47 protein-coding genes (2 of these 47 running past the window's edge) are annotated in these 57,671 nt (G+C 62.4%); 16 read left to right on the top strand and 31 right to left on the bottom strand.

Annotation, left to right across the window (positions count from 1 at the left end):
- From GGR36_RS08280 to GGR36_RS08305, 6 genes are all read left to right on the top strand, one after another.
- A protein-coding gene (locus GGR36_RS08280; protein WP_183634136.1) for a 3-deoxy-D-manno-octulosonic acid transferase crosses the window boundary here: on the top strand, nucleotides 1-352 show its end. It extends 968 nt beyond the left edge of the window; only the last 352 of its 1,320 coding nucleotides appear in the window; the start codon falls outside the window, past its left edge; its stop codon occupies nucleotides 350-352.
- 47 nt (nucleotides 353-399) lie between these two features.
- The gene (locus GGR36_RS08285; protein WP_338086672.1) at nucleotides 400-1,791 is read left to right on the top strand and encodes a lipopolysaccharide biosynthesis protein; all 1,392 of its coding nucleotides are present in this window, start codon (nucleotides 400-402) and stop codon (nucleotides 1,789-1,791) included.
- A gap of 100 nt (nucleotides 1,792-1,891) precedes the next feature.
- Nucleotides 1,892-3,175 carry a polysaccharide pyruvyl transferase family protein gene (locus GGR36_RS08290; RefSeq protein WP_183634138.1) on the top strand — a complete coding sequence of 428 codons (1,284 nt, stop codon included), beginning with the start codon at nucleotides 1,892-1,894 and terminating at the stop codon, nucleotides 3,173-3,175.
- A gap of 156 nt (nucleotides 3,176-3,331) precedes the next feature.
- Nucleotides 3,332-4,924, top strand: a complete 1,593-nt coding sequence (locus GGR36_RS08295) for an acyl-CoA ligase (AMP-forming), exosortase A system-associated (protein ID WP_242533067.1) — start codon at nucleotides 3,332-3,334, stop codon at nucleotides 4,922-4,924.
- Nucleotides 4,921-6,162 carry a pyridoxal-dependent decarboxylase, exosortase A system-associated gene (locus tag GGR36_RS08300; RefSeq protein WP_183634140.1) on the top strand — a complete coding sequence of 414 codons (1,242 nt, stop codon included), beginning with the start codon at nucleotides 4,921-4,923 and terminating at the stop codon, nucleotides 6,160-6,162. The genes GGR36_RS08295 and GGR36_RS08300 overlap by 4 nt, the downstream gene beginning before the upstream one ends.
- Nucleotides 6,163-6,170: 8 nt before the next feature.
- Nucleotides 6,171-7,979, top strand: a complete 1,809-nt coding sequence (locus GGR36_RS08305) for an asparagine synthase (RefSeq protein WP_183634141.1) — start codon at nucleotides 6,171-6,173, stop codon at nucleotides 7,977-7,979.
- A 4-nt stretch (nucleotides 7,980-7,983) separates the two neighbouring features.
- Here GGR36_RS08305 and GGR36_RS08310 read toward each other — a convergent pair whose 3' ends face one another.
- The 16 genes from GGR36_RS08310 to GGR36_RS08385 all read right to left on the bottom strand — a co-directional run bounded on the left by GGR36_RS08310 (nucleotide 7,984) and on the right by GGR36_RS08385 (nucleotide 27,395).
- Nucleotides 7,984-8,943, bottom strand: a complete 960-nt coding sequence (locus GGR36_RS08310) for a polysaccharide deacetylase family protein (protein ID WP_183634142.1) — start codon at nucleotides 8,941-8,943, stop codon at nucleotides 7,984-7,986.
- On the bottom strand, nucleotides 8,940-10,244 hold the full coding sequence (locus tag GGR36_RS08315; protein ID WP_207064272.1) for a putative O-glycosylation ligase, exosortase A system-associated: 1,305 nt from the start codon (nucleotides 10,242-10,244) through the stop codon (nucleotides 8,940-8,942). The genes GGR36_RS08310 and GGR36_RS08315 overlap by 4 nt, the downstream gene beginning before the upstream one ends.
- Complete coding sequence (locus GGR36_RS08320) at nucleotides 10,237-11,451, bottom strand: glycosyltransferase family 4 protein (RefSeq protein WP_207064271.1); 1,215 nt, start codon at nucleotides 11,449-11,451, stop codon at nucleotides 10,237-10,239. Before GGR36_RS08320 ends, GGR36_RS08315 begins: the two co-directional genes overlap by 8 nt.
- Nucleotides 11,448-12,665 (bottom strand): TIGR04063 family PEP-CTERM/XrtA system glycosyltransferase, encoded by a 1,218-nt coding sequence (locus GGR36_RS08325; RefSeq protein WP_183634144.1) that lies wholly within the window; start codon nucleotides 12,663-12,665, stop codon nucleotides 11,448-11,450. The genes GGR36_RS08320 and GGR36_RS08325 overlap by 4 nt, the downstream gene beginning before the upstream one ends.
- Before the next feature lies 1 nt (nucleotide 12,666).
- The gene (locus tag GGR36_RS08330) at nucleotides 12,667-14,595 is read right to left on the bottom strand and encodes an XrtA/PEP-CTERM system amidotransferase (protein ID WP_183634145.1); all 1,929 of its coding nucleotides are present in this window, start codon (nucleotides 14,593-14,595) and stop codon (nucleotides 12,667-12,669) included.
- 50 nt (nucleotides 14,596-14,645) lie between these two features.
- Nucleotides 14,646-15,785: a TIGR03088 family PEP-CTERM/XrtA system glycosyltransferase gene (locus GGR36_RS08335; protein ID WP_183634146.1), complete on the bottom strand. Its 1,140-nt coding sequence runs from the start codon at nucleotides 15,783-15,785 to the stop codon at nucleotides 14,646-14,648.
- Nucleotides 15,785-17,320 (bottom strand): exosortase A, encoded by a 1,536-nt coding sequence (gene xrtA / locus GGR36_RS08340; protein WP_183634147.1) that lies wholly within the window; start codon nucleotides 17,318-17,320, stop codon nucleotides 15,785-15,787. Before xrtA ends, GGR36_RS08335 begins: the two co-directional genes overlap by 1 nt.
- Before the next feature lie 3 nt (nucleotides 17,321-17,323).
- On the bottom strand, nucleotides 17,324-18,532 hold the full coding sequence (locus GGR36_RS08345; RefSeq protein WP_183634148.1) for a TIGR03087 family PEP-CTERM/XrtA system glycosyltransferase: 1,209 nt from the start codon (nucleotides 18,530-18,532) through the stop codon (nucleotides 17,324-17,326).
- 9 nt (nucleotides 18,533-18,541) lie between these two features.
- Nucleotides 18,542-19,594 carry a FemAB family XrtA/PEP-CTERM system-associated protein gene (locus GGR36_RS08350; RefSeq protein WP_183634149.1) on the bottom strand — a complete coding sequence of 351 codons (1,053 nt, stop codon included), beginning with the start codon at nucleotides 19,592-19,594 and terminating at the stop codon, nucleotides 18,542-18,544.
- Nucleotides 19,595-19,598: 4 nt separating this feature from the next.
- Nucleotides 19,599-20,453, bottom strand: coding sequence for an XrtA system polysaccharide deacetylase (locus GGR36_RS08355; protein WP_242533065.1), 855 nt, complete (start codon nucleotides 20,451-20,453; stop codon nucleotides 19,599-19,601).
- Nucleotides 20,450-21,583 carry a non-hydrolyzing UDP-N-acetylglucosamine 2-epimerase gene (gene wecB, locus GGR36_RS08360; RefSeq protein ID WP_420847483.1) on the bottom strand — a complete coding sequence of 378 codons (1,134 nt, stop codon included), beginning with the start codon at nucleotides 21,581-21,583 and terminating at the stop codon, nucleotides 20,450-20,452. Before wecB ends, GGR36_RS08355 begins: the two co-directional genes overlap by 4 nt.
- Nucleotides 21,584-21,595: 12 nt before the next feature.
- Entirely contained in the window at nucleotides 21,596-22,660 is a 1,065-nt protein-coding gene (locus GGR36_RS08365) for an XrtA/PEP-CTERM system-associated ATPase (protein ID WP_183634151.1), read from the bottom strand.
- Nucleotides 22,661-22,666: 6 nt separating this feature from the next.
- The gene (locus tag GGR36_RS08370) at nucleotides 22,667-24,310 is read right to left on the bottom strand and encodes a TIGR03016 family PEP-CTERM system-associated outer membrane protein (protein ID WP_338086642.1); all 1,644 of its coding nucleotides are present in this window, start codon (nucleotides 24,308-24,310) and stop codon (nucleotides 22,667-22,669) included.
- A complete protein-coding gene (locus GGR36_RS08375; protein ID WP_183634153.1) occupies nucleotides 24,252-25,202 on the bottom strand; it encodes an XrtA-associated tyrosine autokinase in 951 nt (316 codons plus the stop codon). The genes GGR36_RS08370 and GGR36_RS08375 overlap by 59 nt, the downstream gene beginning before the upstream one ends.
- A 10-nt stretch (nucleotides 25,203-25,212) precedes the next feature.
- On the bottom strand, nucleotides 25,213-26,721 hold the full coding sequence (locus GGR36_RS08380; protein ID WP_183634154.1) for an XrtA system polysaccharide chain length determinant: 1,509 nt from the start codon (nucleotides 26,719-26,721) through the stop codon (nucleotides 25,213-25,215).
- Nucleotides 26,722-26,807: 86 nt separating this feature from the next.
- Nucleotides 26,808-27,395: an XrtA/PEP-CTERM system exopolysaccharide export protein gene (locus GGR36_RS08385; protein ID WP_420847489.1), complete on the bottom strand. Its 588-nt coding sequence runs from the start codon at nucleotides 27,393-27,395 to the stop codon at nucleotides 26,808-26,810.
- A gap of 367 nt (nucleotides 27,396-27,762) precedes the next feature.
- Here GGR36_RS08385 and GGR36_RS08390 point away from each other — a divergent pair, with 367 nt between their 5' ends.
- Complete coding sequence (locus GGR36_RS08390) at nucleotides 27,763-28,506, top strand: PEP-CTERM sorting domain-containing protein (protein ID WP_183634156.1); 744 nt, start codon at nucleotides 27,763-27,765, stop codon at nucleotides 28,504-28,506.
- A gap of 393 nt (nucleotides 28,507-28,899) precedes the next feature.
- On the opposite strand, the gene GGR36_RS08395 is transcribed toward GGR36_RS08390, so the two are convergent.
- On the bottom strand, nucleotides 28,900-30,543 hold the full coding sequence (locus tag GGR36_RS08395) for an FAD-binding protein (RefSeq protein ID WP_207064270.1): 1,644 nt from the start codon (nucleotides 30,541-30,543) through the stop codon (nucleotides 28,900-28,902).
- 157 nt (nucleotides 30,544-30,700) lie between these two features.
- On the opposite strand from GGR36_RS08395, the gene GGR36_RS08400 reads away from it, so the two are divergent.
- A complete protein-coding gene (locus tag GGR36_RS08400; protein WP_183634157.1) occupies nucleotides 30,701-31,459 on the top strand; it encodes a PEP-CTERM/exosortase system-associated acyltransferase in 759 nt (252 codons plus the stop codon).
- On the opposite strand, the gene mnhG is transcribed toward GGR36_RS08400, so the two are convergent.
- The 6 genes from mnhG to mbhE are packed head-to-tail and all read right to left on the bottom strand — an operon-like array spanning nucleotide 31,456 to nucleotide 37,040.
- On the bottom strand, nucleotides 31,456-31,791 hold the full coding sequence (gene mnhG / locus GGR36_RS08405; protein ID WP_183634158.1) for a monovalent cation/H(+) antiporter subunit G: 336 nt from the start codon (nucleotides 31,789-31,791) through the stop codon (nucleotides 31,456-31,458). The genes GGR36_RS08400 and mnhG overlap by 4 nt on opposite strands.
- Nucleotides 31,775-32,059: a monovalent cation/H+ antiporter complex subunit F gene (locus tag GGR36_RS08410; protein ID WP_183634159.1), complete on the bottom strand. Its 285-nt coding sequence runs from the start codon at nucleotides 32,057-32,059 to the stop codon at nucleotides 31,775-31,777. Before GGR36_RS08410 ends, mnhG begins: the two co-directional genes overlap by 17 nt.
- On the bottom strand, nucleotides 32,056-32,529 hold the full coding sequence (locus GGR36_RS08415; protein ID WP_183634160.1) for a Na+/H+ antiporter subunit E: 474 nt from the start codon (nucleotides 32,527-32,529) through the stop codon (nucleotides 32,056-32,058). Before GGR36_RS08415 ends, GGR36_RS08410 begins: the two co-directional genes overlap by 4 nt.
- Complete coding sequence (locus GGR36_RS08420) at nucleotides 32,529-33,965, bottom strand: proton-conducting transporter transmembrane domain-containing protein (RefSeq protein WP_183634161.1); 1,437 nt, start codon at nucleotides 33,963-33,965, stop codon at nucleotides 32,529-32,531. The genes GGR36_RS08415 and GGR36_RS08420 overlap by 1 nt, the downstream gene beginning before the upstream one ends.
- 13 nt (nucleotides 33,966-33,978) lie before the next feature.
- On the bottom strand, nucleotides 33,979-34,302 hold the full coding sequence (locus GGR36_RS08425) for a Na+/H+ antiporter subunit C (RefSeq protein ID WP_183634162.1): 324 nt from the start codon (nucleotides 34,300-34,302) through the stop codon (nucleotides 33,979-33,981).
- Nucleotides 34,299-37,040: a hydrogen gas-evolving membrane-bound hydrogenase subunit E gene (mbhE, locus tag GGR36_RS08430; RefSeq protein ID WP_183634163.1), complete on the bottom strand. Its 2,742-nt coding sequence runs from the start codon at nucleotides 37,038-37,040 to the stop codon at nucleotides 34,299-34,301. Before mbhE ends, GGR36_RS08425 begins: the two co-directional genes overlap by 4 nt.
- Before the next feature lie 300 nt (nucleotides 37,041-37,340).
- Between mbhE and GGR36_RS08435 the strand changes: the two genes are divergently transcribed.
- The 3 genes from GGR36_RS08435 to GGR36_RS22255 all read left to right on the top strand — a co-directional run bounded on the left by GGR36_RS08435 (nucleotide 37,341) and on the right by GGR36_RS22255 (nucleotide 43,570).
- Nucleotides 37,341-38,612 carry a glucan 1,4-alpha-maltotetraohydrolase domain-containing protein gene (locus tag GGR36_RS08435; RefSeq protein ID WP_183634164.1) on the top strand — a complete coding sequence of 424 codons (1,272 nt, stop codon included), beginning with the start codon at nucleotides 37,341-37,343 and terminating at the stop codon, nucleotides 38,610-38,612.
- A gap of 193 nt (nucleotides 38,613-38,805) precedes the next feature.
- Entirely contained in the window at nucleotides 38,806-40,701 is a 1,896-nt protein-coding gene (locus GGR36_RS08440; RefSeq protein ID WP_207064269.1) for a glucan 1,4-alpha-maltotetraohydrolase domain-containing protein, read from the top strand.
- A 142-nt stretch (nucleotides 40,702-40,843) separates the two neighbouring features.
- Nucleotides 40,844-43,570 (top strand): alpha-amylase family glycosyl hydrolase, encoded by a 2,727-nt coding sequence (locus GGR36_RS22255; protein WP_207064268.1) that lies wholly within the window; start codon nucleotides 40,844-40,846, stop codon nucleotides 43,568-43,570.
- 68 nt (nucleotides 43,571-43,638) lie between these two features.
- Here the strand turns inward: GGR36_RS22255 and GGR36_RS08450 are convergent, their stop codons facing one another.
- The 3 genes from GGR36_RS08450 to GGR36_RS08460 form a co-directional block, all read right to left on the bottom strand.
- A complete protein-coding gene (locus tag GGR36_RS08450; RefSeq protein ID WP_183634166.1) occupies nucleotides 43,639-45,531 on the bottom strand; it encodes a propionate--CoA ligase in 1,893 nt (630 codons plus the stop codon).
- Nucleotides 45,532-45,643: 112 nt separating this feature from the next.
- Nucleotides 45,644-46,765: a GGDEF domain-containing response regulator gene (locus tag GGR36_RS08455; RefSeq protein ID WP_183634167.1), complete on the bottom strand. Its 1,122-nt coding sequence runs from the start codon at nucleotides 46,763-46,765 to the stop codon at nucleotides 45,644-45,646.
- Nucleotides 46,766-46,790: 25 nt separating this feature from the next.
- Nucleotides 46,791-47,786, bottom strand: a complete 996-nt coding sequence (locus GGR36_RS08460) for an oxidoreductase (protein WP_183634168.1) — start codon at nucleotides 47,784-47,786, stop codon at nucleotides 46,791-46,793.
- Between the two features lie 168 nt (nucleotides 47,787-47,954).
- On the opposite strand from GGR36_RS08460, the gene GGR36_RS08465 reads away from it, so the two are divergent.
- The 3 genes from GGR36_RS08465 to GGR36_RS08475 are packed head-to-tail and all read left to right on the top strand — an operon-like array spanning nucleotide 47,955 to nucleotide 50,477.
- A complete protein-coding gene (locus GGR36_RS08465; protein ID WP_183634169.1) occupies nucleotides 47,955-48,830 on the top strand; it encodes an HDOD domain-containing protein in 876 nt (291 codons plus the stop codon).
- A 25-nt stretch (nucleotides 48,831-48,855) separates the two neighbouring features.
- Nucleotides 48,856-49,659, top strand: a complete 804-nt coding sequence (locus tag GGR36_RS08470) for a substrate-binding periplasmic protein (RefSeq protein WP_183634170.1) — start codon at nucleotides 48,856-48,858, stop codon at nucleotides 49,657-49,659.
- Nucleotides 49,659-50,477, top strand: coding sequence for a substrate-binding periplasmic protein (locus GGR36_RS08475; protein ID WP_183634171.1), 819 nt, complete (start codon nucleotides 49,659-49,661; stop codon nucleotides 50,475-50,477). Before GGR36_RS08470 ends, GGR36_RS08475 begins: the two co-directional genes overlap by 1 nt.
- Here the strand turns inward: GGR36_RS08475 and GGR36_RS08480 are convergent.
- The 3 genes from GGR36_RS08480 to kynB all read right to left on the bottom strand — a co-directional run bounded on the left by GGR36_RS08480 (nucleotide 50,474) and on the right by kynB (nucleotide 53,338).
- Nucleotides 50,474-51,322 carry a tryptophan 2,3-dioxygenase gene (locus GGR36_RS08480; RefSeq protein ID WP_183634172.1) on the bottom strand — a complete coding sequence of 283 codons (849 nt, stop codon included), beginning with the start codon at nucleotides 51,320-51,322 and terminating at the stop codon, nucleotides 50,474-50,476. The genes GGR36_RS08475 and GGR36_RS08480 overlap by 4 nt on opposite strands.
- A 121-nt stretch (nucleotides 51,323-51,443) precedes the next feature.
- Complete coding sequence (gene kynU / locus GGR36_RS08485; protein ID WP_183634173.1) at nucleotides 51,444-52,706, bottom strand: kynureninase; 1,263 nt, start codon at nucleotides 52,704-52,706, stop codon at nucleotides 51,444-51,446.
- Nucleotides 52,703-53,338 carry an arylformamidase gene (kynB, locus tag GGR36_RS08490; protein WP_183634174.1) on the bottom strand — a complete coding sequence of 212 codons (636 nt, stop codon included), beginning with the start codon at nucleotides 53,336-53,338 and terminating at the stop codon, nucleotides 52,703-52,705. The genes kynU and kynB overlap by 4 nt, the downstream gene beginning before the upstream one ends.
- A gap of 165 nt (nucleotides 53,339-53,503) precedes the next feature.
- Here kynB and GGR36_RS08495 point away from each other — a divergent pair, with 165 nt between their 5' ends.
- Nucleotides 53,504-55,003: a M48 family metallopeptidase gene (locus GGR36_RS08495; protein ID WP_183634175.1), complete on the top strand. Its 1,500-nt coding sequence runs from the start codon at nucleotides 53,504-53,506 to the stop codon at nucleotides 55,001-55,003.
- Between the two features lie 13 nt (nucleotides 55,004-55,016).
- Here the strand turns inward: GGR36_RS08495 and GGR36_RS08500 are convergent, their stop codons facing one another.
- On the bottom strand, nucleotides 55,017-56,288 hold the full coding sequence (locus GGR36_RS08500) for an ABC transporter substrate-binding protein (protein ID WP_221229509.1): 1,272 nt from the start codon (nucleotides 56,286-56,288) through the stop codon (nucleotides 55,017-55,019).
- A 104-nt stretch (nucleotides 56,289-56,392) separates the two neighbouring features.
- Here GGR36_RS08500 and GGR36_RS08505 point away from each other — a divergent pair, with 104 nt between their 5' ends.
- Complete coding sequence (locus GGR36_RS08505) at nucleotides 56,393-56,623, top strand: hypothetical protein (RefSeq protein ID WP_183634177.1); 231 nt, start codon at nucleotides 56,393-56,395, stop codon at nucleotides 56,621-56,623.
- A 4-nt stretch (nucleotides 56,624-56,627) separates the two neighbouring features.
- Here the strand turns inward: GGR36_RS08505 and GGR36_RS08510 are convergent, their stop codons facing one another.
- Nucleotides 56,628-57,671, bottom strand: the 3' portion of a protein-coding gene (locus GGR36_RS08510; RefSeq protein ID WP_183634178.1) for an ATP-binding cassette domain-containing protein. 858 nt of this gene lie beyond the right edge of the window; 1,044 of the gene's 1,902 nt are visible here — the last part of the coding sequence; its start codon lies beyond the right edge, outside the window; it ends in the stop codon at nucleotides 56,628-56,630.

Raw genomic sequence — 57,671 nt, forward strand, 5'->3', positions numbered from 1 at the left:
CAAGGATTTCTATGCCTGTGCGGATGTCGCACACGTCGGGCGCGACCACAACGTGCTCGAACCGCTTGCGTTCGGCACCGCGGTGACGGCGCGTCCAGGCTGGAACGCCACTTACCCGAGCTACCCCGTGTTTCGCTTGCTCTTCGAGGAGCACGAGCTTTCGGTCAATGAGGACCCCCTTCTGTTGGCTGACAGCTGGCAGGCTGCACTCGATGTGGCGCACGACAGCGCGGGGCGTGCCGCGCGCATCACGCGACTCGCCGAGCGTTTTGGCGGCGCGACGGCCCGATCCTTGGCGGCGCTTGCGCCCTTCGTCGCAATCGCGATGGGCGCACGAAAGGATCGCCCTTGAGTGGAGTGCGAGGCGCCTTCCTGATCGCATTCGCCTCCTCGAACGCGGTGATGGCCATCAATTTCCTGGGCTCGATGTGGCTGTCGCGGATTCTGACGCCAGCCCAGATTGGCGTTTTTTCGGTGGCATACGTCATCACCGGCCTGCTCCGCACGCTTCGCGAAATGGGCCTGGGCACCTACATCGTGCAAGAACCCGAGTTGACCGATGCCCGAATGCGCACGGCATTCGGGGTCTCCTTAATCGTGTCGGCAGCAGGAGGCCTCGTAGTCTTGGCGCTTGCGATTCCGGCAGCGCAGTTCTACCGCGAACCCGGAATTCAAACGGTATTGGTCGTGCTGGGACTGAACTTCTTCCTTGTACCCTTCGGGGCGACCAGCATGAGTCTGATGCGCAGGAACATGCGCTTCATGGAAATCGGCCTGATTGAAACCGCATCAGCGTTGATCAGCACGATCGTAGCTGTGTGGCTCGCCCACTTGGGCCACGGATACATGAGTCTCGCCTGGTCGTCCCTGGTCGGCACTCTGGTCAGCGTGGTGGGCGTAATCTTCTTTCGTCCAAGCCATGTGCCCTGGAAACCGGCACTCGTGGAGTGGCGCCGAATCCTGAAAGTATGCGGATACCTCTCGGGCTCATCACTGGTCAATTACATCAGTTACTCAGCCTCGGACCTGATTCTTGGTCGAATGATGACCATGTCTGCGGTGGGTTACTTCAATCGTGCGTTCGGAACGGCAGGGGTCTTTAGCAGTGTCATTGCCCGAGCAATGCAACAAGTGGGGCTGCCGTTCTTTGCGAAACTGCATCGCGAAAACGAAGATCTCAGGCCCGCCTTCGTTCATGCCACAACCCTGGTCGGCGGCCTTGCGATACCGTTCTTTGCTGTGCTGATGGTCTCGGCAGGCAATGTCATTCACCTGCTATTCGGCCCGCAATGGGTGCGCTCGATCCCCCTGCTGCAGATCCTCTGCATTGCGTCGGCCGTCGAAGCGCTGACCTATCTGACCAATCAAATCCTGAGTGCCAAGGGGCAAGTGCAAACCCAGTGGCGAATCGACGTGCTCGGACTGTTCGTCAAGTTCGGCCTTGTCATTCCAGCCGCGCTTTACAGCCTCGAGACGGTCGCGCTTGCTTTCGTCGCAAGCAGCGTGATCATGAACTGGGTCAGATTCCTGGCCCTGAGACAATTCATCGGCATCGTGGCGCGGGACTTGGTCACGGTGCTGGCCAAGGCAGCACCAATCACCGTCTGCGCGAGCACTGGGCCAGCATTGATCGTCTTCTGGTGGGATTCGCCCCGCTCGGAAGTGATCAATCTGATGTTGATTGCAATGACTGCTGCACTCGGCTGGTTTGTCGCGGTTGCTGCCGGTCGCCATCCCATCCGTGCCGAACTCGTCCGCGCATGGGCCAATATTCGCGCCCCGAAGTCCTGAACGAGGATTGCGGTTCAACGCAGATTCATCCTTAGGCACACAGATGAGGCTCAGAATATGCTAGTTTCATTAATTGCCCCATCTTGAAGCAGACTGCACGATGACGAAGTTGCTGATCCTCAACACCGGCGTCGGGTCAAACCTCGGCGACCGGGCCATGCTGATCAACGTGGTCCGTGAAATCCGCGCGGCACAACCAAGCTGGCGGATGATGGTGAGCGCACGCACGCCCCGCTTTGTCCTTGAAGAGTTCGCGCTCGACCCAGTGACATTTCTGTACGACTGTCTGGATCGGGGACATCAGGTGCAACGCATGCTGCACCTTCCCCGCTTGATCGGTGATCTGATGCAGGGCTGTGCCGATCTCGTATCGACTCTCGCCATCGCAATGGCTCTGCTCGTTTGCATCGTATCGGGCAAGCGCCCGAGCGGGCGGTACATGGAGGCGGACTTCGTGCGCAGCCTGCTTGACGCGGACGCGGTGTACTTCGTTGGAGGAGGCTATCTCACAGACCAAGGGAAGCGGGAGTGCCGCGCCCTGCTCGTGACCGCGCTTTTCGCACGTTGTCTGCGCAAGCCGATCGTGATGAGCGGACAAGGCGTTGGCCCCTTCCGCTCCTTCCTGTCACGCTGGCTTTTCAAGCGTACCGCCGAATACGCTTCCCTGATCGGGTTGCGTGACGCGGGGCAAGGCATGCGTCTGCTTGAGTCGCTGAACGTATCCACCGCGCGGGCCGAAACCGTTGCCGATGACGCGCTCACGCTGCCGCCAGCGTACCCTGTCGCCCCAACTCCCCGCGCGCTTGCCGTGCACTGGCGCGTGTCTCCGCATCAGGCCGAGACGGAACGTGTTCAACCCATTATTGAGGTCTTGCTGGACAGGTTTGCCGAGGAAGGTTGGACCATCCGCCTGTTTCAGTTCCACGAGCGCCCCCACTACGAGGCCTCGATCTACGCGCGCTGGGCCGCTACACGCGGCTGGCCAAGCGTTGAGATCGTACAGGCAGCCGATCCGCGGGTGCTGCGGGCTGAAATTGCAAAGTGCAGCGTCGGCGTCGGCGTGGCCTATCATTTTTCTGTCTTCGCCCTCGCTGCCGACCTTCCCGTCATAGGTTTGTGGCACACCGAGTACTACCGGGAAAAGATCGAAGGCCTGATGACAGCGTTCGGGCACATCGAATGGGCCAAAGACGATCGAAGGATCGACGTCGATGCCCTGCGGTCGCAACTGTTGAAGATGGCTGACGCGCCTGCGAACGATGAACACCGCAGCCGCCGCCAACAGCTTGAAGGTCGGCATAACGACTGGATGTCCCGCATGCTGCGCAAATTGGACAACGAGACCGACGCGCAAACGATCGGTCGTTCCGACACGTTAGTCTGAGTTGAGATCGAGTATTGAATGGTCTTTACGCGCCGCCTTGCGTGGCTTTTGACGCCTGCGCCGCGATGCCGCGCCACCAACGTGTCAAGCCGCACAAACGGTATCCAGCGCAAGCCATAGAATTGTGGCCCACGCGTGAGTCAAGGCCGGACAATGATGGATCTACTGCACCAACTGCCGCGCATCAGCAGCGAGCGCTCGCCTGACACCCTTGCGCTGAGTGCCGCTGATCAGACAATCAGCTACGGCACGTTGTCGGAACGCATCGCGGCGTTCAGCAACGGGCTGATGGATCTTGGCCTCTCGCGCGGCGAGCGCGTCGGCGTATGGCTCGACAAGCGCATCGAAACAGTGGTCGCGAGCTTCGGCACAACCGCTTCGGGTGGTGTATTTGTCCCGATCAATCCTTTGCTCAAACCGGATCAGGTCGCCTATATCCTGCGCGACTGCAACGTTCGGGTTTTGGTGACGAGCAGCGAGCGAGCGGCCTTGCTGACCAGCGCTTTGAAAGCGTGTCACGACCTGCGGCATCTCATTGTCATTGGGCGCCCGCCCAGCGAGGTCAGCTCCTATGCGACCCACGACTGGGAAGCCGTCTGCGCAGCCCCGGCCAAAACGGCCCATCGCGTCGTGGACACAGACATGGCCGCAATCCTCTATACCTCTGGCAGCACCGGACGCCCCAAAGGCGTGGTGCTTTCTCACCGGAACATGGTCGCCGGAGCCAAGAGTGTCGCCAGCTACCTGCAGAACAATTCGGATGACACCCTGCTGGCAGCGCTTCCGTTATCGTTCGATGCCGGTTTCTCGCAGCTGACCACCGGTTTCTTGTCCGGTGCGCGCGTCGTCCTGCTCAATTACCTGATGCCGCGGGACGTGGTGAAAGCTCTTGAGCGCGAACGGATCACCGGCCTCACCGCGGTGCCACCGTTGTGGATCCAGCTGACGCAGCTGGAATGGTCGGAATCGATCCGTGAACATCTGCGGTACTTCGCCAACACCGGCGGGCGGATGCCCCTTGAGACACTCAAAGCCTTGCGCAACCGGGTGCCGGCGGCAAAGCCGTACCTGATGTATGGTCTGACCGAGGCCTTCCGAGCAACCTACCTTCCCCCGGAAGAAGTGGATCGGCGCCCGGACTCGATCGGCAAGTCGATCCCAAATTCGGAAGTCATGGTCTTGCGCGAAGACGGTACGCCGTGCGCGCCGAACGAACCGGGCGAACTGGTTCAGCGTGGCGCCTTAGTCGCAATGGGCTACTGGAATGACCCGGAGAAGACTGCCGAGCGTTTCAAGCCATTGCCCGTTGGTGTTGGGGGGCGGGAAGCGGGTCTCGTTCTGCCAGAGATCGCGGTGTTCTCTGGTGACACGGTACGGATGGACGAAGAGGGCTTCCTCTACTTCATCGGCCGCCGCGACGAGATGATCAAGACATCCGGGTATCGTGTCAGTCCAACCGAGGTGGAAGAAGCCATCTACGGCACGCAGCTCGTGGGCGAGTGCGCGGCGTTCGGCGTCGAGCATCCGACCCTTGGCCAGGCGATCGTCCTGGTGGCGAGCGCTCCGGCAGGTGGTGCGCTGGACCAGACAACACTGCTCGCGGAATGCCGCGCACGTTTGCCAGCCTGGCAAGTTCCGGCCCACATCGTGGTGCGCGACGGAGCATTGCCACGGAATCCGAATGGCAAGATCGACAGAAAGTCGCTCTCGGGTGAATTCGAGGGAATCTTTACCGGAGCCCGTTCATGAGCGACGCTCGTGTGCCCCCGCGCCATGCGGCCATGAACCAGTTCCCGGTCGCGGGCGGTGAACTGCAGCTTGGCGGGGTTCCGCTCTCACGTCTTGCGGCACGCGTCGGACAAACCCCGTTCTATGCCTACGACCGAAACGCCCTAGCCCGACGGGTGGACGAATTGCGAAGCGCATTGCCGCATGGCGTGCAATTGCATTACGCGATGAAGGCCAACCCGATGCCGGCTCTGGTGGACTTTCTGGCGGTGCGGGTCGATGGCATTGACGTGGCCTCTGGGCGCGAAATGCGGGTAGCGCTCGACAGCGGAATGAACCCGCAGGAAATCAGTTTCGCCGGCCCCGGCAAGAGCACCGCGGAGTTGGCACAGGCGGTGGCCGCCGGCGTCTTGCTGAACGTGGAGTCGTCGCGCGAGGTCAGACTGCTGGCAGACATCAGCGCACAAAGTGGATGGCCTGCACGCGTGGCGGTGCGCGTGAATCCGGATTTCGAGTTGAAGAGTTCGGGCATGAAGATGGGCGGCGGCCCGAAACAGTTCGGCGTCGATGCGGAGTCGGTCCCCGCACTGCTTGCGGAAATCGGGCGCCTTGGGCTGTACTTTGAGGGCTTTCACCTCTACGCCGGCTCCCAGAATCTGAAACCGGAATCCATCGTCGAGGCGCAGCGTAAGAGCTTTGACTTGTGTCTGCGGCTTGCGGCCGACGCGCCCGCTCCGGTTCGAACCTTCAATCTGGGGGGTGGATTCGGGATCCCCTACTTCCCCGGCGATGCGCGGCTCGACCTCGCACCTATCGGCGAAAACCTTGCCGCGCTTCAATCAGAAGCTGCTTCGAAAGCGCCGGGCGCCCAGCTTGTCATCGAATTGGGGCGCTACCTGGTGGGCGAGGCTGGGGTCTATGTCTGCCGCGTTATTGACCGCAAGGTCTCGCGTGGCCAAGTGTTTCTCGTCACCGACGGGGGGATGCATCATCACCTCGCGGCGTCGGGGAACTTCGGGCAGGTGATCCGCAAGAACTACCCGGTTGCCATCGGCAACCGGATGGACTCAACCGAACTTGAAACCGTCACTGCAGTGGGGCCACTGTGCACGCCGCTCGACCTGCTCGCTGACCGTATGGAGTTGCCCAAGGCGGATGAGGGCGATCTCGTGGTGATCTTCCAGTCCGGGGCCTACGGCCCCACCGCCAGCCCTCAGGAATTCCTGTCTCACCCGCGTACCGTCGAGGTTCTTGTATGACCGCCCGCATGAATCGGCTGGTCTGCCGCTTCGACCCGACCGCGATTGACCCGACACAGGATTTCGCACCTACACCAGGCGGCGATCTCACGATAGACCGCAGGGGGCTTTTCCTCGAAGCAAGCGGCGCCGACATCCGTTTCGCGATCTCTGCGCGCCAGTTACTCGTGTTGTTCGGACGCCCCCATGCCCGTGAGTCGGGTCTGGATGCGGCGCTGAAGCGCGAAGGCCCTGGCGCCTTGCTGGCCGGCATGGGAACGTCCCCGGCAACGCTGGCCAACGCGCTGGGCGGCCGATTCGCCCTGCTCTGGATCGACCTGGACAAATCATGCATCGCCGGTCTGACCGACCGGTTCGGAACGCATCCAATCTGCTGGTCTCGCGAGGGCGGCGCCTTGCTGCTGGGCTCGCGTGCAGAACTCGTGCCACGCGCCGCACGCGAAGTCGATCCGCAGGCGATATTCGATTTCCTGTACTTTCACGTCATCCCAGCGCCGCGCACGATTTTCCGCGGGACGCTTCGGCTTGAGCCCGGCCACCTGCTGACCGCGGACCGCACAGGACAGCGCGATGTTGCCTGGTGGCAGCCACGTTTCACACAAACGCCGGTAAGCGATCTGCCCGCATTGGAAGCACGCTTCCGCGATGGCATTCGAGACGCAGTCGCTCGTGAGGTGGCAGGAGACGCCCGCACAGCAGCCTTCCTCTCGGGCGGTACCGACAGTTCCACCGTCATCGGCATGATGAAGGCGGCAAAGGAAGGGGCTCCGCGGGGCTACTCGATCGGTTTCGATGCCGCGGGTTACGACGAAATGGAATACGCGCGCATCGCCGCACGTGCCTACGGCGTCGATCACCGTGAGTACTACATCACCGCGCAGGACTTGGTACGCAACATTCCGGCAGTGGCCGCCCATTACGACCAGCCATTCGGCAACTCGTCCGCGCTCCCCGCCTTCTGCCTTGCTCGACTGGCAAGGGAAGACGGCTACGACAAGCTGCTTGCCGGCGACGGGGGTGATGAACTCTTTGGCGGCAACTCGCGTTACGCGAAACAGAAGGTCTTCGAGATCTACCGCGCGATTCCTGGCCTCCTACGCGCAGGACTGCTCGATCCAATTGCCAGAGCAACCTGGTCACAAGGCGTTCCCGGGCTAGCGAAAGTCAGCAGCTATGTGAAGCAGGCACAGATGTCGCCACTGGCCCGCACCGAGCAATATAACCTTCTGCAACGCCTTGGACGTGACTCTGTGCTGCATCCTGCCTTCGCCGCGCACACGGACGCAGATGCTCCGCTCAGGTTGCGGCGGATGGTCTGGGATGGCATTGCCGCAGATACCGTGCTCGACCGCGAACTTGGTTTCGACTGGCGCTTCACGCTCGCCGACAATGACTTGCCGAAGGTGATCGGCACTACGTCGCTCGCAGGGCTCGACGTCGGCTTCCCGCTCCTGAGCGAGGAACTGCTCGATATTTCGCTCGCGCTGCCCGATCACTACAAACTCAAGGGCTTTCAGCTTCGCTGGTTCTTCAAGGACGCGCTGCGCGACTTCTTACCCGCGGAAATCCTGAGCAAGAAGAAGCACGGCTTCGGGCTCCCGTTCGGGCATTGGGCGCTGACCGACCCGGCACTGAAGCGGCTTTCCGAAGAATCGCTCAACGGGCTGGTCGAACGCCGCTTGCTCAACGGACACTTTGTAGGTGACCTGTTCAGCAAGTTACTGCCCGCGCACCCCGGCTACTACGGGGAGATGGTGTGGATTGGCATGATGCTGGAGCAATGGCTGCGGGCCAACGCACCTCAAACCCGCTTCTGAGCGACTAGACCAGCGGTTCGCCTTCGGGTCGCAGGAGATTGCGGGCGAGTCGCAGCCCGTAGCGCAAGCGTGTCGTGTCCCACGGCGAGAACCGCCGCAACTGAAAGACATCGGCGCCCGGACCAGACGCACCCCACGCAGTTGATACGGCAGCGGCAAATCCCTGCTTGCGAACCAGGGCCACGTGTTCGGCCAGATAGTCGCGACCCGGTTTTCCATTCGGATACGCAAACAGCGTAACTGGCGCGCCGGTGATCTGCTCCAGTGCCGCGCGTCCGTTCGCAATCTCGTCTGCTGCCGCGGACAAGGAAATGCGTGCGAGGATCGGGTGGCTTACGGTATGCGCACCGATGGTGAAGCCTTGGCGGTGCAGTTCGGCGACCTGCCGGCTCGTCATCATCAAGTCAGTCGGTAGCGTCGAACCCGCCGCGCGCGCAACCTCCGCAACCGCAGCCTCACGCGCGGCAGGCTCCAGATACTTGATCTTGTCGATCAATTGCAGGGCAACGCTTCCACGTTGCGCCGGCCCGTTCAGTTCGAAACGCCCCCACTGCGTCGTGTCGAGCACATCAAGTGGTGACCTTCTCACCGCCTCGATCAGACCGTCATTCCACATCCTGCCGCCGTCCAGATAGCCGGAGGCAACGAAGAAGGTCGCAGGCAAACCAGCGCTACGCAACAACGGCGCCGCAACAGTCAGATTGTCGGCATAGCCGTCGTCGAAGGTAATCGCTGCCGCGCGCGCCGGTAGCGTCCCGGCGGCCAGCTGGGCTACCGCTGCTTCCAACGGCAACACATTGAACCAGCGTCGAAGCCACTTCAGGATCTGCGCGAACATCGCTGCATGCATCTCCCCGGGGATCATCGGATCCGGGTCCTGCAACACCCGGTGCCAGATAAAGATCTGCAAACGAGCATTCCGCCCGGCGGGGGACAAGAGACTCAGCCCGGCACGCAGCGTCATGAAATCGCCTCAGTGCGACGTTCAGGCGTTGGAATGACGCCAATCGGGCCGGACGGTTGCCGGGCCCTGCCATGTTCGACCACCCAGCGTCGGGTAACCGCCGTGAGCACCAGCAGGTTGTAAGGCAGATCAAAATACGCAAGACTGAGAAATGCTCCGCCGACCAGGTATCCGATGAGCGCGACCTGGCACATCGACCCAAGATCCGCAGCCCAAAGCGCTTCCGGCACGGCGGCGGCGTGCTTGCGCAGCCACCCGCCGTCCCGCCAGACCAGCGCCCAGATGAGCACGAAAAGGGCAAGCCCGACGAAACCATGCTCCCCGAGAACCTGAAAGTAGATACTGTGCGCGGCATGCACGTCGGTCGGGTTCGGTGCGTACTGCTGAAATACCAGCAACGAGTAGATCTGATAGCCACCGCCAAAGAAGCGGTCGCACGCCAGGTGCCACGCCATCCACCATGCATTGATCCGTCCAAGCGCGGAAGCGTCTTGCTTGTACTCGCCAATCGTGTTCATGCGGCTCATCCATTCCTCCGGCATGAACAACACCAGCACTACCGCAACGGCAGCCATAGCGACGCCACCGGCAACCTTGTTCGGACTGCGGATCCAGAGAAATATGCCCATTGCGGCGATAGCCAGCAACGCACCACGCGAATGACTGCCGACTGCCGCCGCCGCAGTAAGGACCATCGCTACGACGAGAATCCTGCGTGCCCATTTCCGATCGGCAGGTAACTGCATCTGGAGATAGCGCATCAGCGGAATGGTGACGATCAACGCCAAGGCAAGTTCGTTATTGCCCTCGATGAATGACTCAGACGGCCCCCAAACCCTGAAGCTGCCGCCGGTGGCAACAGTAAACAAGCCCCCTTTGATCCCGAAGAACCCTAGAGACAGAACCAACACCCATACCAACCACTTGATCTGTTCTTTTGAGCTCACAAGCATGAGAGCCACCAGAATCATGAAGTCGATCTTCATCACTCGGGTGAACATTTCCCAACTGCGATCGGGGTAGATCGAAAACGGGTAAGTGGCACACATCCATAACATGAAGAGCAACAGCACTACGGCCGACGGTGCAATGAATGGAAGCCGCTTGTCCCGCGTGAAGGCGAGACCGAGTAAGGTACCCCCGGCCATCAGCGCAGCAACGGGAACGTCCTCCAGGCGCCAACTGAGACGATGCGGATTCATCAAGGAAATCCACGTCCAGCCCATAATGCCAATCCAGGGGCGACGAATCGCAGAGAGTGCCAACCCCAGAATCACCAACAAGATCAATGCGTCACGCATGGCTAGCGCCCCCGGGGCCAGAAAATCCAGCCACTCTGGAAAACAGCGACAGTTGTGCTTGTGAGGTCGGATCCCAGCCGAACCCTTCTGCATATCTTCGGACTGCAGCGCGATCCGGGTAACGCGCAAACAAGCGTGACACGCCAAGCGCGATGGAGGCGGCATCGCGCGCCTGCACCAACTCACCCGCCTCGGGCGCAGCAACGACTTCCGGCGTTCCCCATATGTTCGTCGCAACCACGGGTGTGCCACAGGCCATGCTTTCGAGCAGTACGTTCGCCCAACCTTCCCGACTCGACGCCAGAATCAGCGCGTCGGCCGCGCTGTACCAGTCAGCCAGTTCAGCGTTGGGTCTGGCCCCGGCAAAGTGCACCCTGCCTGCCCGGCCGGGTTGCGCTGCCAGTTGCTGCAGGCGTGCCCGTTCTTCGCCATCACCGACAATCACAAGATGCACATCAGGCAGCGAATCGAGTGCTTCGATGGCGAGGTGGTGCCCTTTTCGTTCTACCAGATGCCCCACCGAGAGCAGAATCCGACTAGCGACGGGTAGTCCCAGGCGCGCCCGGCACGTCTCCTGCGATCGCGGTGCAAAACGCACCAGATCCACCCCATTGCGCATGACATGGAGCCTTGCCGGATCGGCCCCGAGATCGCGCAGGACGTCCATCAAGGCCGCACATACGCCGATCGACCCTGATGCGCGCTGCGCCGTCCAGCGAATCATCCGACGCGGAAGCGCATACGCTGGAATCAAGTTCAAATCGGTACCGCGCGCCGTGACCACAAAGGGCTTTCTGAACCATTTGGAGAGTAGTGCGGCCGCGACGCCATCGGGGTAATAGTAGTGCGCGTCAATCAAATCGAAATCGAAGCCGTCACGAATCAGCTTCGCAACGGTCGACCGCGCACCCAGAGCCAAGGTAAGAGGCGCCACGTTCATGCCAACTTTTGGGGGAAGCACATACCGCGGATGCAAGACCTCGATCCCGTTGCGCCGCTCGTGCGCAGGCGTGGCGGCGATCCGAGCCCACTCCCCGAAGCGGGCGGCTGTCGACGGAAACCAGGGAACCGGCGCCACGACACGCGTTTCGACCGCTCCCGACTTGAGCAACTCGCGCAGCCGCGTTTCGACGAAGATCCCGTGGGTTGGTCGAACCTCGCTTGGATACAAGGTCGAGAACAACAGGGTGCGGATCGGACGATTCACGCGCTGACCGGGCGGGCAGTGAGCCGGCTGTAAATGGATTGATAACGGCCGACGCTGTTACGCCAGGTGCGCTCACGCTCCACGAATTGGCGCCCCGCCGCTTTCAGCCTGCCCCAGCTATCGGGGGATCCAAGCAGCCGCGCTGCCGCGTCGGCCAACGCAAAAGCATTGCCTGCGCGAAACAGGATGCCGGTCTCGCCGTCGCGAACCAGTTCCCGATGCCCCCCCACATCCGAGGCCACAAACACGCGCTGTTGCGCCATGGCTTCGAGTGGTTTGAGCGGGGTGACCAGTTCGGTCAGCCGCATCGGATGGCGGGGATAAACCAGCACATCGATAAGATCGTAGTAGCGACCGACTTCCGCATGAGGGACGCGCCCGGTGAAGATCACCTTGTCCGCCAGCCCCATTCTTGACGCCTGCACCTTGAGTTGGGACTCCTGCGGCCCGCCTCCGACAAGCAATACGCGCGCTGCAGGTCGCTGCTTGAGGATGTCCGGCATCGCATCGAGCAGCAGATCAAGCCCTTCGTAGGCGTAGAACGAGCCGATGAATCCGAGCACTTCGGCCCCTTCGAGCCCCAGTTTGCGCTTCAATTCGAAGTCCGCAGCACCACCGGCGGTAAATGCTTCGGCGTCGACGGCATTCGGAATCACGGTCACGCGTTCAGAGGGTATCCCCCGCGCAACGATGTCCGAGCGCAAGCCCTCGCAGATGCAGGTCACATGATCTACGCGCCTAAGGGCCCAGGTTTCAAGCGCGCGCGTAGCGCGATAACGCAGGCTTCCCTCGTGAGTCGTGCCGTGATCGACCGCGGCGTCTTCCCAGAATGCACGTACTTCATACACGACCGGCAAGCCATGCCGGCGGGCCGCCCGGATGCTCGGAATCGCGTTGAGCACCGGCGAATGGGCGTGGAGCACGTCCGGCTTCAACCGTACGATCAGTTCCTCGATGCGACGTTCCAGTTGTCGCATCAATTCAAGCTCACCCAGCAGAGGTTTGCCCGACCAGACCGCCTTGGGAGGCAAGGTGCGGTGGAATGTCAGTCCATCGACTTCCTCGACCATCTCGCGGCAACCCCCCTGCTTCGGCGAAGTGAGGTGGTGGGTCTCCCAACCGAGCCGGCGTTGCTCGCGCAATATCGCCGCCGTACGGAAGGTGTAGCCGCTATGAAGCGGAATCGAGTGGTCAAGAATGTGAAGTATGCGCATGTCAGGTCGGCATTCCGAACGCGGCCGGCCGGGCCGCCTCACCTGCTACGTTACGCAGAAATGCCTCGAACATCAGCAACGCCCAGATCGAAGCGCTGTAGTCCTTCACACCGGATTGATGATCGCTGACCAGATGCTTCAGGTAGGCGGCGTTGAACAGCCCCGTGTCGGCCAGGCGCTCGCCAAGCAGCGCATCCTTCACCCGCTCGCGCAAGGGCCCACGGAACCAGCGCGCCAACGGCACCGCAAACCCCATCTTGGGCCGATACAAAACGTCGTGCGGCAGGTAAGGCTCCATCGCCTTCTTGAAGATGTACTTGCCCTGCACACCGCGCAGCTTGAGGTCAGACGGCAGCGTGGCCAGCCACTCGACCAGCTTGTGGTCCATCAAAGGCTCGCGAACCTCCAGCGAATGGGCCATCGAGGCACGATCCACCTTGGTATTGATATCGCCGACCAGGTAAGTCTTCAGATCGAGGTACTGAATCAGTGCCAGGGGGTCGTCCGTTCCGGCATGGCGTGCGTGGCGATGGAAGACTTCGACCGCGGAATAGCCCCCGAGACGGGCCCGGAAGGCATCGCTGTAAAGCGCCTGGCGCTGGTTGTCGCGCAGTAAGGACATCGTGTGGAAATAGGCTTCCACCGAGTTGCGTGCGAGCGCCTCGAAGGTGGTTTTTGCACGGAATACGCGTGGCGCCCAGTCAGCCTTGGGGTAGATCTTGCCAAGCAGGCCGAACACCGGTTGGCGCACCCCCAGCGGCAAGGCGGCGCGCATCCGCTCTTCCATGACATGCAGACGGTGGCGTCGATATCCACCCAGGCTCTCGTCCCCTCCATCCCCCGAAAGCGCAACCGTCACCCGCTTGCGTGCCAGCTGGCAGACCCGGTAGGTCGGGATCGCAGAACTGTCGGCATAGGGCTCGTCGTACAGTCGCGCCAGTTCGTCGATCAGATCGAAGTCGTCGCTGGCGACTGTTTCCACAAAATGATTGGTCGCGTATCGCTTCGCAACCATCGCGGCAAACTCGGACTCGTTGTACGCCGGGTCATCAAAGCCGATCGAACAGGTATTCACCGGTTCGGGGGAGAGGTGCGCCATGGTGGCAACGACAGCGCTTGAGTCGACGCCGCCCGACAGGAAAGCGCCAAGCGGCACGTCAGCAATCATCCGCAAGCGGACCGATTCACGCAGGCGCGCGACCAGCTCGTCCGCTGCATCCTTTTCGCTGAGTCGGTTGTCGCCAGTGAAACGCACGTCCCAATACGGCGCAGGCTGACAACGCTCATCGCCACGCCGTAGCACGAACGATTCACCCGGCGGCAATTTGTAGGCACGGCGGAATATGCATCGCGGCTCCGGGACGTAACCGAGCGCAAAATAGTCTTCTACGCACTCCGGTTCGATGTCCCGCGGGAATAGCGGATGTGCCAGAAGCGCTTTGAGCTCGGACCCGAACAGAAAGGTCCCGTCGTCCAGGATCGCGTAGAAGAGCGGTTTGACGCCAAGCCGATCGCGCGCAACGAACAAGGACTCGCGCGTGCGATCCCACAGCACGAACGCAAACATCCCCCGGAAACGCGCAACGCAAGCTTCGCCCCAGGCTTCCCAAGCGTGGACAATGACTTCTGTGTCACTGTGCGTGCGGAAGACATGACCCAGCGCCTGCAACTCCGGAACAAGCTCCTGGAAGTTGTAGATCTCGCCGTTGAACACGACGATGACCGATCCATCTTCATTTGCCAGCGGCTGCTGCCCGGATGCAAGGTCGATGATCGAGAGGCGGCGATGGGCAAAGGCCACGCCAGGCTCGAAATGGTAGCCGGCCTCGTCTGGCCCCCGGTGCTGCTGAACGTCCGCCATGCGGACCAGGATCTCGCCCGATAGGTCCCTGCGGCCCCGCAAGTCGAACATGCCCGCTATTCCGCACATGACGGCGTCACCTCTTTCGTTCGCACGCCGCAGCGCACATTTTCAAGACCTCACACATCAATGCCCACCTTCTGAAGCAATCGCGCATAGATTTCGTCGTATCGGGCGACCATCGCGTCAAGACTGAAGGCCGCGTCGATGCGCGCCCTCGCCGCACGCCCGAACGCATCACGCCTTGCCGGATCTACCACAAGGGACCATAGCGCTTGGGCAAGTTCATCGGGAGACAGTGCGGGCACCAGCAGCCCGGTTTCGCCAGGCACCACCAGTTCCGGATTGCCGCCCACCGCCGTTGCAACCACTGCGCGTCCCGAAGACATCGCTTCGAGCACCGTGTTGGAAATCCCCTCCGCGATCGAGGGCAGCACGAACACATCGAAACTGCGCATCACACCGGGCACATCCGCGCGCTCACCGGCGAGCCAGACCCGCGACTCAAGACCCGTTTCACGGACGGCGGCTTCGATTGCGCCGCGCATGCCACCTTCGCCAACGATCACCAGACGCAAGCGTGCATCTCTAGGCGCGATCGTCGCGAACGCACGCACCAGCCCCACCTGATCCTTGACTGCCTGCAGGCGCCCAACGGTCCCGATCACCACAAGCGACGGGTCATTGAAGGGCGAACCATCGAGGGGTTCACGTGCGCTTCGAGCTGGTGCAAAACGATTTGCATCGACTCCGTTGCACACCACGTCGACGCGGCGCGAATTGATGCCCACCCCGTTCGTCAGATACTTCTCCAGCTCCTGCGACAGCGCAATGTAGTGCGTCACGAAGGGGCTGTAGGCGCGTCGGACCCAGCGCGGTTTCGCACGAGACCCATCCGGATCGTCGACATCGCGACCGTGTTCGCCATGAATCCTTACTGGAATGCCCGCCGCCCAAGCCGGCGCGGTCATTTCGAGCGCAGCGAGATTGCGGGTATGAACGATGGACGGTCGCAGCGCCCGCAAGGTCTTGTACATCTGCGGGAAGAGCCTGACGCCTGGCCCCGGCGCCTTGTGCAACTCCACCACTTCAAGGCCGGGCCGCACGATGCGGGCCACGAAGCTCGGGTCGACGTCCGTCAACGAGACGATCGCGTGGCGAAACCGGTCATGTGGCAAGTGATTGATGAGATTGACCATCCCATTCTCAAGGCCACCAACCTTGAAACTGAAGACGACATGTGCGATCAGCGGTGCCATCAATATCTGGGCGTTGCCCGCAGAACGCGTTCAATTTCGGTCCGGTGTTCACGCACAAATGCGTCGACCAGCGGCTTGGTGCTCGTCGCACTATCGGGCTGTAATGCATAGACGAGGACCGCTGCTGAATCGTCTTGGCGGCGAGCAAGGCGATCCTTCATCAGCTCGATCTTCGCCTGCCGTGGATCGGCCGTAATCCGGTCTCCCAACCACATCCATGACCAGATTTCGACCCGATCGGGGGAGCCGAGAACCTGATTGTGGCGAACCGGGATGTCGGCAATTGCCGCAGACTCATCGGCAATCATTCGCCATTGTTTGTCCTCGGCGGTGACCAAGCGGTTATCCCATTGCACCAATTCGCGGCCAGATGTCTGTTGTGCGTAATAGGCAATGAATAGCGTGACCGTCTGATCGCCCTTGCGATAAGCCTTCACCAGGCGAGAGCGCTCGCCGACAAACGTCGGCGTCCAATGGGTGGGCGCAGCATCAGCCACTGCTTGCCAGCCAGGCGCGGCCGCCGGCGCATCGATTTGATAGGCCGGCGCGCCGGGGGTCTCTGTCAGCCAGGATTCGAGCGGCCGCCACACGATAGTGCTCGCAAAGACAGCAAGGCACGCCGCGCCGATACTTGCGGCCGACGCAGCTCGGCTGATCGGCGCCGTGCCGGACAAATCGTTGGATGCATGAGCATCCGGTTCCCGCCACACCGACCCGACCCAGAACAGCGCAAGGATCACGACGCCAAAGAAGAGCCATCCGTAAATCAGGTGATCCACACCCGTCGCAATGGTATTGCCCGATAGATGGCCGAGCATCACGATCATGTAAGCACGCAACCAGTTGGCCACCAGGGGCACCAGGAATGCGGCAATGACAAACAGCAGGCGCCGTCTCGTCGAGCGGTAATTCAGCCACGCGAACAACACCCCCACCATGACCGATGCGATTAGGTACCGGATGCCACTGCACGCCTCAACGACCGACCAGGATCCGCTTGGAATGATGAAACTGTTGCCCTCCCGAAACACCGGGATACCGGTGAGCCTGAGCGCGAAGACTGTGAAATCGGCGGTGTGGTTCATCAGATTCGGCACCAGGAATTCGCCGAATGGAACACCAAAGACGACAAACGTCAGCGGGAATATCGCGCGCCAGGTCAATGCGTGCCCCCAGACCACCCAGACCGCTGAGAAGAGCATGCCCGCCAGCGAGAAATGCGAGACGGCCGCGACGCTGGCACTTTCACCGATCAACCATCCGAACCCGGCCATGGCTAGTGGAATCAGCGCCGACCATGCCGGTCGCACAGGGATCGTGGCCAGATCCCCGCGCATGCCCCAAAGCAACCAGCAAACGATGGGCAGAACGACCAAACCGTGCGCAAAGGTTTGGGAGCGCCACCAGATCGACGCGACTTCGCGCGCGGTGGGGAAAAAGACTGCAACGACGATTGCGAAGGCAATCGCACCGCTGACCACGATGCGGCGCCAGTTTGCGCTGCGGGAGTCGCTGACATCAAAGGCGGCGAACATCGCTTAAAGGGCTCCTTCGAATAGCGAATCGAGTTTGACCAGATGGGCTTCCCAGCTGTAGTCCGATACCACGCGAGCACGTGCGGCGGCGCCGATGGCGCGAGATCGCGCTTCATTGTCAATCACCGACTGCAAGGTATTGGCGAACTCACTGGCAGCATCCGCAACAAGCAATTCAGTGCCCAGCGCGGCATCGATTCCAGTTGCTGCGGCAGAGGACGCGATGACAGGCCGCGCCATCGCCATGGCCTCGAGAACCTTGTTCTGTATGCCGCGCGCAATGCGCAAGGGTGCGACAACCGCTGTCGCATGCTGGAGATACGGTCGCACGTCGGGCACCGACCCAGTTACCCGTATGCCCGCAACATCGGCCAGGGACTTGACCTCTGACGCCGGGTTCATGCCCACCACCCAGAAACTCAAATCCGGATTCGCGCGCGAAACAGTCGGCCAGACCTCGCGAGCAAACCACACAACGGCATCGACGTTCGGCCAGTAATCCATCGCACCGGTGAACACAATGGCCCGCTCGCTTGTGTTGAATGGCGACGGGCGGCCGTTAACCGGCGAGAAATACTCGGCGTCCACCCCGTTGCTCACCGCGTGAACGTGCTTGCCACACTCTGGCGCGAGTTGCCGGAACAACGCAGCTTCCGCCTCGGAAACAAAGGTTACGCCACAGGTCAGCCCCACCGCATGCCGTTCGAATGCCAATAACTTGCCCCCCTCCCGACGGTAAAGCCAGGACAGCGGGCCGCTATGGGTACTTGCGTACTCGGCCCACTTGGCAGAGTCCACATCGCAATAGTCCGCGAGCGTCCGCAAGCCCGGGTTCGCTTCGATGTACTGCATCATCGACGAACAGAAGACCGCTGCCCGGCGAATGCCCTGCGTCGCAATCGTGGTGGAGACCCATCGCGCCAACGACCGATTGCGGTAGTACGCGAGGGTCAGGGCTTCACCCGTCACTAGACCACGCAGGCTCGCAAGGCGAGCAAGGCGCGGCGACAAGCGCTCGCAGTGCACGGCCTCGCACCATTCCAAGAGCGCGTCGGCATGAACCTCATCCGCTTTGTCATCGATGAAGGTCGCGAGAAATACCCGGTAATGCCGCGCATAGTGCTTCAGGAGATTGAACGACCTGACCTTGTCGCCCTTGTTGGGCGGATAGGGAATCCGATGCACCAGGTAAAGCAGCGGCGGCTTCGTCATCTGAAACGCTCAGCCAAGATTGCGTACGATCATCGGCCCGAGCCGATTGGCGACCGCGAGTGGCAAGCGCTGCCAGAGGGCGATGAACGCGCGATACTTTGGATTCATCGGGTTGTTCTGCGGTATGTCCTTGCGTTTGTAGAGCCTGTACTCGTACCCCAAGGGTGCAGGTTCAAAACCCCAGTTCTTCTTGAACGCATAAGGCCCAGTTCCCACTTTGCTGCGGCCGTAGTCGAACACCTTGCAATCCCGTTCGAGCGCGCGCTGCATCAATGACCAGTACTTGAAATCGTTGGCCGCGAGATCCCGGGCCGCCGGCAAATCCCCGGCGTAGTAAGGCAGGATCTCGTCGCGGAAGTAGAAACTGATCACGCTCGACAGCGGCGACCCGGCGGCGGTGGTCACGGTGAGCACTTCACAGTCGGTCCCAAACGCGTCCTGCAAACCGGCAAACCAACGCTTTGCTAGCGCGGGGGTCCCGTGCCGCCGAACATTGTCTGAATACACCGAGAAGAAACGGTCAACGTCGTCATCGCGATGCGCGACGAGTTCATTCTTGATGCCCTTGCGGACCATTGCGCGCTGTTTGCGCGGAATCGCCGCCATGTTTCCCTCTTCTGTCGCCTCAAGCGTCTTTCGAAAGGTCACATAGAGGTCCTGCCGTGGCCAGTCCTGATGCCGACCCAACTGATTCCGGTATTCAAGATGCGCCACGCCAAGTCGCTGCGCCAATGCGTCTGCGGCGCTCTCGAGCGCCATCACCGCTTCAGGATCTTCGCTTGCCACCCCGCCATACACACAGAACGGCAGCGAACAGAGCGAATGGCCAAACAGCCGGCTGCGCACCTCGGCCAAGGGCAGCACACCAACCACCTTGTCACCGCGCTCGGCCATTAAGAAGAACGTTTCGTGACGCTGAAACTCTTCAATCAGATCCTGCCAGGCCGACAGGTGAAAGAAACTGGCGCTGGGGCTTGAGCGCACAAAAGCATCCCAACTGCCGCGAGCAGCACGATCCAGACGTCGCACCTTTACTGGCGACGTTTCGATTTGAATCGTCATTCGATTACGCTTTCGGCAAGAAGACGCGGTCCGCCCTGTCCCACTCGAAATCACCGAGCAGGCGTCGCAGTCGCGACTCCATGTGGTCGAGATTCACGTAGTGGCGAAAGCGCGTGCGGGCATCGGCGGCCGCGACTTTGGGTTGGGCCGGATCGATTTCCCACGGATGGAAATAGAAGATCGCAGAACGATGGTCGCGCTGATTGACTCGCTGAAGCGACCAACGAGAAACGGGATACGGCAACAGCCGGAAGTACCCGCCCCCTGCGGCCGGCCAGTTACGTCCAAGACACCTCACCGTCGTCACCGGGATTTCAAGGAGCCCATTCGAGAGGTAATACGGAAATCTCGGGGAGTCCGGCATTCCGTAGTGATCATGTGCGATCGGATAGACGCTGGAGCTATAGACATGCCCCGTCTCCCGCAACACATCGTGCGCCCAAAGATTCGTCGCGCCGATGGAAAAACTGGGGGCACGGTATCCGCGAATTTCGACGCCGGAAATGTCTTCAAGAACCGCCTTGGCAAGCGAAACGTCGGCACGGAAAGCATCCGCTGTCTGGGCGCTCGCACGTTCGTGTCCGTAACCATGACTGGCCAGTTCATGCCCTTCCATGATGATCAAACGAACCAACTTCGGATAACGTTCAGCGATCCAGCCCAAGGTGAAGAATGTCGCCTTGGTGCCGTACTCATGCAGCAGGCCAAGTATTCTGTCGACGTTGGCTTCAACCCTGCACGGTACGTCATCCCACTTGGCACGGGGAAAATGCGGCGCTAGCGCCGAAACCTGGAAGTAGTCTTCGACGTCGATCGTCAGGGCATTCGTTACCCCAGCACTGACCCGGTTTTCCATCATGATTGGGCCCGCGCGGTCAACCAGGCGTGCAGATGTGCCGCGATGCGCTCGGCGGCACGACCGTCCCACAGCGCTGGCGCACGTCCGGACTTGCCTCCATCACGCAGTATCTGATCCACGGTATCGAGTATCAGCTGACGATCACGCCCCACGAGGGTATTGGTTCCTTCATCAACCGTAATCGGCCGTTCGGTGTTTTCGCGCAAGGTCAGACAGGGCACACCCAAAGCAGTGGTCTCTTCCTGAATGCCGCCGGAATCTGTCAACACTACCCGCGCGGCCGACATCAGCCCCAACATCTCAAGATAGCCTTGGGGGGGCAATTGAACGATTCGCGCGTTCGAGAGCTCACGCAGCAATCCGAATCGCTCAAGATTGGATCGTGTGCGCGGATGAATGGCGAACGCAACGGGAAGCCTCTTGCTAACCTCAATCAGGGTGCCGACCAGCGACGTAAACGTGTCGGCGTCGTCGACATTCGAAGGCCGGTGCAGTGTGACCAATGCAAAACCTTCGTCCGAATCCAACGCATCGCGAGCGTGTCCGCTGGCCGCAAGGGTGCCGGATACGGAAACTGCATTGCCGAGATTGGAGCGCAGGGAATCGATCATTACGTTCCCGACAAAAGCAAAGCGCGTCTCCGGAATCCCTTCCCGGAAAAGATTATCGGCGGCGCCAGCCTCGGTGGTGTAAAGGATGTCGGCGATCTGGTCGGTAAGCACTCGATTGATTTCTTCCGGCATCGCACGATCGAAGCTTCGCAAGCCAGCTTCGACATGCACGACCGGAATTCCTTTCTTGGCAGCCACCAAGGCGCAGGCAATCGTGGAGTTGACGTCACCAACAACCAGTACCGCCGACGCTCCGTGCTGGTCGAGCACCGGCTCGAATCGCTTCATGACTTCAGCGGTTTGAACCGCATGCGTGGCGGAACCGACTTCCAAATTCACGTCGGGGTCGGGCAAAGCAAGATCGCCAAACAACTTCGCGTTCATTGCGTGATCGTAGTGCTGCCCGGTGTGAACCAGAAGGTAGGGCAGCGGCGGCTCGTGTGCGGCAAGCGCCTTCACGATCGGAGCCATTTTCATGTAGTTTGGCCTCGCGCCCACCACGCAGACTATCGGTTTCATTTGCATCCCGGATCAGGCGCCCTGGCGCCCTTCAGCTCTTAGGTCATCATTCGGACTGGCACCGCGCTCCTGCGCCATTCCCAGCAGAGCGCCCAGCACGCGTTCAACCTGCTCGATACGCACCTCCAAACGCGATGCCTGGTAGCCCGCCCCAATTTCCGCGAAACGCTGCGCCAAAGCCGGATCGCCCAGCAAGCCTGACAAAGCGCCCGCGGAAGCGAGATTTATCCCGGCGCCACCAGAGCGCGTCGCAACGCTCTCGGAGCCCGACTCGTCACGCATTTCGGTGACGACATCATCGACATCCGTCGCGCTCACTGCGTGCTTTTCAGCGAGAAATCCCGCAAGCAACACGCGATCACACAGAGTATTGATCCGACGCGGAATACCTCCGGATGCAGCATGAATCACGTCGAAAGCACTGGGCTCAAATCTGGGGTCGGTTTTCCAGCCCACACACCCAAGCCGGTGCTCGACATATGCCCGTGTTTCAGCCAGATCCAGTGGGCCCAGGTGGTAGGAGGCGATCACCCGCTGCCGAAGTTGCTGCATATGCTCGCTCTGCATCGTTTGCCTGAACTCAGGTTGTCCGACCAGAAAGCTTTGCAGCAAGGCATGATCTTCGAGTTGGAAGTTCGAAAGCATCCGAAGCTCTTCCACCGCTCGCGGCGTCAGATTCTGAGCTTCATCAACAATCAACAGCGCCCTCTTGCCCCCCGCCGTGAGCTTGACGAGAAACGCCTCGAGCTGAAGCAGCAGATCGGCCTTTTCAACGTTCTTGGCGGGCAGTCCAAATGACGCGGCCACGAGACGCAGGATGTCATCAGCATCAATTTGGGTGCTAACCAGATGCGCGGCTACAACTTTGGCGGAATCAAGCCGTTGAAGCAGGCTACGGACGAGTGTCGTCTTGCCTGCGCCAACGTCTCCAGTAATGACAATGAAACCTTCGCTCTGGTGAAGCCCGTACTCAAGATAGGCCATCGCGCGACGATGGCCCCTACTCCCGTAATAGAAGGTCGGATCGGGATTGAGTTGGAACGGCTTGGACTTGAATCCGTAGAACGACTCGTACATAGAACCTCAAAAACGAACGCCGAGCGTCGCGGCAATGGAATTCTCGTCGTACTCGCTTACGCCACTGCTAGCTTGATGGCGATAGGAGAGAGAACCGACCGTGCTAGCACTGAACGAAGTGCTGGCAACCAGCGACGCGTCCCGCCGACGTGTTGAACTGACGGAACCCGAAAGACCTTGCCCGTTCGATCTTCCCCCACCGAGGGTCGCAGACAAGCTTGAAACGGGCGTCAGCCGGTGACTGATTACGAGTGTGGCGCCAATGTCCTCGACGTTGTCAAATTGACCCAATTCGTCACCTGGAGCCAGCAAGTTCGGATCGACCAAACGATGGCGCTTGCTGTAATTCACCGAAAGCCCCGCGCTGTCGCGAACACCGATCAGAGCAAAGCTTGCCTGAGCACGCTTTTCAAGATAGTAGCTCTCGGTTACGTAGGTCGTACTGGCGCCAATTTCGGCAGGAAGTCCACGCTGAATCCAGACTTCTGCCGCGCGCCGAAGCCGTTCACTCGGATCGGAGATCGTCTTTGAATAGGAGTCTGCAAACGAAAGCAGCAGCCCAATCAGCTGAGCGCCACCCAAGGTAGAAGACGACGTCGTCACATCCCGCGAAAACGTTACATTTATCGCGCTACGCGGTCCCCGCCAGCTGGCTTCATAGTTATAGCCAGTGCCGAAGAAACGCTGCTCGGTCATACCGGCAACATGCGTCACGGACGACGGCGTCCAGTCGAACCCCACACCATAGATATGTTGTTCCTGGGTGTAGGCAGAACCAAAATCGTTACGTTCATAACCCACGTCTGCACGGAGTTTGAACGTGGAATCTATCGCGTAGATACCGTAGAGGCGAGCGTTGGACAAGTTCGTATCGTTCGCGCCGCTGTAGTGATTGTGCGCATCAGATCCACTGAGCAACCAACCAAACGGATTGGGCGCTGCACCATTGCCGACGGAAAACGTTACGTCTTGGCGCAATCCGTTGCTCAAAACGCCGCTCGATGAATCACTCCAGGTTGCTCGGTAGCGCAACTCTCCAACGACATTATTTCGCCATTGCCATCGGGCATAAGGACTGAGCGAGAGAAGGCGAAGCTCAGTCGTGTTGTTTGGGTCATAGGCGACCCCACTCACCGGCGCACCGAGAGACGAAAGCCGTTCTTGGCTGACACTTGCACTCGCGTCGATCAAGAGCTTCTTTTCGTAGATATCAAACGTACCGGCGCCCAAGAGATTAAGGTTAGTCCGGTTTAGGCTGTCCTCTTTTGCGTACGCGTTGGCGCTCACGCTCGCGCGCAGCGACCCATATGTCGCCCCACTGCGCCCGCTCAATGAAACGCCGGGCTCAACACGTGCCGACCAGTCGCTGACGCGCAGCCCGTCATTGGTGAGTCGCACATTATCGGACCAGGTGAGCCCTAGTCCTACCGACGGTTCAAGCCGAAATGGCCCGGACGCCATCGCGTCAGCCAATCCAGCTGAGGGTGCCCCCCCCAACGGGGACGAGGACGCGTAGTCAATAGCGCTGACGCCTGGAGCCGATCCGAGCGCGACGATGACCAATGCAATGCGCCGCAATCGCGGCACATCCTTATGAAGCCGCCTCGTTCTTGCCGTAGCCATATCCGTAGCCATATCCGTAGACGCCATAGTGGCCAGCAGAAGACTGTTGACGCACCTTGTTCAACAGCATCAGCTTGACGGGACAAGACTCCAGGGTCACCAGAGACTGCTTGACCATTGCGTGAGTTGTGCGCTCGGACTCAACCACAATCACGATTTGCCCCATGTGTGCGGCAAGCGCTCGAGCCTCGGTGGTCACCAGCAATGGCGGGGAATCAAAAATCACGATTCGATCCGCGTATCGCGTGCCCAACTCATCCAACAGAACATTCATTGCATCACTCGCGAGCATTTCAGTTGCGCGCGGCTGGGGCCGCCCCGCCGGCAAGATGCTCAACTTGGCGATGTTCGTATGTAGCATCACGTCGCCAATAGATGCTTCATGCCCTTGCAGGACATCCATCATCCCTGTGGCCGGCGGCAAACCCAAAGCGTTGAGAACGGATGGTTTCGAGACATCCGCATCGACCAACAACACCGTGTGATCCAGTTCCATCGCGATCGAGATCGCCAGATTTATCGCGGAAAAGCTCTTGCCTTCCCCCGGAACCGAGCTCGTAACCATGATCAAGTTGCCGTTCTCAACCGGCGTGGCTCCGCGTCCTTGTGCATTCCGCAGAATCGGGCGCTTGATGATTCGGTATTGCTCAGCAATCGGGCTGTTCGGTGTCGCAGGAGACACGAAACCAAGCGCGCTCAAGCGCTCAAGGTCGATAGTGACCTCCCTGCGCCCATGGTTCGACGTGGCTGCCGGCGCCACCGTAGCGGCGCCATGGTCCAGCGATTTCGAGTGGGCCGCCTTCGCAGCGCTCTCAGGCTTCGCCTCCGCATCTTCCGGTTTCGCCTCAAATTCGGCGCCTTCCACTCCTGCTCGCTTGAGTTGATCAAGTCGTTCGACCGCCTTTTCGATGATGCTCATCTCGGTCTCCTTAAGTCCCAAACGCTCTGAGAACCAAGATTGCAGTCATCAGCGTGAACACGCCGACCAACCCCAGCAATCCGCCCGCGAAGTAGATTGAACGAACACGCTCGCGCCTGGAGCGCACCGGATCCTCAATCAAGGTAACCACACCCAGCACCGGAAGCCCGCTGAGCTCACGCAAGCCTCTTCCATCAAAGAACGTGGGCCGCACCTGAAAGACGAGGAAAGAGACCAGCATCCCGATGAGCAGAGAAACAACACCGGAGACTGGCATCAGCAGAGCACGGTTGGGCGCGGCCGGCTTGCTCGGCACCGAGGGCGGATCAATCAGTCTGAATTCAGCGACGCCCGAAGATGCGTCCATTTCCACCGACATGTTGGCCGCTTCCCGACGCGAAACCAGGCTCTCGTAGTTCTTCTTGTTGATCTCGTAGTCACGATTAAGCTGTGCAAATTCCGCCTCCACCTCCGGCAGCATTCGCTGTGACCCGCGCATTGCATTCAGTCGCGACTCGTATTCCGCCACCCGCGTCTTGAGTGACGCCACATTGGCCTCTGATTCGCTCAGCGACAACTTCAGTTGTTGATACACCGGGTTCGCGCCAAGCGAGCCAGACATACCACCGCTCTTGCGACGCGACTCGACTTCCTGCTTCTTCTGCGCCTCCAGTTGCTCAATGACCCGGCGAGTTCCGACCACATCAGGATGCTGGTCGGTGTAGCGCTGCAGCAGCGCATCGAGCTGTTTCTTCATGGCATCAATGCGCCCGTCGATGTCCGGAATTGATACCCCTGAAGGAGCCTGGCCGGAGTCGGGCAAAAAGACTGGGTCTTCGCCAGCCAACTGTCTGCGGACAGCGTCGCGAGAGTTCTCGACCTCGCGAAGCTCAAGGCGTGCCTGATTCAGCTTCGAGTTAAGCTCTCCGATTTGAGTGACCGCATCCTTGCCAGAATCACCGAAGAGGGCAAGATTCTTTAGCTTGAATTCCTTCAAGCGATTTTCGGCATCAGCGAGTTTTGTCTCGTAGCTCTTGATCTGCTCTTCAATGAACCGACGCGCCTCGTCAGAGTCCTTCCGCTTATCGCCCAGACCGGATTCGACAAAGATGGACACCAAGGCTTGAACGACTCGCTTGGCGCGCTCCGGATTCGTATCCTTGAAAGTGAGTACGAACAGATCGTCCCGCCCAGCGCCAACAATCTGCAGCCGCCCAATCAGATCGTCGATGAGGATCTCGCGCTTCTCTCTTGTCTTGACGTCTAGATCCAGATCGGCCATCCGGATCAGCTTTTCGACGTTCGGCCGGCTGATCAACGTGCGGCTCAGGATCGTCACCTGCTGCTCGACATTCGTCGGGACAGCAAGGCCCTGCATGAGCGGCTTCAGAACCGACTGTGTATCGACAAAGACGCGCGCCCTGGCCTCGTACTTGTCCGGGATCATCATCACGACGACCGCCAGAATCACCCCGCCAATCCAGGCGGCGAGCAATCCCCACCAACGATAGCGCCACATGCCCCGAGCCTGGGCTATCGCGCTCGCAAGAAATTCTTCCAATTTTGGTGCCCTGACGTCGTGAAATCGTTATTTATGGGAGCAGGTCAGAACCAACCCTGAGGGATGATCAGGACGTCACCCGGGCGCATATCCACATTTGCTGATACGTCACCGCGCTTGAGCAGATCTTTCAGGCGAACGCTGTACTGCTTGCCGCCTTCAGCCGTCCTGAGAATGCTGGCCTTGTTGCCATCGGCGAAATCGGTAATGCCCCCGACAGCGATCATCACGTCAAGCAGACTCATCTTCTGCTTGTACGGAAGAATCTGCGGCTTGGCGGCTTCGCCAACAACACGGATCTGCTCGCTGTAAGGCCCCACAAATCCGGTCACGACCACGGTGACAATGGGATCCCGAATGTATTTGGCAAGCGCCTTCTCGATGTCCCGCGCAAGCGTTGATGCATCCTTGCCCATCGCAGGCAGATCCTCAACGAGCGGCGTCGTGATCTTGCCGTCAGGGCGAACCGGCACCGTCATCGATAGTTCGGGGTTGCGCCAGACCACTATATTCAAGGCATCGCCAGCGCCGATGATGTAGTTGTAGTCAGTTGACGCCGCACCGGAAGGCGCTGGCGGATACTGGGTCGCACACGCCCCGAGAAGTAAACTCAGCGCCGTGGCGAACAACATCGCACCAAGGCTAGACATATTGCGAGTCATTGCAGGCCCCTTTTTTGATATGTCCGACAAACGGTATGCGCCGCATGTTACGCCATGGGCTTCGCGGACTGCGCCAAAAATGGCACAGAACATGCGCTGTACGGCGCGCTGCATTGTCGAAAGGTCTGCGCCTCCTAAGAAGCCACTGAGTCGACCCTGCCCGCTGTCTGAATTTCTTACACCACCAATCCGTAACGCGAAATCGAAACGCACAAGACACGATTAACTCTTTTTTTTTCAACAACTTAAGAACTTTCACCCATCCTGGCACGCTGTCTGCTTTATGGGCTGTGAGCGGCAAGCGGGCCGCAGTTAGTGAATCGCTAGGAGATCAAAAATGAAATCGTTCAAGATGGGGGTGCTCGGTGCTTGCGTAGCCCTCGCCTTCAGCGGCGCTGCCTCCGCCTCGCTGATCAATGTCGGCGGAGTGATCTGGGATCCGGACGCTGCGACCGACTATTCAAGCCAGTCGCTCAACATGCGCCAGTTCATCAACACGTCGACTGGCGAACTCTCCGGCTTTGGCATTATCCAGGCTTGGAACGGCACTGGGCCTTCGTCTTTCTGCCCGGGATGCGAAGTGACCTTCCAATTCGGCGGCTACACTCCGGTTGGTGGCGTTATTCTTCCGGCAGTTGGCCAAACAGTCTTTTACAAGAGCGGCTGGACGAAGTTCTATGTCGGCAGTGGTACCGATAAGGATGTAGCGAATCCGTTCGACTACAACGCTCTGACGTGGGCTAACACTGGGAATGGCACGCTGTTCCTGGATCTGCTCGCACATACCGATAGCACGTCTGGCTTCACGCTGACGGGCACGAACGTCGGCGGTATTTTGCTGAGCGGCTTGGGTACCTTTGATGTCATCGGTGGGCTGGCTGCAAGCAACTTCAACACCAATACGCAAGCTGACGGCGCTGACCTGGGCTTCACCACTTCTCTCTCGTTCAAGCGTGGAAGTGTGGCCGACGTTTCCGGCACTGGCAATCTGGTCGGGGATTCAATCCCCGAACCGGGCACGCTCACACTGTTGGGTGCAGCGCTTCTGGGTGCTGGTCTGGCACGCCGCAAGGTACGCTGATAGCCACGAGATAATCGCTATAACGCAAAACGGCCTCAAAAGAGGCCGTTTTTTTGTGTCTGCAGCCTTCACGCAGAAGTATCCGACCCTTGCGAGTTCGTATCAGCCGCGCTTTGCACGCCGCATCTACCCTGCCCGTGATGATCACAACTTGCTGATCGAGCTAGCAAACAGCGACTGTGAGCGGCTGCTAGACTCACGCGCCGTTGGGGATGATTCTAGGCGCCCCGCATCGAAGCACACGCGCTTGGCGCGAATTCACAGCTCAGAGCGCGGATTGTGCTGCTTTCTTTGAACTCCCAACTGAATCTCGCCGCTCGCGTCGCGCATCGTTTCAGGGCACTCCATTGACGCCCTATCGGCGGCCCACATGCCGACGCAGTCCGAGTTTCGCTACGACGGTTGTGGCGTAAGCTCTGGATTCAGGCAGTAGCGACTAGGCGCCAAGATGTTCTCCGGATCGAGGTGTCTCTTCAAATCCGAGACGAATTGAAGCGACGAGCCGCCGTGACCCAACAACCATGGCAAAGCATCGATTCCCAGACGATAGGGCGTGTAGCCACGTTGGCGACCTTCTTCCATCAAGGCCTGCAAGCAGTTACCGGCATTGCGCGCGGCCGCTTCGTTTGCGCGGTCGAACAGGATCGGCACCGTGCTGTCGAAGATGCTGCTTGAAATCGTGGTAAGTGTTATCAGCGGCTCGATTCCGAACGCTTTCATGCGCCCAGTGACCCACAGGGTGTAGTCATTCACTAGTTCGGGGTTCATTGCGACCAGCGGCGCGTACCAAAGCAGGCCGCATCCGTCCCTGGATGGATGCAGTTGCGTTCCGGGCGGAGGGCGTCGCCCGCTCAACCAGTAAGCAAGCGGAAGGGCCGTCTCATTCGGAATCCCCTGGATCAGGTCGAGTGACTTGGCCAGCGTCGCGAGACTGGCCTCTGCGCGCTTGGCGAGCGCTGCGGGCGCAAACTTCAGCGCACCACGCAGAGTCTGGATCCGGTCCGCGGTCAGGAAAACGAGCCTTACCGCGACACCCCGCAGGGCCGCCTTGACCTCTTTCTTTACCGCGCTGAGCAATCGTTCCGAACAATAAAGGGTGCCGAAGCCCGTCCACGGCATGATGAGGTTTGCGCGGGCGAGTTCATCGACGAGCCCGTCTGGCATGATCGGCGATGCGCCGAGTCGCTCTTTCGGATAAGGGATCGTCATTGAGAGCATGCGGTGGCGGTTCATCAGATTCACCCCCCCCACCAGACCGCCGCATTGGTCAAGCACCGCACGCACCCGCCCCACTACCTTGGGCAAGTCCTCCTGGCTTCGTAACGAAAACAGGAACACGGCCGTGCGCTCGGGATGCGGCGCCAGCGTGATCGTTGCGCTGGTAACGATACCCAGCGCACTCTGGGTGAACAGGCCGATCCAGCTCGGACCAATTCCGTTCCGGAACAACTTGTCGAGGACCGGCACGCCCAGACTCGAAAACGGCGCCCGCAGCCATTCTCCATTGGGGAGGATCACCTCAAGATTCGACAGCGCATTGAAGTGATCAGCGTGCGGAGTGATGCCATAGCCACGTTCCAGCGCGTTTGAAAGCAGGCTGACTTCCGGCCCTGCCCCGGTGGTCGGGACCATGTGCCGGCCACCATTTTCGGCAAGGAACCGGCACAGTTTGGCCTGCGTCACGCCGGGTTCGAGCGTCACCGTGCCGAATTCCGGATCGTAGTCGAGGATCCGATCGAGACCCGAGAGGTCCAGAATTACCGCAGCACCGCTTGCCGGCAGCGCCGTCCCGTAGCCCCAATTGCGCCCGGTGCTGATCGGATAGATCGGTACTCGCGCAGCCCGGGCGATTGCCAGGATCTGCGGCAGTCTGGCCTTGCCATCGTATTGGAGTTGAATCGCGCCGAGAATCTGGCGCTCTGCGGCACCGCAATCGGCACCGTAACACGCTGTCGCCTCCGCTCCCCGCATGACCTTCACGCCCTGAAGATCACTCCACTGATCCAATGCAAGCGCCGCCCTGGTCACCAGATCCACAAGCACCTCCGCAACAGTTGTCGTGTCCCGAATCAGAATAGTGTGCGCCGTGTAGCGCGCCGAATGAAGTAGTTATCCATCGGCACTCAACGCCATCGAACGTAAGCCTGCACGGGCGCTACAATCACACGCATTCTGACAGCGCGAGGGCTGCAAGATGTCGGCGGAACTGGCACAGGGCAATCTGGGCGAGAGCTTCAGCAACTACTTCGAGATACTTCCGGCGCTCGACGACGCGGTGCGCCGCGAGGCGTTCTTCGTTCGCCATGAGGTGTACTGCAAGGACCTGCACTTCGAAGCTGAGCGCGACACGCGCGAAGAGACCGACGACTACGACAAGCACTCACTCCATTGCGTGCTGCGCACTCGGGGTGAGCACGCGAGGCCGGTGGGCTGCGCACGCCTGATTCGCGCCAACCCGGATGACCTGGAACATCCACTGCCATTCGAGAAATTCTGCGGTACGGTGCTCGACCGTTCGATCGTCGATCCCAGCCGCCTTCCTCGAACCGCAATCGCAGAGGTCTCGCGACTCGCAGTGGTATCCGACTTCCGACGCCGGAAAGACGAACAGGACAAACCTGTTTCGATCAGCGATGACGATTTCCGTGCAGCCGGTCCGGTTCAGCGTTTCCCGTTCATTCCGGTGAGCCTCTACCTTGCCTGCCTTGCAATGTCGATACGGGAAGGGATCGAGCATGTGTTCGTGCTGACCGAGCCGCGACTGGCGCTGCACTTCGCGCGCATCGGCTTCGACATACAGCAGATCGGTGCGCCGATCGAACACCGCGGCTTGCGGGTGCCTTCCTACCTGCGCCCAGCGCTGATTGCACGCGACCTTAAGCCGATGATGCGGCCGCTCTTCGACGTCGTGCAAAACGCCATCGACGAAGCCTACAAAGCCGCCGGACTTTAGGACTTTCCGCTGGAACCGCCGGAGCCCGCCTCGATCTTCACGGGGTTGCGGGCCCGCCAGGCCCGCGCCAGCATGTGTGCGCTGACCGGGGCGGTGATGAACACAAAGATCAGCGGGATCAGGTAGCGCAGGCTGCCGACGCCCTCAACCCCTGCAAACCTGAGTGTCAGCGCTGCCAGCGCACACCCGGCGCCAAGCGTCGAGGCTTTGGTCGGCGCATGAAGCCGCATCATGAACTCCGGCAGCTTGACCAGCCCCCACGCGCCAACGAGCGCCGCGAAAGCGCCCACGACCAGCAGTCCGGCGACGAGAGCATCAATCCAGGCCGGCATCGTTTGCCCCTCTTGAACGGGTCAGGAATCGCGCTGCCGCGATCGTGCCGACAAAGCCGACCATCGCAATCGCGAGCACGCCTTCGAAGTTGATGGGATGGCCCGAGCCGATGCTCAACACGGCAATCAGCGCCAGCGCCATGATGTAGAGCGTATCGAGTGCAAGCACACGGTCCTCTGCCTGCGGGCCGCTCAGCAAACGGAGCCCGCACAATCCCATCGCCACCAGATACGCCAGCGTGACGAATGGCAGCACAGCTTCTGTCATGCGAACACCTCAAGCAAAAGCGACTCGTATCGCGACTTGATGGTGGAGGCGAGAGCGTCCTCGTCACCGCAATCGAGTGCGTGAACCAGCAGGCAGCGACTTTCCGCATCAAGGTCGACCGACAGCGTACCGGGGGTAAGCGATACGATCGCCGCAAGCACCACCCGTCGCGGGTCGTCAGGCAAGTCCAGCGACACCTCCACCCAACGCGGACGCAACCGATTCGATCGCAACAAAACCATTGAAATCATCGCGAGGTTGGACGCTACGATGTCCCACGCCACGCGCCCGAGCAAGCGCAGCAACGGCAGCACGCGCAAACGCGCGCCTCCGCTGGCTTCGGGCGCGAGCCAGCGCGCGATCAACCACGCCACCAGGACCCCGAGCAGAGCACTCCCCAAAGACGGCGATCCTTGCAGCAGCATCCAGAAGCACCACAGACCCGCCCACCACGGCAGCGAGACACGCATCACCTGCCTCCCACCGGAACGGCGTCCAGCACCTGCCGGATATAAGCCTGAGGCGCCGCCAATTCACTTGCGGCCACGGCGGTGTAGCGCTGAATCGGTGCCGCAAGGGTCGACATTGCCAGTGCGCCGCCGCACAACCACGCCAAAGCAAGGTGTTCGACCTTGTTTGCGGGCTCGCCCCCAGCGCCCGCCAGCCGCAGCGCCACGCGAGCCAGCCCGGTCAGCGTCAGCAGGCTCGCGGCGAGGATGAGCCACGCCAAGCCGTGCAAGTCCGGCGCAGCGAACAAGCCATCCAGTGCTTGCAGCTTCGCAAGAAAAGGCGCCAGAGGCGGCAAGCCTGCAACGCCGACAGCGGCGATCAACAGCCACAGCTTGCCGTCGGCCAGGCGGTTGCGTCGGTGCAGGTCCGCCACGAGAAACAGCGCACTCGCGCACATGGCACTCGGCGGAAGGTAGAACAGCCCGCCAGCCAGCGCCTGCGGTGAGCCGGAACAGAATACGATGAGCAGAAGGCCACTCGATCCGAGCACCCCCCATGCCGCCACACGAGCGAGCGACAGACTCGCGAGCGCACCCGCGCCGGCGAGCAGCACCGTGCCAGCGCCGCAGGCCATCACCACTGCGATCCAGTTCGCATCGAACAAGGTGCCGCCCCACAGCGAGACAACGCGCAACATGCCATACGCACCCAGCTTGGTGAGCAAGGTGAACGAAGCCGCGGATGCGGGCGAGACGCCGCCATAGGTCTGCGGCAGCCAGGCCGACAGCGGCAGCGCCGCCGCCTTGAGCAAGAACACCACCGCGAGCAGCCCCGCGCCCGACAAGGCGAGCGCACGATCGGCCCCCTGAAGCGCGGGCAAGCGCAGCGCGAGATCTGCCATAGACAGCGTGCCGCACACGCCGTAGAGCAAACCGGCCGCGATGAGGAAGAGCGCAGATCCGGCAAGATTGATCGCCACATAGCGCAGAGTCGCCCTCGCCTCGGCCATGCCCGCACCTTGCAGCGCGATGCCGTAGGAACCGACCAGCATGACCTCGAAGAACACGAACAGATTGAACACATCGGCGGTGAGGAAGGCGCCGTTCACACCCATCCATAGCACCTGGTAAAGCGGGTGGAAATAGGCGCCCTTGTCCCGCCCTGCCCCGATCGAAAAAAGGAGCACGCCGCAAAGCACCCACGCAGTCGCCAGCACGGCCCACGCGCCCAATCGGTCGGACAGCAGGGCAATACCGAAAGGCGCCCGCCAGTTGCCAAGCAGGTAGACCAGTGCATCGCCACTCGCGGCTGTTGCCACCAAAAACACGGAAACCGCCAGGGTCGCCAGCGCACTGCACAGGCTGATGGCGCGGCTTGCACGTGGCGCGGCAAGGCACAGCGTCGCCGCCAGCAGAGGCAGGGCAATCGGTGCGATGACGAGATGCTGCAACGGCATGCCCTGCACCGGCTCAACCCTCCCCTTTCGACTGCACACGCTTGATCACGAGCGCCACCATCAGGCCTGTCATCGCGAACCCGATCACGATTGCCGTCAGCACCAGGGCCTGAGGCAAGGGATCAACGTACTCGGCCGGCACCACGGACCCGTGCGCCGGCACGATCGGCGCACGATTCGCTGCCGGGCGCCCCATCGCGAACAGGAACAGATTCACGCCGTACGACAGTAGCGTGATCCCGACGATGACGTCGAACAAGCGCCCACGCATCAGGCAGTACAAGGCGCAGGCCACGAGCACGGCGATCGCGGCGGCCAGCATCAACTCAACGCTCATCCGGAGCGCTCCTCTCGACCAAAGGCGAAGGCCAGAATCAGCATCAGGGTTGCCCCGACCACGACCGCCAGCACGCCCAGGTCAAACGCTGCCGCGCTCGCCAAGGGCAGCTCGCCAAGCAGCGGCAGCACGGGGTGCCCGAATGTGCTGGTAAGAAACGGGAAGCCGAAGGCCAGGCTCGCTCCGCTCGTCGCGAGCGCAAGCCCAAGCCCGCCCGCGAGCCAGCGTACCGGCTTCGCATGAGGCGAACGCCATGAACCGAGTGCGAGCGCCTCGAGTACCAGGCCAATCGCGAGCAGCAGTCCGGCAACGAATCCGCCGCCCGGAAGGTTGTGGCCCCGCAGGTAAAGGTGCACCGCCACCAGCGCCGCCGATGGCATCAGCACCCGCACCGCCAAAGGCAGCATGAACGAGCCGCGGAAGCGTGTGATTGCCCCGCTCCGCTCGCGCGCGAGGAAAGACCAGACGATCAAGGCGGCCGCGGCCAGCACGGTGACCTCGCCCAGGGTATCGAAACCACGGAAATCCACGATGATCACGTTGACCGCGTTCGTGCCGCCGGCACCATCCACGGCATGCAGCAGGTGAAAATCGGAAATCGTCGTGGGCTTGCGTTGCATCGCCTCCCACGCCAGCCAGCCACAACCGCCTCCCCCGGCCAGTGCCAGCGCGATGTAGCGGATGTGCGCCCCCAGGCTGCGTTGGCGCAGCGGCTCAACCGGCATGCGTTCGAGCGCAAGCATCAGCAAGAGCACCGTCGCGACCTCGACGAACAACTGCGTCAAGGCAAGATCGGGCGCTGACAATGCCGCAAAGGCCATGGACACCGACAACCCTACCGCCCCCAGAAACAGCAGCACCGTCACCGGACGCACCTTGCCACTGACCGCGCCGAGCGCGAACACGGCGCCGACCAGCCAGATGATCTCGCCGCCGCTCACAGCCCCCGCGCTGATAGCCGGAAGCGTGACGGCGACAGGGCCCAGCAAGAGCGGCACGCCGGCCGCCACGACCGCCACCAGCGCGAGCGCCGCCATCTGCAGCCGCATGTGGTCGCCGCGAAGCTGACGTGTCAGCGTTTGGCCACAACGAGCCAATGCCAGCAACAAACACTCGAACGCTTCATAGCCTATCGCGACCGGCGTTGGACGCCGGTGCAGCCGGCGGCCCCGCCCGTGCGCCGCATACACTGCTACGCCGGCCACCAGCGCAAAAGTGCTCATGGCAAGCGGCAGGTTGAAACCGTGCCACACGGCAAGCGAATAGGCCGGGAGCGCGCCACCCAAGGCCGCCCGCGCCGCAGCCGCGAGCGCCACGCCGACGACTGGCTCCGGCATCAAACCGACAAGCAGGCAAATCGCGACAAGAATGCCAACTGGCACCGCCATCCAGAGCGGCGGTTCGTGCGGTGTGCGTGTCAGCCCGACCGGCTCACCATTGAAGAACACGTCATGGACAAAGCGCGATGAATAGGCCACCCCAGCAGCGCCTGCCACGAGCGCCGCAAGTGGCGCCAGCAGTGCGATCGGATCATGCCCTTCGAGCGCTAGCGATTCATCGAAGAACATCTCTTTCGACAGGAAGCCGTTGAGCAGGGGCACGCCGGCCATGGCCGCAGCGGCAACGATCGCGAGCGACCCGGTCAGCGGCATGAAGCGCCAAAGACCATTCACCTTCCGCAGATCGCGCGTTCCGCATTCGTGATCGACGATGCCGGCCGCCATGAACAGCGAAGCCTTGAAGGTGGCGTGGTTGATTACATGGAATACCGCCGCGACGATGGCCGTGTCAGCCGAGAATCCGATCAACAAGGTGATGAGGCCAAGGTGGCTGACGGTCGAGTAGGCGAGCAAGCCCTTCAGGTCGTGCTGGAACACGGCAGCGACCCCACCCAGCAGCAGGGTGACGGCACCGACGGCGCTGACCGTAAAGAACCAGGCTTCGCTGCCCGCGAGCACCGGGTAGAAGCGCAGCAACAGGAAAATGCCGGCCTTGACCAGCGTCGCCGAGTGCAGGTAAGCCGACACAGGCGTCGGCGCGGCCATTGCGCGCGCAAGCCAGAACTGGAACGGGAACTGCGCCGACTTCGAAAACACCGCGATCAGGAAGCAGGCAAGTATCCACGGATAGCGCGGGTCGGCACGCACCGCTGCACCTGACGCCAGAACCTCGGCCAGATCAAAGCTGCCAGCTGCGCGACCGAGCATCAGCACGGCAGCGATCAGCGCCACGCCCCCCAGCCCGGTAACCGTAAGCGCCGCACGCGCGCCACGCAACGCCCCCCGCTCCGGGGCATTGAATGCGATCAGCAGGAAAGACGCCACGCTGGTCAGTTCCCAGCACAGCGCCAGCAGGATCAGATCTCCCGCCAGCACGACACCGAGCATTGCGCCCATGAAGCCGCACATCAACGCGAAGAAGCGCGGCAACTGCCGGTCGCCAGCCAGGTAGTAGCGGGCGTACAGCATCACCAGAGCGCCGATCGCTGCAACCAGCATGGCGAACAGCCAGGCCAGCGCATCCAGCCGCAAGGTCGCTGCGGCCCCCAGGCCCGGCAACCATTCCGCCGAGATGCGCATCGCCCCACCCGCCCACACACCCGGCGCAATTGCGCCAAGCGTGGCAACAAGTGTCACGCAGCAGGCGAAGGCCAGCCAGAACGCGATCTCACCGCTGCGCAACCGCGAAGCGACTAAGGCCACACACCAGGGCAACAGCGCGATGAGCAGAAGGGTCATGGATGCGGTTGAGGCTGCGCGGAGGGCGCGGTTGGGATGATCTTAGCCGCCCGCAGTGATTCGGGACACCTTGACGCAACGCAGCAGCCAATGCAAATGGCAATTTATCCCATTGGCATTGCTTGCATTCTGCGGAATCATGGGTTTTACTAATGGAACGATAAAGACGCCTCCATCGATGAGACGTCACAGCAGAACCCTGTCGTAGTCCCACGGGTCAGGCTCTTGAAGCCTCGGCTGCGCGGCGTGGGAAGCGACAAAAAAGCAGGGTCGTAACAAAACAATCCGGAGACTTAACACATGTTTGCAAAGCGTTCCCGCGCGACGCTGATGGCTTCCGCCGTTCTCGCCGCATTCTGCGTTTCCCCCGCTGCACATTCGGCCACTCAGCAAGCCGGCGCCAGCAAGGCGATCCTGCTGCAGGGCTTTCACTGGAATTCCCCGAACTACACCGGCCCGAACTGGCTGCAGACCCTCGGCGGCAAGGCTGCTGACCTGAAGGACCTGGGCGTTACTCACGTGTGGTTCCCGCCGGCAAGCGATTCTGGGGACGCAAACGGCTACCTCCCGCGCCAGCTCAACATCCTGAGCAACAAGTACGGCACCGAGACCGATCTGAAGAACGCAGTCTCTGCACTCAAGGGCCAGGGCATCCAGTCGATCGCGGACATCGTGATCAACCACCGTGTCGGTACCGCCAACTGGGCCGACTTCACGAACCCCACCTGGGACTGCCGCGCCGTCGTCAGCAATGACGAATGGACCGGCCACTGCGGCAACGCCGACTCCGGTGACGGCTACGGTTCGGCACGTGACATCGACCACAGCCAGGCCTTCGTTCAGGCGGACATCAAGACCTGGATGGCCAAGCTCAAGGCCGACGGTTTCACCGGCATCCGCTACGACTTCGCCAAGGGCTACGCGCCGAGCTATGCCAAGACCTACCACGACGCGTTCGCACCGGACTTCTGCGTCGGCGAGATCTGGACCAACCTCGACCTGAACAACGTCGACGCGCACCGCCAGCTGGAGATGAATTACATCAACGGCACCGGCAACACCTGCGCGGCGTTCGACTTCACCACCCACGGCCTGCTGGTCCAGGTGCTGAACAACAACGACTACTGGCGACTGAAGGACAGCGCCGGCAAACCCGCTGGTGCGCTCGGCTGGTGGGGGCAGATGTCGGTAACTTTCGTCGACAACCACGACACCGGCCCGTCTGAGACCAGTTCGACTGGCCAGAACCTGTGGCCGGTTCCCGCCGGCTCGGTCATGCAGGGTTATGCCTACATCCTGACCCACCCGGGCATCCCGACGGTGTACTACCCCCACGTCTACAACTGGGGGCTGCGTGCCGGCATCAAATCACTGATCCAGGCGCGTAACGCCGCGGGCGTGACCTCGACTTCCGCAGTCGCTATCCAGCAAGCCACCACCGGGCTCTACGCCGCCATCATCACCGGTACCACCGGCAAGCTGGCGATGAAGATCGGCCCGAACAGCTGGTCGCCCGGAACGGGCTGGACGCTGCTGACCTCTGGCACCAACTACGCGGTCTGGAAGCAGTAAGGCCCATTGCTGCGGGGTGATTCCAGTCGCCCCGCAACACAACGCATTCGTACACCCAGATTTCACGAGGACGCACCGACGTCGTGCCCCCGCCCCCCACCGACGCCAGCAACACGCAAAGCCCCGACAAAGTGCTCCACGCGTGTCGCCCCCCAAGCGTCGGATTCATGTCACACACGAAGGAGATTTACCCATGAAGTTGCACCACCGCGTCGCCCTCACGGCGCTAGCAGTCAGCAGCGCATTGGCTTGTCTTTCCTCCGCGCAGGCCGCCACCGAACAGGACAAGGCCAGCTCCGCAATCCTCTTTCAGGGCTTCCACTGGAACTCCGCCAACGGCAGCTGGTATGCCGACCTGCAATCCAAGGCCGCAGACCTCAAGACGCTGGGCGTCACCCACGTCTGGTTCCCGCCCCCTTCGGACGCGGCATCCACACAAGGCTACCTGCCGCGCCAACTGAACGTGCTCGATTCGAATTACGGCAAGGAAGGCGCGCTGACTGCAGCGACGGCGGCGCTTGCCGCGCAGGGCATCAAGAGCGTCGCGGACGTGGTGATCAATCACCGTGTCGGCAGCACCGGCTGGGGCGACTTCACCAACCCGACCTGGGACTGCCGCGCCGTGGTCAGTGACGACGAGTGGACCGGAAAGTGCGGCAACGCCGACACCGGTGGCGGCTACGCCGCAGCGCGCGACATCGACCACACGCAGGCTTTCGTGCAAAGCGACATCAAGACTTGGCTGTCGACCCGGCTGAAAGGTGCTGGTTTCACCGGCATCCGCTTCGACTACTCGAAGGGTTACGGCGCCAGTTACGCCGGCATGTATCAGGACGCCATGGCGGCCGACTTCTGCGTCGGCGAAGTGTGGACCGACCTGAACTACAACGACGTCGACGCCCACCGCAAGCTGCTGATGAACTACGTTGACGGCGCTTCGGGCAAGTGCGGCGCATTCGACTTCACCACCAAGGGCCTGCTCAACCAGGCGCTGGCCTACAACGAGTACTACCGTCTGAAAGACAGCGCCGGCAAGCCGGCCGGCGGCATCGGCTGGTGGGCGCAGAAGATGGTGACCTTCGTCGACAACCACGATACCGGCCCGTCTGAATCGTGCTCGGTCGGCCAGAACCACTGGCCTGTACCCTGCGACAAGGTGATGCAGGGTTATGCCTATGTGCTGACCCACCCCGGCATCCCGTCGGTCTACTACGCCCACGTTTACAACTGGGGCCTGAAGAACGACATCAAGGCGTTGATCGACGCCCGCAAGGCCGCCGGCATCACCTCGACTTCGGCGGTCGCAATCCAGCAGGCAGCCACCGGTCTGTACGCGGCGATCATCACCGGTACGAACTATCAGCTGGCGATGAAGATCGGCCCCAACAGCTGGTCGCCGTCGGGCACGTGGACCCAGGTCGCCTCGGGCGCAAACTATGCAGTGTGGAAGTCGGGTGGCGGTGATACGCAAGCCCCAACGGTGCCGACCAATCTCGCGAAGGGCACCGTGACTGCCACCAGCGTGCCGCTGACCTGGACCGCCTCGACCGATAACGTCGGTGTCACCGGCTATCGCATCTCCCGCAACGGCGCCACGCTCACGACGACCACCGGAACCAGCTATACCGACAACTCGGTCGTCGCGAACACCACCTACAGCTATGCGGTGCAAGCGTATGACGCAGCAGGTAACACGTCGGCCTACAGCTCGCCGGCACTGTCTGTCACCACGCCAAATGGCGGCACCGGTTGCACCTCGGTGGCGGTGACCTTCAGCATCGCCAACGCCAACACGACCATGGGCCAGAACCTTTACGTCGTCGGCAACCAGACCGCTCTGGGCAACTGGTCCCCCGCTTCGTCGTTCGCGCTGACGATCCAGGGCACAGGCGCCAACGCGACCTGGTCGGGCACGGTCAATCTGCCCGCTGCCACGGCCACTCAGTACAAGTACGTGAAGTACAACCCGAGCACCGGGGCTACGGTTTGGGAAAGCAACCAGACCACTGCAAGCGGCAACCGCGAGTTCACGACGCCGAGCACGTCACCGTGCACCGCGACACGCGCCGACGGCAGCTTCAAGTTCTAAGGCAGGTGTAAGTCAGCGCAGGGCGATGGATCTTTCCATCGCCCTGCGTTTTTTCGTCCCCCCAGGCTGATGCCATCGCCACATGCAGCGCGGCGCGACGCCTGACGATTTGACTTGTCCGGACCAAAACGAGGAAACAACCGTGAACAAACGACTCGGAGCACTCGTGCTCTTTGGCGCGGCGCTCGCGCCGCTCACAGCCAGCGCAGACTGGTTCTTCCGCGGCACCCCCAATTCATGGGCTACGACCGCAATGACCGCCATGGGCGGCACCTTGTACCAAACCTGCCAGACATTCACCACCGGCGACGCCAACGGCGGCCCGCGCTTCAAGATCGACCGCACCGGCAACTGGGCGGAGGCCTATCCGGCGACGGACTACGGGGTCTCGGCCAACACCAGCTACACGATCAAGTTCTACAGCGACACCCATGCCATCAGCGTCACGCCGGTCGCCAATTGCGGTGTCGATGGCACGCCACCGACGACGCCGGGTACACCGGTCGGCGGCACTGTGGCCTACAACAGTGTGTCGCTGAGCTGGGCGGCATCCACCGACAATGTGGGCGTGGCCGGCTACAAGGTGCTGCGCAACGGCAGCCAGATCGCCACCACGGCGGCGGCCTCGTACACCGACACCACGGTCGCCGCGTCGAGCAGCTACACCTATGCGGTCGTCGCGTATGACGCGGTTGGCCTGAACTCGCCCCAAAGCGGCACGCTTGCGGTGATCACGCCCGCTGCGCCGCCGGAGTGGTACTTCCGTGGCACCGCCAACGCTTGGGGCAAGACCCAGATGACCGCGCTGGGTGGCACGCACTACCAGACCTGCCAGTACTTCGCCGGTGGCGACAGCGGCGGCGGCGCGCGCTTCAAGATCGACCGCTACGGCGACTGGACGCAGGCCTTCCCCGCCACCGACTACGCGGTGACCAGCCCGAAGAGCTATACCATCGACTTCTACAGCGATACGAAGTCGATCACCGCCACGCCGGTCGCAAGCTGCGGGGCCTTGCCGCCTTCCGAATCGACAACCCTCGGCGCCGACTGGTCGGCGACGAAAACGGTGTTCTCGCTGTGGTCGCCGGACAAGACCGACGTCAAGCTGCAGCTCGACGGCGTGAGCTACCCGATGAAGCGCGTGGCCGACTACAACGGCTACACCGACGTCTATCAGGTTTCGGTCGCCGGCAACCAGCATCTGAAGAAGTATTCCTTCCTGGTCAATGGCGTTTCGGTGCGCGACCCCTACGGCAAGATGGTCGAGCCCAACACGAACAACGACATCGTGATGGACATGAGCACCAGCGCGCTGACGGCTGGCTGGTCCGCCCGCCCGGCGCTGACCAATCGCGAGGACGCGATCATCTACGAGACGCATGTCCGCGACTTCACGATCAGCGCCAACTCCGGCGTATCGGCCGCCAACAAAGGCAAGTTCCTCGGCATGGTCGCAGCGGGCACCACCTTCAACGGCGTGAAGACCGGCATCGATCACCTGAAAGAACTCGGTGTCACCCATGTCCAGCTGATGCCGGTGTACGACTTCGGCTCCTGCCCGCTGGTGACTGACACTGCCTGCTACAACTGGGGCTACGACCCGCGCAACTACAACGTGCCGGAAGAGCGCTACTCCCTGACGCCGTTCGATTACGTGAACCGCGCCAAGGAGTTCAAGCAGATGGTGGACGCCTTCCACAAGGCAGGCATCCGCGTTGTGATGGACGTGGTCTATAACCACACCTTCGCGAAGGAGATGTTCGACCCGATCACCAGCAAGTACTACACCGCGACCGACCTTTCCGGCACCGGCAACTCGATCGATGCCGACCAGCCGATGGTCAGCCGCATGATCCAGGACTCGCTCGAATACTGGGCGCGTGAGTACAACATCGACGGCTTCCGCTTCGACCTGATCGGCATCTTCAGCTACGCCGAAGTGCAGAAGTGGGCGGACAACCTGAACACCAAGTTCCCGGACCGCAACCTGCTGATCTACGGCGAGCCTTGGAACGGTTATGCGTCCGACCCGAAAGACGCACAGCGGGTGCGCCTGGGCACGGTGGGCCGCATCGCCGGCAGCCATGTCGGGGTGTTCAACCCGAAGTTCCGCGAGGCGATCAAGGGTGCGAACGACAACGGCGGCTGCAATGCCGGTGACTGTTTCGCCTTCAACGCCAACCCGGACACCTGGCGCATCCAGGTCGGCAGCCGTGGCGCGATCCGTGCGACGAAGGACGCCAACATCACGATCGACACCTGGGACCCGATGTTCGCGATGGATCCGGAGCAGTCGATCAACTACGTCTCCGCCCACGACAACCTGACACTGCGCGACAAGATCCTCGCCTGGGCCACGCTTAACGGCGTCACCAACGCGAGCTACCTGCGCCGCATCCAGGACTTCGCCAACGGCACGGTGCTGACCGCACAGGGCATCCCCTTCCTGCACGGTGGCGAAGAGCTGCTGCGCACCAAGGGTGGCGATGCGAACAGCTACGCCTCGCCGGACTCGGTGAACCAGATCAACTGGCAATGGAAGGTCGATAACGCCGATGTGTTCGCCTACTACAAGCAGATGGTGAACCTGCGCAAGGCCACCCCGGCACTGCGCCTCACCTCGTGGGACGCGATCAGCAGCTGCGTAACGACGACGCGGCCGCGCTATGGCGTGGTGGTCAACACGATCAGCGGTTGCGGCGTCGCCGACACCATCGTGATAGAGAACTCGTCTGACAACTACACCCACACGCTGCCGGCCGGCACGTGGACGGTGAAGGCCGAGAAGTCAGACGCCGCAGTTGCGCCACGCACGGTGAGCGGCACGGTGGTCGCCGAAGGCACGGCGGTCACGGTGCTGACGAAGTAATCCGGACCGTCAAAGCCGAGAAAAAAGGCCGGGCTATGCCCGGCCTTTTTTATTCCGCGCCCACGCCTTCAGCCACCGAGCGCAGTCTTGATCTGCTGCAGCGTCGTCGGGTCGTCGATGGTGGTCAGGTCCCCCGGGTCACGCCCTTCGGCCAGCGCCTGGATCGAGCGGCGCAGCATCTTGCCCGAGCGCGTCTTCGGCAGACCGCTGACGAAGTGAACCCGGCCCGGCCGGGCGATCGCGCCGAGCAGGCCATCGACCGTCTTCATCACCTCGGCCTCCAGGGCGGCACGCTGTTCGGCCGTCTCGCCCTTCGAGGCGTCTTTCAGCACCGCAAAGGCGATCGGCAACTGACCCTTGAGCGCATCGTTGACCCCCACCACCGCCACTTCGGCAATGGCACTGTGGCCCTGAACCGCCTCCTCGATTTCGCGCGTGCCAAGGCGGTGTCCCGCCACGTTGATCACGTCATCGGTGCGGCCAAGGATGAAGTAATAGCCATCCTCGTCGCGAATGCCCCAGTCGAAGCTCGAATAGACCTGCGGATCCTTGAACAAGGTGAAGTAAGTACTGACGAAGCGCTTGTCGTCGCCCCATACGGTCGACAGGCAACCCGGCGGCAGCGGCGGCAGCACGCCGACCACGCCTTTCTCGTTGGCGCCGGCTTCGCTGCCGTCCTCGCGGAAGATGCGCAGGTCGTAGCCATACACCGGAAAGCTCGGCGAGCCGAACTTGATCCGGGTCTGCTCGACGCCCGGCATCGCAGAGAGCATCGGCCAGCCGGTCTCGGTCTGCCAGTAGTGGTCGATCACCGGGCGCTCGAGTTCGCCCATGATCCATTCATGCGTCGGCTGGTCGAGCGGTTCGCCAGCCAGATACAGGCTGCGCAGCGACGAGAGGTCGTACTTGTGGATCAACTCGGCCGGGTGTTTCTTGAGCACGCGGATCGCTGTCGGCGCCGAGAACATCACGCTGACTTTGTACTTCTCGACGATGCTCCACCAGATGCCCGCATCCGGTTTGATCGGCGTGCCCTCGAACATGATCGTGGCCATGCCTGCGATCAGCGGGCCGTAGATGATGTAGCTGTGGCCCACCACCCAACCGATGTCCGAGGTCGAGAACATCGTCTCGCCTTCATGGCCACAGTAGATATGCTTCATCGAGGCGGCCAGCGCCACGGCGTAGCCACCGGTGTCGCGCTGCACGCCCTTGGGCTTGCCGGTCGTGCCCGAGGTGTAGAGGATGTAGGACGGCTCAGACGATTCGAGCCACTCGCACGGCACCTCGGCGTTGAGGTGATGGGCGCGCAGCGTGGCGTAGTCCAGATCACGCCCATCGACGCGCGGGAAGCCGACGTCGATGCCACGATCGACGATCACCACCCGCTCCGGCGGGTTCTGTGCCAGCCGGCAGGCTTCATCCACAAGGTGCTTGTAGGGCACGGCCTTGCCGCCGCGCATGCCGGCGTCCGCGGTGACCATCACCTTCGGGCGCGCGTCGTCGATACGGGTGGCGAGGCTGCCGGCGGCAAAGCCACCGAACACCACGGAATGAATCGCGCCGATGCGCACGCAGGCGAGCATCGCGAAGGCCGCTTCGGCGATCATCGGCATGTAGATCAGCACCCGGTCGCCGCGCCCGACACCCAACCCGCGCAGCATCGCCGCGGTGCGCTCCACCTCGCGCTTGAGCTCGGCAAAGCTGTAGGTGCGCTCCTGCCCGGTCTCGGTAGAGATGTAAATCAGCGCCGGCGCATCGGGCCGCTGAGCGGCGTGGCGGTCGACCGCGTTGTGGCACAGATTGGTGCGCCCACCGGCAAACCATTTCGCAAACGGCGGATTCGAAAAATCGCACACTTTGCTGGCCGGCGTCTGCCAGTCGATCAGCGCCGCCTGCTCGCGCCAGAAACCCGTGCGATCGTCGATCGAACGGCGATGAAACTCCTTGTAGCCTGTCATGCTCTCCCCCCGAAGACCAAAACAAATCCCCTCACAAGGGAGGGGATTCTTGGGAAGCAGACTTACATCGCACTGACGCGGCCAGCGGCGCCGCGCGCAGGCTTGCGCCAGATCAGATATGCGGACGAATCGGCGTGCCGATCTCCGTGCGCTCGATATTGATCAGGTTGGCCCGCTCGGCGAGCAGCGCAAGCGGCATCCCGGTGCGGAACTCGGCATCGATGAATTCGAGCAGCGGCATCATCGTGCCCACCAGTTCGCGCACCCGGCGACGCACTTCGTCGGTCTGGCCGGTGCGCAGTTGCGTGAGGGCGTGATCGACGCTGACCGCAAGGCGGCTGAAGCGGCCCACATTTTCCGGTGTGACTTCGCCCGAATCGGACACGACCGTGTTGCCGCCCATCAGCTTGCCGTCCTGCACCCGCTGCACGGCGAGCGCGATCAGCGCTTCAAGCGTCATGTGCGCATCGCCGCCGGCGGTGGCCAGCCCGATCGTCAGGCTGATGCGGATGCGCTCTTCCTTGTAGGTCATCACGATCGTTTCGATCGCGCGACGCAGTCGCAACGCAAAAGCGCCGCAGGCATCCAGATCGGCCGAAGGCGAAATGATCGCGAACTGGCCTTCAGCCAGATGCGCCACCGTGTCTTCCTTGCGCACCTTGGCCGAGAGCAGCTTCGACATCTTGCGGTGAATCAGCTGCGCGACATGGTGGCCATAACGCGACGACAGGTCGTTGTAATGGTCGATCTCGATCGCCATCACCGACACGTCACCGTGGTAGTTGCGCACCAGCTGCTCGCGGCTCTTTTCCAGATCGCGACGCGTCTGGGCCAGCTTGACGAGCGCCTCGAGGCGCGCGAGCAATTCAACCGTCGGTGTGCCCTTGCTGATGAAGTCGGTGGCGCCCGCTTCCTTCGCGCGGACGCGTGCCTCCTCCTCGTCCTCGCCGGAAATGATGATCACCGGCAGTTCCTGAATGCGTGCCAGGCGCGAGGTGCGGATGCGTTCGAGCAGGCCGTAACCGTCCAGGCGCGGCATGCCGATGTCCGAGATCACCACTTCGATCGTCGGATCGAGCAGCAGTGTCTGCCAGCCGGCTTCGCCGTCGGCTTCTTCGCGCACTTCGAAGTTCGCACGGATCTGCTTGATCAGCGACGCGCGCACCATGCGCGAATCGTCGACGATCAGAACCCTGGGCAGTTGTGTCGCGTGTTGCTCGGGGGCTTGGCTCATGTCGGGGGTGAGTCCAGAAGAAGTCTCAGGAAGCAATCCGCACCACTACACGGCCGTGCGCCTGGCCGGCGATGTAGCGGTCAAATTCTTGGGGCAACGCATCGAAGGCGACTTCGCGCGTCAGCATGTCGAGGTGGCGCGGCCGCAAATCGCTCGCCAGGCGCGCCCAGACGCGCTCACGGATCGCCGCCGGCGCGTAACCGGAATCGATACCGAGCAGGCTGGCGCCGCGCAGGATGAAAGGCATCACGGTGGTTTTCAGGTCGGTGCTGGCCGCTAGGCCGATGCTCGCGATCGTACCCCAGGGTTTCATCGTGCTGATGATCCACGCCAGCACGTCGCCGCCCAGGTTGTCGATCGCGCCGGCCCAGAGCCCCTTGTCCATCGGCTTGATATCGGCAAGATTGAGTTCGCTGCGCAGCATCACCCGCGCCGCACCGATCGACTTGAGCCAGTCGACCTGATCGGCCTTGCCGGTCAGTGCGACCACCTCGTAGCCGCGGCCCGCGAGCATGTCGATCGCCAGGCTGCCGACACCGCCGGTCGCGCCATTGACGATGATCGCGCCGTTTTCGGGCTTGAGGCCGTTGTCTTCCATGCGCTGCACGCCCAGCGCGGCGGTGAAGCCGGCAGTACCCAGCGCCATCGCTTCACGCATGTCGAGCCCCTCGGGCAAGGGCAGCACCCAGCCACCCGGCACCAGCGCGTATTCGGAGTAGCCGCCGTGATGCGCGACGCCGATGTCGTAACTGGTTGCGATGACTTTGTCACCAGGCTTGAAACGCGGCGCGGCACTGCGTTCGACCACGCCCGCCATGTCGATGCCGCCCACGCAGGGAAAGCGCCGGATGATGCGGCCCTTGCCGGTGGCGGCCAGCGCATCCTTGTAGTTGATGCTCGAATAGGCCACGCGAATCAGCACGTCGCCCTTGTCGAGCTGGTCTTCCGTGAGCGTCCGGAAGCCGGCCGAAACCTTTCGGTCCGCATCCTGATCGATCAGAAAAGCCTTGAAAGACTTCATGCCTGCCGTCCCCTGGTGTGCATCGGATTGTGACCTAGTTCTCGTTATCGGCAGATTATACGCCGGGCATGAGGGCTGAATCCGCCCTTGCCACGCCGCTGCCGTGCGCCCTCAAGCCGGGCGCGGCAGGTGCCGTTAATGCATTCGGATGCATTCTGGCCGGAGACCATGCTTAACAAACCCTTCACCGAATTGCGCAGCTATGTGGCTTACCTGCGCAGCGTCGAATTCCCGGTGCTGCGGCGGACCGAGCACGATCTGGCGACCCTGAAGGAGGACGAGGACAACGTCTCCGCGCGTCAGATTGCCGGGTGTGTGCTGCAAGACCCCTTGATGGCGCTCAAGCTGATGATTCATCTGCAGCGCAATCGCGGCCGCACCCAGAACCACGACATCACGACGATCGAGCGCGCGATCATGATGCTCGGCGTAACGCCCTTCTTCCGGCGCTTTGACACCATTCCCACGGTCGAAGACCAGCTCGCAAGCCATCCGCGGGCGCTGCTCGGTGTGCTCAAGGTCATCACCCGCGCCAAGCGCGCCGCCTATTACGCCCGCGACTGGGCCTTGCTGCGCCACGACATCGACGTCGACGAAGTCACGGTCGCGGCCTTGCTGCATGAAGTGGCCGAGATCCTCTGCTGGTGCTTTGCGCCGGACCTGATCCAGGCCGCCTTTGCACTGCAGAAAGCCAACCCGGGCATGCGCAGCGCGATTGCGCAGAAAACCACCATGGGCATTTCGATCCCCGATCTGCAGATCGCGCTGGTGCGCGAATACGAGCTCCCGGAACTCTTGATCACGCTGATGGACGGCGAGCACCCCGACAACCCGCGAGTGCGCACGGTGCAGCTCGCCTGCGATCTCGCGCGCCATGCCGCCAACGGCTGGGAAGACCCGGCACTGCCGGACGACTTCCGCGCCATCAGCGATTTGCTGCGCCTGGACGTGGCGAACGTGATGCAGCGCGTCGGCGTACCGCCCGATGCGCCGGTGCTGGCGATCGGCGCGCAGGACCCGCCCGCCGACAGCGCAGCCGTCTGAGCCATCAGACGGAGCGGGTTCCCGAATGCGCTGGCAACACCGATCCCTGTTTATCGCCTTGCTGCTGTGGTTCGGCTGGGCAGCCGCGGCACCGCTCGAAACCTGCTCGCGGCCGCTGACGGTCGGTTACTACCTGATTCCGCCGCTGTACTTCAAGACGCATGAAAACCCGGTCTGGCGCGGGGTCGACAAGGATGTCATCGATGAACTGGCGCGGCGCACTGGCTGCACCTTCGTTCCACGCTTCGAGTCGCGCGTGCGCATCTGGGCACAACTTGAATCGGGCCAACTGGACCTGACCGTGTCAGGCATCCCGACGCCCGAACGAGAGCGTTTCGCAACATTCCTGATCTACCTGCAAACACGCAACATGCTGGCGATCCGGCGCGATGACAGCCGGCCGCCACAAACCGCTAAGGCGCTCGCGGCTGCCGAGCGCTTCACCCTGGCCACCACCCGCGGCTATCGCTATGGCCCGCCGTTCGAGGCCTGGATCGTGCGCCTCGCGGCCACGAACCAGATCGTCGAAACCGCAGACGAAGAAGCTGCGCTCCATCTGCTCTCGATCGGTCGCGTCGACGGTGCAATCGTTCGCGAATCGGCCTGGGAGTACTACGCCAGCGAGTTTCCGGCCGGATCCTTGCGCCTGGTCGACATGGAGGCGCCTTACGTGCCGGCGGGCCTCGCGATGTCGCGCGAACACATCGGCGAAGGGCTACGAAAGACTTTTGCCGAGGCCATCGCAGCCATGAAACGCGACGGCACCTTGCTGAAGATCGCCGAGCGGCACGTGTCAGGCGAGGCGTCGGCACGACTGGTGAGCTTCTGATGGCGCGATGCGGGGCGGCCGTACTGCTGCTGTGGGCCACGCTGATCGCCTCAAGCTGCCTCGCCGCGCCGCTGGCGGACTGCACCCGCCCGCTGACGGTGGGTTTCTATGCAATCGCACCGTATTACTACGCGCTCGAAGACAAGCCGGGCTGGCACGGCATCGATCGCGACCTGATCGATGAACTCGCCCTGCGCACCGGATGCCGCTTTGAGGCCCGCTTCGAGTCGCGGGTGCGGATCTGGCAGCAGATCGAAACCGGCACGCTCGACCTCACCGTATCCGGCATCGAGACCGCAGAGCGCCAGCGTTTCGCCACCTTCATCGCCTATGCCTCCGAGCGCGCGGTGCTCGCCGCACGCGCCGACCGAGCCCCGGCGCCGCGTTCGCCTGCCGCGGTTCTGGGCGACAAGACGCTGACGCTCGCGGTAACCCGCGGCTACCGCTACGGCCCGCCCTTCGACACCTGGATCGACAGCCTGCGGGCCAGCGACCGCGTGTTCGAATCCGCCGACGAAGACAGCGCGCTGCGCCTGGTGGCCCTCGGTCGCGTCGACGCCACGATTCTCCGCGACTCTGCCTGGGCCATCGCAACCCGGGCCTACCCTGCCGGAAGCCTGCGCCTCGTCGACATGGGCGCCCCCAGCCTCAACGCCGCGCTGGTCCTGTCGCGGGCGGTGATCGGCCCCGCCCTCGAGGAGAAAATCCGGGCCGCCATTGCCGAGATGCTGCGCGACGGCACCCTGCTGCGGATGCTGGAGCGCCACATGCCACCCGACATCGCGCGTCGATCCCTGCCGCGCGAAGCGCCGCGTTAGCGCTGGCGCAGCTCGGTACGCACCGCGAAGAGTTCGGGGAAGAAGCTCAATTCCAGCGCGCGCTTCAGGAAACCGACCCCGCTCGATCCGCCGGTGCCGTGCCGGAAACCGATCACCCGTTCCACCGTCTTCATGTGCCGGAAGCGCCAGAGGTGGAAGTACTCCTCCACATCGACCAGCTTCTCGCACATTTCGTAGGCGTCCCACCATTCCCGCGGGTTCTCGTAGATGGTGCGGAACACGTCGACCAGCGCATCGACCTTTCGGTAAGGCTGCGACCAGTCGCGTTCGACGCACTCGGCAGGCACCGGCAATCCGCGGCGCGCCAGATGGCACAGGAACTCGTCGTACAGGCTTGGCGCATCGAGCGTGGCCTGCAACGCCACCTGCCGCGCCGGATCGTGGCGGAACACCTCGACCATCGCGGCATTCTTGTTGCCGAGCAGGAATTCGAGCATACGGTACTGGTGCGACTGGAAGCCGGACGAGTTGCCCAGCACGCCGCGGAATTCCATGTACTCGGACGGCGTCAGCGTTTCGAGCACCGCCCACTGCTCGAACAACTGCATCTGTACCTGCTTCACCCGCGCAAGGATCTTGAAGCACGGCCCCAGTTCGTCGCGCTGGACATGGCCAATGGCCGCGGAGAGCTCGTGGATCATCAGCTTCATCCAGAGTTCCGACACCTGGTGCTGCACGATGAACAACATCTCGTCGTGATGCGGCGGGTCGGAGAGCGGCTTCTGCTGCGCCAGCAGGCCATCGAGGCACAGGTAGCCGCCATACGAGAGGCGCTCGCGCAGATCGGTGACGATGGAGGCTTCGAGTTCGCGCTGGTTATCCATCAGAGTGTTCCGGAAAGGTCAAAGGCCATCACCACAAAGGCAGAAGGGTCCGCCAGGCGCGCTTTGCGACACACCGAACAGCTTGGCGGCGGTATGTGCCACCGTTTGCTGAGGCTGGTATTCACGTCACCGCATTGCGTTCGACGAAGCGCGCTTCCAGCCACTCGCCGGTATCGAGCACCGTCCCCAGCACTTCGGCCGCATCCCACACATCGACGAAGCGGATATACAACGGCGCAAAGCCGAAACGCAGGATGTCCGGGGCGCGAAAGTCACCGATCACGCCGCGCGCGATCAGGGCCTGACACAGGGGCCACGCATCGTCGAACGCGAAACTGACCTGTGAGCCGCGTCGCGCCGGGTCACGTGGCGTCACCAGCTGCAGCCCCTTGCCGGCACAGCGCGCCTCGACGCATTCAATGAAGAAATCCGTCAGCGCCTGCGACTTGGCGCGCAGCGCCGCCATGCCGCCGTAGGGCTCTGCCGCGAGCAAAGTCTCCACGCCGCATTCGAGCGCGCTCATTGCGAGAATCGCCGGCGTGCCGCACAGGTAGCGCGAAACGCCCTCGCCCGGCTCGTAGTCGGGCACGAAGTCGAAGGGGCGCGCGTGCCCCATCCAGCCAGACAGCGGCTGCCGGAAACGGCCCACATGTCGCGGCGCGACCCACAGGAAAGCCGGCGCGCCGGGGCCGCCGTTGAGGTATTTGTAACCGCAGCCGATCGCGAAATCCGCCCCGTCGTCGTTGAGGGCCACCGGCACGGCGCCGGCCGAGTGGGCCAGATCCCAGATCGTGAGCGCGCCGGCTTCGTGCGCGGCGGCGGACAGCGTGGCCATGTCATGCATCGCACCGCTGCGGTAGTTCACATGGGTGAGCAGCAGCAGCGCGGTGTTGGCCCCTAGCGCGGCAGGAATCTCGTCCGCCGAGTCGACCAGGCGCAGCGTGTAGCGGCCGCCGAGCAGGTCCGACAGCCCCTGCACGATGTACAGGTCGGTCGGGAAGTTGTCGCGCTCCGAGACGATCTCGACGCGGCCCGGCTCGTCTTCCGCCACGATGCGCAGCGCCGCGGCGAGCACCTTGAACAGGTTGACCGAGGTCGAATCGGCGGCAATCAGTTCGCCGGCGCCTGCGCCCACCAACGGTGCGATCTGGTCGCCGACATCGGCCGGCAGGTCGATCCAGCCCGCGCTGTTCCAGCTCCCGATCAGATCCTTGCCCCACTCGCCGCGGATCACGGCAGCGAGGCGATCCGGGGTTGCACGCGGCAGCGGGCCGAGCGAATTGCCATCGAGGTAGATCACCCCTTCCGGCAAGGCGAACTGATCCCGCAGGGGTGCCAGCGTGTCGGCGGCATCACGGCGCAGCGCTTCGTCCCGGTTGATCATGGAAGCTCCCTGAGAATGGCCCGCACCGGGCTGGCATCCGCCGTGACGAGCCTGAGCGGAAGGGCGATGAGTTCGTAGTCACCCGCCGGGACGTCGTCGAGCAGCAGGCATTCAAGCACGGCCATGCCGTGATGCCGCACCCGCTGATGGCTGTCGAGCGTTTTCGACTGCTCGGGGTCGATCGACGGGGTGTCAATACCAACCAGCTTCACCCCCAGCGTCGCCAGCAGGTCGATGGTTTCCGGTGCGAACGCGGTGAAGATCGGGTCCCACTCATCCACCGCGGCGCGAAAACGCGTGCGCACCAGCACCCGCGGCGGTACATCGACCAGTTGTGGCGCGAGCAGGTCAGGCGTGATCAGCGTGCGACGGCCAATTGCATGAATCACCCGGCAGGGGCCGAAGTAGGTCTCCAGCGGCACCTCGCCGATCGGCGCGCCTTCCGGGTCGTAGTGCAGCGGCGCATCGGCATGGGCGCCGGTGTGGGGCGAGAGCGTGAGGGTACTGACATTGACCGGGCAGTCCGGGCTGATTCGCCAGGTCCATTGCAGCTGAAACGGCGTGTCGCCGGGGAAGACCGGCGTTGCCGGCGAAACCGGCGGTGAAATATCCCAGATGCGTCGTGCGCTCATGAGGTCGGCGGGCCTTGAGGGCCATTCGGGCTGCAGAGGCCCCCAGTCTAGCTGCGCCGCCCGGGGCGGTCATGCTGGCCGGCGACATTCGGACTGCCGCCCGATTACCTTTTTGTCATTTCAGATGCGATAATGTCATTTGCGACGATTTTGCCGAGTCCTTGCATGACCGAATCCGAATTCCGCCTGCTCGTCGCCCGTCTTGAGCGGGAATGCGACGTCGCGCCTGCTCGCTACCGGGCCAAGGTCACCGCGGTCGCCTGCCTCGGCTATGCCTACGCGCTCGGCACCCTCGGGCTGGCACTTGGCGGGCTGCTCGCCGGGCTCGCCTTGCTTGCCAACCACCACGCCTATCTTGGCATCAAGCTCACAATTGCCTTCGCCGTGCTGAGCACATGCATCGCCCGCGCGCTGTGGGTGCGCCTGGAGCCGCCCAAGGGTCGGCGCCTGAGCCCGCGCGAGGCCCCCCATTTGTGGCGCTTGATCGAGAAGCTCCGGGCCAAGCAGGTCGGCCCGCAGATCCACGAGATCATCATCGACGAGGCCTTCAATGCCGCTATCGTGCAGACGCCGCGGCTCGGCATCTTCGGCTGGTATCGCAACACGCTGATCATCGGCCTGCCGCTGATGCTGGCGCTCGCACCGAAGGAACTCGCCGCCGTGGTGGCACACGAATACGGCCACCTCACCGGCGCGCATGGCAAGGGCGGGGCCTGGATCTATCGCATCCGGCTGGTGTGGCTGCGCCTTGCGACTACCTTCGAGGACAGCGAAGGCTGGTTCGACAAGCTGTTCACGCGGTTCTTCCGCTGGTACATCCCGTGGTTCAGCGCCTACAGCTTTGTGCTGGCGCGCCAGCAGGAATACGAAGCCGACCGCGCGGCCGCGCGGGTGGTCGGGCGCAGCACACTGGCCTCCGCGCTGGTGGCGGCCAGCGTGAAAGGCCGTTTCATGAGCGAAAAGTTCTGGCCCGGCCTGCTGGCACAGGCTGACCACCAACCGCAGCCGGGCTTCTTGCCGCATGCGGCGATCCGCACCGCGCTGCGGGTGGCCGGCGACAGCGGCGATTTCAAGACCTGGATGTGGTCAGCCCTCGCGCGCCTGACCAGTTACGACGACACCCACCCGAGCCTGCGCGACCGTCTCGAGGCGCTTGGCGTGAAGAAGCCCGCGGTACCTACGCATCCCGAGCACAGCGCTGCGCAGGTGCTGCTGCGCGACGCCCTGCCCCGCATCACGCAGGATCTGGACGCCGCCTGGCTGCGCCAGGTATCCGCCGACTGGAGCGCACGTCACGCCCATGTGCAAGCCGCGCAGCAAGACGTCGACCAGCTGGGCCCGCGCGCTGCGCGCCTGGAAGTCGAGGAGTTGTCGCGCTATGCACTGGCGCTGCTCACGCTCGACCGCGCCGACGAAGCGCTGCCGCACCTGCGTGCAGCGGCCGAGCACTCGCGCGGGAATGCGGAAACGGCGATCGCCGCCGCGCGACTTCTCGCCGAGCACAACGAAGAAGCGGCTGTGCGCTACTTCGAACTGGCCATGGACCGCGATGGCGACCTGATCCCCGAAGCTACGCAAGAGGTGCTGGCGATGTACGAGCGGATCGGCAACGAAGCACTCATCCAGGTCTGGCAGGAACGCGTGGAACGCGTTTGCGCGCCCTGAGCCGGCGCGCGACTCAGGCGCCCGCCGGCGTGACGTTGCGGGCGGTTTCCATGGCCGCGAGCATGCGGTCGAGATCATGGGGCGGCCGCAGGAAGGCGCTGATCGCGGCAAACGCCGGCGCCACCAGATCACCGCGGGCGTCGCGGTCGAAGAAGAATGTCAGGCCCGACGCCTGACCCAGCAGCGTACGGCCGGCACGCCGCAGGGCATCGGTCTCGGGTGGGGCATCGACCCGTGGCGAGAGCAGGCTGACTTCCTGATTGAAGGTATTAAGCGCCGGATGTTCGGCCAGAAACCGCAGGAAGCGGCTCGCCGCGGCCGGGTTCTCGCCCTTCGCCGGCAGCACCACGACATCGAGCGGCGCCTCTTCGGCGCGTGCCACCTGCGGCTTGATCTGCGGAAAGGGGAAAAACCCGATGTCCGGCGCGATCTGGGGCGGGAACTTGCTGGCGGCAAACGCCCCCATCAGCACCATACCGACCGACTTGCGGTAGAGGTAGGGCAACACCGCATCCCAGTCTTCCGTCATCGTCTCGGCCAGAAAGTCGCCGCGCGCCAGCATGTCGCGCCAGGGCTGCAGCGCCGCGCGGATACGCGGGTCCTGAAAGCTCAGTTCGCCTGCCAGCAGGCGCTGGTGAATGGCGCGCCCATTGCAGCGCAGGTTGAAATAGTCGAACCACGCGGCCGCAGGCCAGCCGTTCTGCGCGCCCACCGCAGTCGGCGTAACGCCGGCGCCGCGCAAGCGCGCGCACGCCTGTTCGAAGGCATCCCAGTCCTTGGGCGCCGCGATACCCAATTGCGCGAACAGGCTGCGACTGTAAAAGAAGCCCCACTGGTAATACGAGATCGGCGCACCGTACAGGCGGCCCTTGTCCTCCAGCGCATCAAGCGTGGCCGAGGTAAAGCGCATGCCCATGCGCTGCAGCAAATCGGCCTCGTCGATCGGGCGCAGCAAGCCTTGACGCGCCGCTTCCTTGAGCCGGGCGCCGGCGAACCAGAACGCGAGATCGACCCGTTCCTGCTGCAAGCGGGTCGTGAAATTGTGCTTGTACTCTTCCTGGCTGAACTCGTTGGCGATGATCTGCAGACCGGGGTTCTGCGCCTGAAACGCCTGCACCAGCTTCACCCAAGCGGAACGCAGGGCGCCACTGGAGATCATGAAGTCCACCACCAGCCGAGGAGACTGAGACTGAGGCTGCGACTGGGCCGAGAACGCCCGTGGAGGCAACAGCGGAAGCGCCAGGGCGGCAGACAGTCGGAGCAGCGCAGCGCGGCGGTCAGGCATTTCCATCGGAAGAGTATCGACCAGGCCAAGCCGGTTCTTTAACGATGCGAATCAAGTCGCGCGAAGATTTTGAAGTCCTCGCGCGTGCTTGCTAGATTGGAGGCATGGATCTCAGCACACAACCTGTCACCGCCGAGCTGCTGACCAGCTTGCAGGCGGTCGCGGCACCACCCGAGCGCGGAGCGATCGCCATGCCGCCACCTGCGACAACGCAGGCGGACATTTCAGCCGCGGGGCAGTCGCTGCTTGCTTCGGACGGCCGCTGCAGCTGCGGCGCAGGCGGTGGCTGCAATTGCGCCAGTGGCGGCGCGCCAGTGCTGACCTACTCGCGCTGACGCCTCAGCCGGATTTGCCCTCGAGCGCCTCCCAGCGCTCCAGCAATGTCAGCAGCTCCATCTCGATCTCTTCCAGACGTGCATTGAAACGCGGCACGTTTTCCGGCTGATCCTTGTAGATCGCCGGGTCGGCGAGTTGTTGCTGCAGCGTGGCCTGTTCGTTTTCGAGTTGCGCGATCTTGCCGGGCAGCTGTTCAAGCTCCCGTTTTTCGTTGAACGACAGTTTGCTGGCACGCGCCGCGGCCTTGCGCTCGGGTTCGACCGGCTTCGGCGCAGGCGCGGCCTTCGGCGCCTCTTTCGCCGCGCTGGCCGCCGCCTCCTTCACCCGCTTCCAGTCCTGGTAGCCGCCGGCGTACTCGCCCCAGACACCCTCGCCTTCGGCTGCGATGGTCTGCGTCACGACGTTATCGAGGAAGGTACGGTCGTGGCTGACGAGGAAGATCGTGCCGTCGTAGTCCGCCAGCAGTTGTTCGAGCAGTTCGAGGGTTTCGACGTCCAGATCGTTGGTCGGCTCATCGAGGACCAGGATGTTGGCCGGCTGCGCGAACAGCCGTGCGAGCAACAGCCGATTGCGCTCGCCGCCCGACAAAGACTTCACCGGCGAACGCGCACGCTGGGGCGCGAACAGAAAATCTTCGAGATAGCCAATGACATGCTTGCGCGACTTTCCGATCTCGACCCAGTCGCTGCCCGGGCTGATCACGTCGCACAGGGCCATCTCCGGGTCAAGCTGGGTGCGGAACTGGTCGAAGTAGGCGATTTGCTGCTTGGTGCCGCGGCGGATCTGACCTTCGTCCGCCTCCAGATCGCCGAGGATCAGCTTGAGCAGCGTGGTCTTGCCGGCACCGTTGGGGCCGATCAGGCCGATGCGGTCACCGCGCATCAGGCGTGTCGAAAAATCGCGGATCACCACCTTGTCGCCGAAGCGCTTGGTGACATGGTTGAGTTCGGCGACCAACTGCCCGCTCTGGTCGCCGCGATCGAGCTGCAGGCTCACATTGCCCATGCGATCGCGCCGCGCCGCACGCTGCCGGCGCAGGTCTTCCAG

Source organism: Niveibacterium umoris, assembly GCF_014197015.1.
GTDB classification, from domain to species: Bacteria; Pseudomonadota; Gammaproteobacteria; order Burkholderiales; family Rhodocyclaceae; genus Niveibacterium; species Niveibacterium umoris.

What these genes read in the sequence shown, in the direction of transcription:
- GGR36_RS08290 (WP_183634138.1), top strand. Translation starts at nt 1,892, where the DNA reads ATGACGAAGTTGCTGATCCTCAACACCGGCGTCGGGTCAAACCTCGGC.
- GGR36_RS08295 (WP_242533067.1), top strand. Translation starts at nt 3,332, where the DNA reads ATGGATCTACTGCACCAACTGCCGCGCATCAGCAGCGAGCGCTCGCCT.
- GGR36_RS08300 (WP_183634140.1), top strand. Translation starts at nt 4,921, where the DNA reads ATGAGCGACGCTCGTGTGCCCCCGCGCCATGCGGCCATGAACCAGTTC.
- GGR36_RS08305 (WP_183634141.1), top strand. Translation starts at nt 6,171, where the DNA reads ATGAATCGGCTGGTCTGCCGCTTCGACCCGACCGCGATTGACCCGACA.
- GGR36_RS08310 (WP_183634142.1), bottom strand. Translation starts at nt 8,943, where the DNA reads ATGACGCTGCGTGCCGGGCTGAGTCTCTTGTCCCCCGCCGGGCGGAAT.
- GGR36_RS08315 (WP_207064272.1), bottom strand. Translation starts at nt 10,244, where the DNA reads ATGCGTGACGCATTGATCTTGTTGGTGATTCTGGGGTTGGCACTCTCT.
- GGR36_RS08325 (WP_183634144.1), bottom strand. Translation starts at nt 12,665, where the DNA reads ATGCGCATACTTCACATTCTTGACCACTCGATTCCGCTTCATAGCGGC.
- GGR36_RS08330 (WP_183634145.1), bottom strand. Translation starts at nt 14,595, where the DNA reads ATGTGCGGAATAGCGGGCATGTTCGACTTGCGGGGCCGCAGGGACCTA.
- GGR36_RS08335 (WP_183634146.1), bottom strand. Translation starts at nt 15,785, where the DNA reads ATGGCACCGCTGATCGCACATGTCGTCTTCAGTTTCAAGGTTGGTGGC.
- xrtA (WP_183634147.1), bottom strand. Translation starts at nt 17,320, where the DNA reads ATGTTCGCCGCCTTTGATGTCAGCGACTCCCGCAGCGCAAACTGGCGC.
- GGR36_RS08345 (WP_183634148.1), bottom strand. Translation starts at nt 18,532, where the DNA reads ATGACGAAGCCGCCGCTGCTTTACCTGGTGCATCGGATTCCCTATCCG.
- GGR36_RS08350 (WP_183634149.1), bottom strand. Translation starts at nt 19,594, where the DNA reads ATGACGATTCAAATCGAAACGTCGCCAGTAAAGGTGCGACGTCTGGAT.
- GGR36_RS08355 (WP_242533065.1), bottom strand. Translation starts at nt 20,453, where the DNA reads ATGATGGAAAACCGGGTCAGTGCTGGGGTAACGAATGCCCTGACGATC.
- wecB (WP_420847483.1), bottom strand. Translation starts at nt 21,583, where the DNA reads ATGAAACCGATAGTCTGCGTGGTGGGCGCGAGGCCAAACTACATGAAA.
- GGR36_RS08365 (WP_183634151.1), bottom strand. Translation starts at nt 22,660, where the DNA reads ATGTACGAGTCGTTCTACGGATTCAAGTCCAAGCCGTTCCAACTCAAT.
- GGR36_RS08370 (WP_338086642.1), bottom strand. Translation starts at nt 24,310, where the DNA reads ATGGCGTCTACGGATATGGCTACGGATATGGCTACGGCAAGAACGAGG.
- GGR36_RS08375 (WP_183634153.1), bottom strand. Translation starts at nt 25,202, where the DNA reads ATGAGCATCATCGAAAAGGCGGTCGAACGACTTGATCAACTCAAGCGA.
- GGR36_RS08380 (WP_183634154.1), bottom strand. Translation starts at nt 26,721, where the DNA reads ATGTGGCGCTATCGTTGGTGGGGATTGCTCGCCGCCTGGATTGGCGGG.
- GGR36_RS08385 (WP_420847489.1), bottom strand. Translation starts at nt 27,395, where the DNA reads ATGTTGTTCGCCACGGCGCTGAGTTTACTTCTCGGGGCGTGTGCGACC.
- GGR36_RS08390 (WP_183634156.1), top strand. Translation starts at nt 27,763, where the DNA reads ATGAAATCGTTCAAGATGGGGGTGCTCGGTGCTTGCGTAGCCCTCGCC.
- GGR36_RS08400 (WP_183634157.1), top strand. Translation starts at nt 30,701, where the DNA reads ATGTCGGCGGAACTGGCACAGGGCAATCTGGGCGAGAGCTTCAGCAAC.
- mnhG (WP_183634158.1), bottom strand. Translation starts at nt 31,791, where the DNA reads ATGCCGGCCTGGATTGATGCTCTCGTCGCCGGACTGCTGGTCGTGGGC.
- GGR36_RS08410 (WP_183634159.1), bottom strand. Translation starts at nt 32,059, where the DNA reads ATGACAGAAGCTGTGCTGCCATTCGTCACGCTGGCGTATCTGGTGGCG.
- GGR36_RS08415 (WP_183634160.1), bottom strand. Translation starts at nt 32,529, where the DNA reads ATGCGTGTCTCGCTGCCGTGGTGGGCGGGTCTGTGGTGCTTCTGGATG.
- GGR36_RS08420 (WP_183634161.1), bottom strand. Translation starts at nt 33,965, where the DNA reads ATGCCGTTGCAGCATCTCGTCATCGCACCGATTGCCCTGCCTCTGCTG.
- GGR36_RS08425 (WP_183634162.1), bottom strand. Translation starts at nt 34,302, where the DNA reads ATGAGCGTTGAGTTGATGCTGGCCGCCGCGATCGCCGTGCTCGTGGCC.
- mbhE (WP_183634163.1), bottom strand. Translation starts at nt 37,040, where the DNA reads ATGACCCTTCTGCTCATCGCGCTGTTGCCCTGGTGTGTGGCCTTAGTC.
- GGR36_RS08435 (WP_183634164.1), top strand. Translation starts at nt 37,341, where the DNA reads ATGTTTGCAAAGCGTTCCCGCGCGACGCTGATGGCTTCCGCCGTTCTC.
- GGR36_RS08440 (WP_207064269.1), top strand. Translation starts at nt 38,806, where the DNA reads ATGAAGTTGCACCACCGCGTCGCCCTCACGGCGCTAGCAGTCAGCAGC.
- GGR36_RS08450 (WP_183634166.1), bottom strand. Translation starts at nt 45,531, where the DNA reads ATGACAGGCTACAAGGAGTTTCATCGCCGTTCGATCGACGATCGCACG.
- GGR36_RS08455 (WP_183634167.1), bottom strand. Translation starts at nt 46,765, where the DNA reads ATGAGCCAAGCCCCCGAGCAACACGCGACACAACTGCCCAGGGTTCTG.
- GGR36_RS08460 (WP_183634168.1), bottom strand. Translation starts at nt 47,786, where the DNA reads ATGAAGTCTTTCAAGGCTTTTCTGATCGATCAGGATGCGGACCGAAAG.
- GGR36_RS08465 (WP_183634169.1), top strand. Translation starts at nt 47,955, where the DNA reads ATGCTTAACAAACCCTTCACCGAATTGCGCAGCTATGTGGCTTACCTG.
- GGR36_RS08470 (WP_183634170.1), top strand. Translation starts at nt 48,856, where the DNA reads ATGCGCTGGCAACACCGATCCCTGTTTATCGCCTTGCTGCTGTGGTTC.
- GGR36_RS08475 (WP_183634171.1), top strand. Translation starts at nt 49,659, where the DNA reads ATGGCGCGATGCGGGGCGGCCGTACTGCTGCTGTGGGCCACGCTGATC.
- GGR36_RS08480 (WP_183634172.1), bottom strand. Translation starts at nt 51,322, where the DNA reads ATGGATAACCAGCGCGAACTCGAAGCCTCCATCGTCACCGATCTGCGC.
- kynU (WP_183634173.1), bottom strand. Translation starts at nt 52,706, where the DNA reads ATGATCAACCGGGACGAAGCGCTGCGCCGTGATGCCGCCGACACGCTG.
- kynB (WP_183634174.1), bottom strand. Translation starts at nt 53,338, where the DNA reads ATGAGCGCACGACGCATCTGGGATATTTCACCGCCGGTTTCGCCGGCA.
- GGR36_RS08495 (WP_183634175.1), top strand. Translation starts at nt 53,504, where the DNA reads ATGACCGAATCCGAATTCCGCCTGCTCGTCGCCCGTCTTGAGCGGGAA.
- GGR36_RS08500 (WP_221229509.1), bottom strand. Translation starts at nt 56,288, where the DNA reads ATGCCTGACCGCCGCGCTGCGCTGCTCCGACTGTCTGCCGCCCTGGCG.
- GGR36_RS08505 (WP_183634177.1), top strand. Translation starts at nt 56,393, where the DNA reads ATGGATCTCAGCACACAACCTGTCACCGCCGAGCTGCTGACCAGCTTG.